The organism is Streptosporangium sp. NPDC053982 (assembly GCF_055585205.1).
In genome coordinates this window covers 168,609-217,032 of record NZ_JBVJKQ010000013.1, presented here as the reverse complement: position 1 = coordinate 217,032, position 48,424 = coordinate 168,609, and the positions used below count along the sequence as shown (strand labels likewise).

Annotated in this window: 50 protein-coding genes and 1 pseudogene (1 of these 51 running past the window's edge); 21 read left to right on the top strand and 30 right to left on the bottom strand. The window is 70.9% G+C overall.

The features are described from left to right. Window positions 1-3,343 (bottom strand): nSTAND1 domain-containing NTPase (locus tag ACZ6W9_RS24890; protein WP_470119874.1); only part of this gene is annotated, 3,343 nt, incomplete at its 3' end. 183 nt (window positions 3,344-3,526) lie between these two features. Next, window positions 3,527-3,781: a MerR family transcriptional regulator gene (locus ACZ6W9_RS24885; RefSeq protein WP_362931691.1), complete on the bottom strand. Its 255-nt coding sequence runs from the start codon at window positions 3,779-3,781 to the stop codon at window positions 3,527-3,529. Window positions 3,782-4,644: 863 nt separating this feature from the next. Here ACZ6W9_RS24885 and ACZ6W9_RS24880 point away from each other — a divergent pair. The 4 genes from ACZ6W9_RS24880 (at window position 4,645) to ACZ6W9_RS24865 (ending at window position 7,614) form a co-directional block, all read left to right on the top strand. After that, window positions 4,645-5,256 (top strand): hypothetical protein, encoded by a 612-nt coding sequence (locus tag ACZ6W9_RS24880; RefSeq protein ID WP_389957436.1) that lies wholly within the window; start codon window positions 4,645-4,647, stop codon window positions 5,254-5,256. A 150-nt stretch (window positions 5,257-5,406) separates the two neighbouring features. Beyond that, window positions 5,407-6,189, top strand: a complete 783-nt coding sequence (locus ACZ6W9_RS24875) for an SAM-dependent methyltransferase (RefSeq protein ID WP_470119871.1) — start codon at window positions 5,407-5,409, stop codon at window positions 6,187-6,189. A 241-nt stretch (window positions 6,190-6,430) separates the two neighbouring features. Then, window positions 6,431-7,240 (top strand): hypothetical protein, encoded by an 810-nt coding sequence (locus tag ACZ6W9_RS24870; protein WP_470119869.1) that lies wholly within the window; start codon window positions 6,431-6,433, stop codon window positions 7,238-7,240. After that, window positions 7,237-7,614 carry a GntR family transcriptional regulator gene (locus ACZ6W9_RS24865; protein ID WP_470119867.1) on the top strand — a complete coding sequence of 126 codons (378 nt, stop codon included), beginning with the start codon at window positions 7,237-7,239 and terminating at the stop codon, window positions 7,612-7,614. The genes ACZ6W9_RS24870 and ACZ6W9_RS24865 overlap by 4 nt, the downstream gene beginning before the upstream one ends. An 84-nt stretch (window positions 7,615-7,698) precedes the next feature. Here the strand turns inward: ACZ6W9_RS24865 and ACZ6W9_RS24860 are convergent, their stop codons facing one another. Continuing rightward, the gene (locus ACZ6W9_RS24860; RefSeq protein WP_470119865.1) at window positions 7,699-7,974 is read right to left on the bottom strand and encodes a hypothetical protein; all 276 of its coding nucleotides are present in this window, start codon (window positions 7,972-7,974) and stop codon (window positions 7,699-7,701) included. 174 nt (window positions 7,975-8,148) lie between these two features. After that, a complete protein-coding gene (locus ACZ6W9_RS24855) occupies window positions 8,149-9,114 on the bottom strand; it encodes a hypothetical protein (RefSeq protein WP_389957448.1) in 966 nt (321 codons plus the stop codon). Between the two features lie 156 nt (window positions 9,115-9,270). Here ACZ6W9_RS24855 and ACZ6W9_RS24850 point away from each other — a divergent pair, with 156 nt between their 5' ends. Further along, window positions 9,271-10,248, top strand: a complete 978-nt coding sequence (locus tag ACZ6W9_RS24850; protein WP_470119863.1) for a zinc-binding dehydrogenase — start codon at window positions 9,271-9,273, stop codon at window positions 10,246-10,248. On the opposite strand, the gene ACZ6W9_RS24845 is transcribed toward ACZ6W9_RS24850, so the two are convergent. Further along, the gene (locus ACZ6W9_RS24845; RefSeq protein WP_470119861.1) at window positions 10,152-10,751 is read right to left on the bottom strand and encodes an ester cyclase; all 600 of its coding nucleotides are present in this window, start codon (window positions 10,749-10,751) and stop codon (window positions 10,152-10,154) included. The two genes, ACZ6W9_RS24850 and ACZ6W9_RS24845, sit on opposite strands and share 97 nt — an antisense overlap. Window positions 10,752-10,873: 122 nt before the next feature. Here ACZ6W9_RS24845 and ACZ6W9_RS24840 point away from each other — a divergent pair, with 122 nt between their 5' ends. The 3 genes from ACZ6W9_RS24840 (at window position 10,874) to ACZ6W9_RS24830 (ending at window position 13,961) form a co-directional block, all read left to right on the top strand. Continuing rightward, window positions 10,874-11,488: an SbtR family transcriptional regulator gene (locus tag ACZ6W9_RS24840; RefSeq protein WP_470119859.1), complete on the top strand. Its 615-nt coding sequence runs from the start codon at window positions 10,874-10,876 to the stop codon at window positions 11,486-11,488. A gap of 317 nt (window positions 11,489-11,805) precedes the next feature. Continuing rightward, the gene (locus tag ACZ6W9_RS24835; protein WP_470119857.1) at window positions 11,806-12,702 is read left to right on the top strand and encodes a glycoside hydrolase family 16 protein; all 897 of its coding nucleotides are present in this window, start codon (window positions 11,806-11,808) and stop codon (window positions 12,700-12,702) included. Between the two features lie 362 nt (window positions 12,703-13,064). Continuing rightward, window positions 13,065-13,961 carry a family 16 glycosylhydrolase gene (locus tag ACZ6W9_RS24830; protein ID WP_470119855.1) on the top strand — a complete coding sequence of 299 codons (897 nt, stop codon included), beginning with the start codon at window positions 13,065-13,067 and terminating at the stop codon, window positions 13,959-13,961. A gap of 166 nt (window positions 13,962-14,127) precedes the next feature. On the opposite strand, the gene ACZ6W9_RS24825 is transcribed toward ACZ6W9_RS24830, so the two are convergent. After that, the gene (locus ACZ6W9_RS24825; RefSeq protein WP_389957465.1) at window positions 14,128-14,886 is read right to left on the bottom strand and encodes a hypothetical protein; all 759 of its coding nucleotides are present in this window, start codon (window positions 14,884-14,886) and stop codon (window positions 14,128-14,130) included. Between the two features lie 254 nt (window positions 14,887-15,140). Here ACZ6W9_RS24825 and ACZ6W9_RS24820 point away from each other — a divergent pair, with 254 nt between their 5' ends. Next, on the top strand, window positions 15,141-15,944 hold the full coding sequence (locus ACZ6W9_RS24820; protein ID WP_470119853.1) for an inositol monophosphatase family protein: 804 nt from the start codon (window positions 15,141-15,143) through the stop codon (window positions 15,942-15,944). Window positions 15,945-16,092: 148 nt separating this feature from the next. On the opposite strand, the gene ACZ6W9_RS24815 is transcribed toward ACZ6W9_RS24820, so the two are convergent. The 8 genes and pseudogenes from ACZ6W9_RS24815 to ACZ6W9_RS24780 all read right to left on the bottom strand — a co-directional run bounded on the left by ACZ6W9_RS24815 (window position 16,093) and on the right by ACZ6W9_RS24780 (window position 23,957). After that, complete coding sequence (locus ACZ6W9_RS24815) at window positions 16,093-16,290, bottom strand: hypothetical protein (protein WP_389957471.1); 198 nt, start codon at window positions 16,288-16,290, stop codon at window positions 16,093-16,095. 93 nt (window positions 16,291-16,383) lie between these two features. Beyond that, window positions 16,384-17,328, bottom strand: a complete 945-nt coding sequence (locus tag ACZ6W9_RS24810; protein WP_389957474.1) for a hypothetical protein — start codon at window positions 17,326-17,328, stop codon at window positions 16,384-16,386. A 98-nt stretch (window positions 17,329-17,426) separates the two neighbouring features. Beyond that, window positions 17,427-17,666 (bottom strand): DUF3592 domain-containing protein, encoded by a 240-nt coding sequence (locus tag ACZ6W9_RS24805; RefSeq protein WP_389957477.1) that lies wholly within the window; start codon window positions 17,664-17,666, stop codon window positions 17,427-17,429. A 373-nt stretch (window positions 17,667-18,039) separates the two neighbouring features. Next, a pseudogene (locus tag ACZ6W9_RS24800) lies at window positions 18,040-18,245 on the bottom strand (IS5/IS1182 family transposase); the annotation flags it as partial. A 99-nt stretch (window positions 18,246-18,344) separates the two neighbouring features. Next, window positions 18,345-19,580 carry a methyltransferase domain-containing protein gene (locus ACZ6W9_RS24795; protein ID WP_470119850.1) on the bottom strand — a complete coding sequence of 412 codons (1,236 nt, stop codon included), beginning with the start codon at window positions 19,578-19,580 and terminating at the stop codon, window positions 18,345-18,347. 184 nt (window positions 19,581-19,764) lie between these two features. Continuing rightward, window positions 19,765-20,739, bottom strand: coding sequence for an SRA domain-containing endonuclease (locus tag ACZ6W9_RS24790; RefSeq protein ID WP_389957483.1), 975 nt, complete (start codon window positions 20,737-20,739; stop codon window positions 19,765-19,767). A 157-nt stretch (window positions 20,740-20,896) separates the two neighbouring features. After that, window positions 20,897-22,684, bottom strand: coding sequence for a S9 family peptidase (locus ACZ6W9_RS24785; RefSeq protein WP_470119848.1), 1,788 nt, complete (start codon window positions 22,682-22,684; stop codon window positions 20,897-20,899). Beyond that, window positions 22,665-23,957: a helix-turn-helix domain-containing protein gene (locus tag ACZ6W9_RS24780; protein ID WP_470119846.1), complete on the bottom strand. Its 1,293-nt coding sequence runs from the start codon at window positions 23,955-23,957 to the stop codon at window positions 22,665-22,667. Before ACZ6W9_RS24780 ends, ACZ6W9_RS24785 begins: the two co-directional genes overlap by 20 nt. 316 nt (window positions 23,958-24,273) lie before the next feature. Here ACZ6W9_RS24780 and ACZ6W9_RS24775 point away from each other — a divergent pair, with 316 nt between their 5' ends. Both ACZ6W9_RS24775 and ACZ6W9_RS24770 read left to right on the top strand, forming a co-directional pair. After that, window positions 24,274-24,564, top strand: a complete 291-nt coding sequence (locus ACZ6W9_RS24775; RefSeq protein ID WP_470119844.1) for a hypothetical protein — start codon at window positions 24,274-24,276, stop codon at window positions 24,562-24,564. A 739-nt stretch (window positions 24,565-25,303) separates the two neighbouring features. Continuing rightward, entirely contained in the window at window positions 25,304-25,801 is a 498-nt protein-coding gene (locus ACZ6W9_RS24770; RefSeq protein WP_470119842.1) for an ATP-binding protein, read from the top strand. 336 nt (window positions 25,802-26,137) lie between these two features. On the opposite strand, the gene ACZ6W9_RS24765 is transcribed toward ACZ6W9_RS24770, so the two are convergent. Continuing rightward, window positions 26,138-26,878, bottom strand: coding sequence for a hypothetical protein (locus ACZ6W9_RS24765; RefSeq protein WP_470119840.1), 741 nt, complete (start codon window positions 26,876-26,878; stop codon window positions 26,138-26,140). Then, window positions 26,865-27,377, bottom strand: a complete 513-nt coding sequence (locus ACZ6W9_RS24760) for a SigE family RNA polymerase sigma factor (protein WP_362931580.1) — start codon at window positions 27,375-27,377, stop codon at window positions 26,865-26,867. Before ACZ6W9_RS24760 ends, ACZ6W9_RS24765 begins: the two co-directional genes overlap by 14 nt. 130 nt (window positions 27,378-27,507) lie before the next feature. Here ACZ6W9_RS24760 and ACZ6W9_RS24755 point away from each other — a divergent pair, with 130 nt between their 5' ends. Beyond that, the gene (locus ACZ6W9_RS24755; protein WP_470119838.1) at window positions 27,508-28,446 is read left to right on the top strand and encodes a hypothetical protein; all 939 of its coding nucleotides are present in this window, start codon (window positions 27,508-27,510) and stop codon (window positions 28,444-28,446) included. Between the two features lie 86 nt (window positions 28,447-28,532). Here ACZ6W9_RS24755 and ACZ6W9_RS24750 read toward each other — a convergent pair whose 3' ends face one another. The 3 genes from ACZ6W9_RS24750 to ACZ6W9_RS24740 form a co-directional block, all read right to left on the bottom strand. Next, window positions 28,533-29,804 carry a serine hydrolase domain-containing protein gene (locus ACZ6W9_RS24750; protein ID WP_470119836.1) on the bottom strand — a complete coding sequence of 424 codons (1,272 nt, stop codon included), beginning with the start codon at window positions 29,802-29,804 and terminating at the stop codon, window positions 28,533-28,535. Window positions 29,805-29,928: 124 nt separating this feature from the next. After that, entirely contained in the window at window positions 29,929-30,999 is a 1,071-nt protein-coding gene (locus ACZ6W9_RS24745; protein ID WP_389957508.1) for a hypothetical protein, read from the bottom strand. A 104-nt stretch (window positions 31,000-31,103) separates the two neighbouring features. Beyond that, entirely contained in the window at window positions 31,104-31,589 is a 486-nt protein-coding gene (locus ACZ6W9_RS24740; RefSeq protein ID WP_470119834.1) for a hypothetical protein, read from the bottom strand. A gap of 121 nt (window positions 31,590-31,710) precedes the next feature. Between ACZ6W9_RS24740 and ACZ6W9_RS24735 the strand changes: the two genes are divergently transcribed. Further along, complete coding sequence (locus tag ACZ6W9_RS24735; protein ID WP_470119832.1) at window positions 31,711-32,196, top strand: hypothetical protein; 486 nt, start codon at window positions 31,711-31,713, stop codon at window positions 32,194-32,196. 67 nt (window positions 32,197-32,263) lie between these two features. On the opposite strand, the gene ACZ6W9_RS24730 is transcribed toward ACZ6W9_RS24735, so the two are convergent. Genes ACZ6W9_RS24730 through ACZ6W9_RS24720 form a run of 3 tightly spaced genes read right to left on the bottom strand, consistent with a single transcriptional unit; the run spans window position 32,264 to window position 34,510 of the window. Next, entirely contained in the window at window positions 32,264-33,079 is an 816-nt protein-coding gene (locus ACZ6W9_RS24730; protein ID WP_470119830.1) for a GNAT family N-acetyltransferase, read from the bottom strand. Window positions 33,080-33,126: 47 nt separating this feature from the next. Further along, on the bottom strand, window positions 33,127-33,480 hold the full coding sequence (locus tag ACZ6W9_RS24725; RefSeq protein WP_470119828.1) for a hypothetical protein: 354 nt from the start codon (window positions 33,478-33,480) through the stop codon (window positions 33,127-33,129). Window positions 33,481-33,538: 58 nt separating this feature from the next. Further along, window positions 33,539-34,510: an alpha/beta fold hydrolase gene (locus ACZ6W9_RS24720; RefSeq protein WP_470119826.1), complete on the bottom strand. Its 972-nt coding sequence runs from the start codon at window positions 34,508-34,510 to the stop codon at window positions 33,539-33,541. 189 nt (window positions 34,511-34,699) lie between these two features. On the opposite strand from ACZ6W9_RS24720, the gene ACZ6W9_RS24715 reads away from it, so the two are divergent. The 6 genes from ACZ6W9_RS24715 (at window position 34,700) to ACZ6W9_RS24690 (ending at window position 38,524) form a co-directional block, all read left to right on the top strand. Continuing rightward, entirely contained in the window at window positions 34,700-35,269 is a 570-nt protein-coding gene (locus ACZ6W9_RS24715) for a helix-turn-helix domain-containing protein (protein WP_389957525.1), read from the top strand. A gap of 205 nt (window positions 35,270-35,474) precedes the next feature. Beyond that, window positions 35,475-35,804, top strand: coding sequence for a PadR family transcriptional regulator (locus tag ACZ6W9_RS24710; RefSeq protein ID WP_362931562.1), 330 nt, complete (start codon window positions 35,475-35,477; stop codon window positions 35,802-35,804). A gap of 2 nt (window positions 35,805-35,806) precedes the next feature. Next, window positions 35,807-36,220 (top strand): DUF1048 domain-containing protein, encoded by a 414-nt coding sequence (locus ACZ6W9_RS24705; RefSeq protein WP_470119824.1) that lies wholly within the window; start codon window positions 35,807-35,809, stop codon window positions 36,218-36,220. Beyond that, the gene (locus tag ACZ6W9_RS24700; RefSeq protein WP_470119822.1) at window positions 36,217-37,017 is read left to right on the top strand and encodes an ABC transporter ATP-binding protein; all 801 of its coding nucleotides are present in this window, start codon (window positions 36,217-36,219) and stop codon (window positions 37,015-37,017) included. Before ACZ6W9_RS24705 ends, ACZ6W9_RS24700 begins: the two co-directional genes overlap by 4 nt. Window positions 37,018-37,027: 10 nt before the next feature. Continuing rightward, the gene (locus ACZ6W9_RS24695; protein WP_389957533.1) at window positions 37,028-37,795 is read left to right on the top strand and encodes an ABC transporter permease; all 768 of its coding nucleotides are present in this window, start codon (window positions 37,028-37,030) and stop codon (window positions 37,793-37,795) included. A 207-nt stretch (window positions 37,796-38,002) separates the two neighbouring features. Continuing rightward, a complete protein-coding gene (locus ACZ6W9_RS24690) occupies window positions 38,003-38,524 on the top strand; it encodes a GNAT family N-acetyltransferase (protein WP_470119819.1) in 522 nt (173 codons plus the stop codon). A 117-nt stretch (window positions 38,525-38,641) separates the two neighbouring features. On the opposite strand, the gene ACZ6W9_RS24685 is transcribed toward ACZ6W9_RS24690, so the two are convergent. From ACZ6W9_RS24685 to ACZ6W9_RS24655, 7 genes are all read right to left on the bottom strand, one after another. After that, window positions 38,642-39,094: a hypothetical protein gene (locus ACZ6W9_RS24685; RefSeq protein ID WP_389957539.1), complete on the bottom strand. Its 453-nt coding sequence runs from the start codon at window positions 39,092-39,094 to the stop codon at window positions 38,642-38,644. Between the two features lie 129 nt (window positions 39,095-39,223). Next, on the bottom strand, window positions 39,224-40,630 hold the full coding sequence (locus tag ACZ6W9_RS24680) for an alpha/beta hydrolase family protein (protein WP_389957542.1): 1,407 nt from the start codon (window positions 40,628-40,630) through the stop codon (window positions 39,224-39,226). 223 nt (window positions 40,631-40,853) lie between these two features. Then, entirely contained in the window at window positions 40,854-41,780 is a 927-nt protein-coding gene (locus ACZ6W9_RS24675) for a hypothetical protein (RefSeq protein ID WP_389957545.1), read from the bottom strand. Beyond that, entirely contained in the window at window positions 41,777-42,325 is a 549-nt protein-coding gene (locus ACZ6W9_RS24670) for an RNA polymerase sigma factor (protein WP_389957547.1), read from the bottom strand. The genes ACZ6W9_RS24675 and ACZ6W9_RS24670 overlap by 4 nt, the downstream gene beginning before the upstream one ends. A gap of 223 nt (window positions 42,326-42,548) precedes the next feature. Beyond that, a complete protein-coding gene (locus tag ACZ6W9_RS24665; RefSeq protein ID WP_470119981.1) occupies window positions 42,549-43,061 on the bottom strand; it encodes a GNAT family N-acetyltransferase in 513 nt (170 codons plus the stop codon). An 89-nt stretch (window positions 43,062-43,150) separates the two neighbouring features. Then, window positions 43,151-44,218 (bottom strand): ribosome small subunit-dependent GTPase A, encoded by a 1,068-nt coding sequence (gene rsgA, locus ACZ6W9_RS24660; RefSeq protein WP_470119817.1) that lies wholly within the window; start codon window positions 44,216-44,218, stop codon window positions 43,151-43,153. A 400-nt stretch (window positions 44,219-44,618) separates the two neighbouring features. Next, on the bottom strand, window positions 44,619-45,278 hold the full coding sequence (locus ACZ6W9_RS24655; protein WP_389957554.1) for a hypothetical protein: 660 nt from the start codon (window positions 45,276-45,278) through the stop codon (window positions 44,619-44,621). A gap of 279 nt (window positions 45,279-45,557) precedes the next feature. On the opposite strand from ACZ6W9_RS24655, the gene ACZ6W9_RS24650 reads away from it, so the two are divergent. Then, complete coding sequence (locus ACZ6W9_RS24650) at window positions 45,558-47,501, top strand: sugar transferase (protein WP_389957557.1); 1,944 nt, start codon at window positions 45,558-45,560, stop codon at window positions 47,499-47,501. A gap of 20 nt (window positions 47,502-47,521) precedes the next feature. After that, window positions 47,522-48,148: a GNAT family N-acetyltransferase gene (locus tag ACZ6W9_RS24645; RefSeq protein WP_470119814.1), complete on the top strand. Its 627-nt coding sequence runs from the start codon at window positions 47,522-47,524 to the stop codon at window positions 48,146-48,148. A 141-nt stretch (window positions 48,149-48,289) separates the two neighbouring features. Here the strand turns inward: ACZ6W9_RS24645 and ACZ6W9_RS24640 are convergent, their stop codons facing one another. Next, a protein-coding gene (locus tag ACZ6W9_RS24640; protein WP_470119812.1) for a protein kinase domain-containing protein crosses the window boundary here: on the bottom strand, window positions 48,290-48,424 show its end. Its footprint extends 3,525 nt past the window's final position; 135 of the gene's 3,660 nt are visible here — the last part of the coding sequence; its start codon lies off the right edge, out of view; its stop codon occupies window positions 48,290-48,292.

The following is a 48,424-nucleotide window of genomic DNA, read 5'->3' as shown; positions in this document are numbered from 1 at the left end:
CGATCTGCCTGTAGGTGGCCGCGTCCCAGACCCGCACCGCCCCGTCGTCTCCGGCGGAGACCAGACTTTCACCATCCGGACTGAACGCCACCGAGCGCACCCAGCCGGTGTGGCCGGTGAAAGGGGCACCGATCTGCCTGTAGGTGGCCGCGTCCCAGACCCGCACCGCCCCGTCGTCTCCGGCGGAGACCAGACTTTCACCATCCGGACTGAACGCCACCGAGTACACCGAGTACACCGGGCCGGTGTGGCCGGTGAGGGGGGCGCCGATCCGCCTGTGGGTGGCCGCGTTCCAGATCCGCACCGTCCTGTCGGCTCCGGCGGAGACCAGGCGTTCGCCATCCGGGCTGAACGCCACCGAGTTCACCGCGCTGGTGTGGCCGGTGAGGGAGGCGCCGATCTGCCTGCCGGTGGCCGCGTTCCAGATCCGCACCGTCTTGTCGGCTCCGGCGGAGACCAGGCGTTCGCCATCCGGGCTGAACGCCACCGAGCGCACCCAGCCGGTGTGGCCGACGAGAGGGGCACCGACCTTCTTGCCGGTGGCCACGTTCCAGATCCGCACCGTCCCGTCGTCTCCGGCGGAAGCCAGGCGTTCACCGTCCGGCCTGAACGCCACCGAGCGCACCCAGCCGGTGTGGCCGGTGAGAGGGGCACCGAGCTGCCTGTGGGTGGCCGCGTCCCAGACCCGAACCGTGCCATCGGCGCCGGCGGAGACCAGGCGTTCGCCGTCCGGGCTGAACGCCACCGAGTTCACCGCGCCGGTGTCGCCGGTGAGGAGGGCACCGAGCTGCCTGCCGGTGGCCGCGTCCCAGACCCGAACCGTCCCGTCGTCTCCGGCGGAGACCAGGCGTTCACCATCCGGGCTGAACACCACCGAACTCACCAAGCCGGTGTGGCCGGTCAAGACAGCGCGTGCGGGTCTGCTGAGAAGCGCGGCCAGGCTCACCCGTGCCTCGTCGGTGTCGGTGATGGCTTGCGCCGCGATGGCGAGCCGCGCCGATACCACCGGGTCGTCGGGCAGGGCTTGGCTGTAGGTCGCCGCATTCTGGGAGGCGGCCTGGGCGCTGCGGGTCAACGCCAAGGCGCGTTGCCGGTCGGCCTCCCAGCTGGAACGTACCGCCACCACCGCGGTGATGACCGCGACCACCAGCAGCCCCGCCAGCACCGTGAACCGGAGCTGCTGGCGGCGCCGGGTCCGGGTGGCGACGCGGGCGCCGGCGTGCAGGAAGGCCGCGGCGGGGCCGGGCAGTCCGAACCCGTCGTAGCGGTCCGGGTCGGTCCGCCAACGCGCGGCGGCTTCTTCGGCGGCCTGCAGGCGAACTCCGCCGTACAGGAACGACGCGTCCCGGTCGCGCCGATCCCATTCGGCGGCGTCCTCCAGGATCTCGGTGTGCAGGGCGCGGTCGGCGCGCTCGTCGGCCAGCCAGCCGCGCAGCCGCGGCCAGGAGCCCAGCAGCACGTCATGGGCGATCTGGACCCGGCCGGCGTCGACGACGACGAGCCGCCTCCGGGCGAAGACCTCCAGAACCTCATCGACGGCGGCACGCTCGGCCTCGGAACGGCCGGCGTGCAGAGCGGCACGCTCGACGGTACGGCGGGCCAGAGTGTCATCGCCGGTGACGGCCGTCAGCTGCTCGAACACCCGCCGCGCCGTCTCCTGGCGATCCGGGGCCAGATCGGTGTAGGCGGAATCGGCGCTGGAGGCCACCGCCTTGGTCACCCCGCCGGTGCGGGCGTATCCCCGGCTGGTCAGCCGCTCGCCGTCGCGGTGTTCCCAGACGGTCAGCATGGTCTGCGACAGCAGCGGCAACGCCCCCGCCTCATAGCCGCCGCCCGGCGCGCGCAGCTCGCCGAGGACGACGTCGACCAGGCCCGGCTCGATTTCCAGGCCGGCTGTGTCGGCGGGGCCGGTGATCACCCGCCGCAGGTCCGTCCGCGTCATCGGGCCGACGACGAACGCCCCGTCCTGCAGGGCGGTGGCCAGGTGGGGGTGGGCGGCGCAGCGGTCGACGAAGTCACCGCGCACCGCGAGCACCACCAGCGCCGCCGCGGCGCCGTGCGGCCCGCACGGGACGGTCGCGGCCGCGTGCAACGCGGTGACGAACGCCTCCCGCTCCGCCACGGCCGGCTCGGCGGTGTCGGGGACGAGGGTGAAGACCTCCTCGAACTGGTCGACGACCAGTACGAGCCTGCCCTCGGCCACGGCCGGGAGGGTACGGCGGCGGGCGTCGGCCTCGACGGCCTGGCGCACCAGCAGCGGCGTCTGCCCGGGATCCTCTCGCAGGCCGCGCACCACGTCAGGGGCCGGAACACCCGCCAGCGCGGCCAGGGAGGTCGCCAGACGGACCAGAGGGGAGCCGGTCGGCTCCAGGATCTGCACCGGCCAGTCCCGGGCCGCCGCCGTCAGCTCACCGCGGCCGATCGCCGGCAGCAGGCCCGCGCGCAGCAGTGAGGACTTGCCCGCCCCCGAGGCCCCGGTCACCACCACCAGGCCCGGGGTGGTCAGCCGCCGGGAGACGGTGGTGACCAGCTGCGCGGTGGTCACCTCCCGGCCGTGGAAGATCTCGGCGTCGGCCTCGCCGAAGGGCACCAGCCCCCGGTACGGGCTCCCGCCACTCCAGCGTGCCCGGCCGGCGCCGGGCGTCCCGCCGGGGTGCGGCCGGGGAAGCTCCGACACCAGCTGCAGCAGTAGCCGGATGTCGGTCGCCTGCCGATACTGCAGATCCACCACCAGGCCGAGCTGCGCCCCTTGGACGTCCTGGCCGTCCCGCAGCACCCGCAGCTGATCTTCTACGGCGGCCAGCGTGAAGGCGAACTCGACGAACTCCCGGCCCAGACCGGCCAGGCCACGGGTCAGATGCGCCTGCAGGTCGCGGTCTCCTACCTCGATCGTCGCCTCGATCGCGGCGCCGACCGCGCCGACCTCCTCCAGCAGGCGCGCGATCTCCGCGCGCAACTCCTCGGCCTCGGGCCCGCCGCTCTCCAGGATCCGCTGGATGCGCTGCTCCAGCTCGGCCTCCAGCGCCTCCCGCGAGGACTCGCCGCCGACGGCGTCGTCACCGCTGTTTCGGCCGAGGCGGGCGATGCCTGTCTTGACGATGTCGGTCAGCAGGTTGCCGCCGACCGCGGTGGCGGCTCCGAGCATCGCGGCCCCCGCCGTGGCCTCGCCCGGTTCCAGGAACGCCCCGAACGCCCCGGCCGACAGTATCGCCAGCAGCGCCGGAGTCGACCAGCGGCGCGCTCCGGAGACAGAGGTGCGGGCCAGCCGTGCCACCCGGGCCCGTACCCCGGCCCGCATCAGCTCCGACCGAGCCTCCTGCCCCTCCTGCTCCTCAGCGCTCACCCCGCCACTATCACCCACCCGGGGCCGGAAAGTCCGCACAATCCCGATCCCCGGCCAGACGCCCCCGAACCGGGTCGTCGCCGGCGACGTGGGAGTGGACGCCGTCCCGCATCGGGTGGCCGGCACCCGGCGACGGAAGGCGGGACGGATCGCGGATCCAGGTGTGGTGAGGCTGGTGACCGATCAGCCGCGGCGGCGCAGTTCGTCGTTGATGCGCAGGGCTTCGGTGAGCTGGTCTTCCAGGATGATGATGCGGCAGGCGGCCTCCAGGGCGGTGCCCTGGTCGACCAGTTCCCGGGCGCGGGCGGCCAGTCGCAGCTGGTAGCGCGAGTAGCGGCGGTGGCCGCCTTCGGATCGCTGCGGCTCGATCAGCTTGGCGGCGCCGAGGCTGCGCAGGAAGGCCGGGGTGACGCCGAGGATCTCCGCTGCCCGGCCCATGCTGTAGGCGGGGTAGTTCTCGTCATCGAGTTTCCGGCCGGGCCCGTCGTCGGCCGTGTCCTTGCCGCCGGCCGCATCGGGTGACGTCCGGGCCGCCTTGTCACCGGCCGCGTCGGGGGGTGTGCGGGCCGCCTTCGTCTTCGCTTTCCCAGCGATGTCCCGGGCGCCAGAGCCCGGGGATATGACTGATTGATCCATAAAACCTTCCCTAACGCGGACAGGGGCCCCGGCGCCATGATGCGCCGGGGCCCAATTGAGGTTCAACACCATCTACCGGCCCTGTGACCGGTTCACTGCTTCCGCACCGGCCGCCCGAGAGGGCGAGGGTGCGGGGATCGCGTATGCGTGACCGTGAACCACCGTCCAATCCGTGGAGGTGCGGCACCCGTGCGGCGAACTTCAGCCGACGACGGGCGATCCTGATGGCGTTCAACGCTCCCTTCGGTATCTCTACTTCTACTTCGACTTCATCCGCCACTGCTTCGGCAGCGCGTCCACGGCCAGGACCCTTCCACTTCGTCGGCCCCGGCACGTCCGACCTTCTGCCGTCCATCTACCTCGTCTTCTGCTGTCCACGTGCGTCCGGGCAGTTCGTCGTGGTGCTTGCGTACTGCTCTGCCCTCGTGGATCCGTCCCTTGCGATGTCAGAAACCCTACCCTCCCTCATCGCGAATGTCTACCGTCGCCACTACAGATTTTCGGCCACGGAGAGAGCAGACCCTCCATCCGGATCCGCGCGATCAGGGGCGGCCTCGGCGACACGGCCGCCATCAGGGCCGAAGCCGATGAGGACCACCCCCGGCCACCCTCATTTTTCGTAAGCCGCCTTGCAATATATTCGTAAGGCGGCTTACGATTTTCGCATGATGGACGTCTCCACGCCTTCCGCCTACACCGCCCTGGTCGACCGGTACGGCGCCCCGCTCGGCGTCGAAGAGGCCCGCACCCACTGGGGGGCACTGGTGCGCGCCGCCCGGGAGGGCCGCACCACGCTGATCACCCGCGAACACTGGGAATGGGCCGCCCTCGTCCCCATGAGCGAGGTCACCGGCCCGATGATGGGCCTGCCCACCTGGCCCGCGACCTCGGCCCGCGCCAAGCTCGGCGACCTCGTCCGCCAGGCCGGCCGCCCCAGTGGCTCGGCGATCCTGCTGACCCGCCACCGCACGCCGATCGCCGCCCTGTGCCCCGCCGACTCCCTCGCCCCGCGCCCGGTCCCCCCCGACCTCCTGGACGCCGAGGCGCTGCTGCGCGACGGCGCGCAGATCGTCCTGCGGTTCGGCCCCGGGCGGACCGGTCGCCTCGATGACGACGGAGCGGCGACCGCCGGGCCGGTCGAGCCGGTCTACCACGCCAGCGTCCGCGGGCCCGCCGGCACCGAGGTCGCCGCCGGCTCCGGCGCCGGAATCAACGAGGCGCTGCAGAGCCTGCGACCGCACCACCGCCCCGGCATCACCGACCACCCGCCACTCTGAGCACCTTCGATCCGCCCGGACTCCGGCGCATCCGCGTGATCGCCTCGGAGATCAGCCGTCTGAAGAACGGGCACCGCGGCTTCCGCCGCATCCACCATCTCCCCCCCCCCGTGAAAGGTCCCCCCCTCCCCCGTGAAAGGCCGCCCCCGCATGATCCCCACCGACGGCTCACAGCCCAGCTCCGCCCGCATCTACGCCTGCCTGATCGGCAGCAAGGACACCCACCGCGCCGACCGCGAAGCCGCCGAGACGCTCGTCAGCGCCTTCCCCAGCGTCCGCGACAGCGGCCGCGCCAACCGCGGGTTCCTGCTGCGCGCCGTCCGCGACCTCGCCGCCGCCGGCATCACCCAGTTCCTCGACCTCGGATCGGGACTGCCCGTCCACCCCGACGTCCACGACATCGCCCGCGAAACCCACCCCGACGCCCGCGTCGTCCACGTCGACAACGACCCCGCCGTCGTGGCCCACAGCCAGGCCGTCGTCGACGGCGGCGGCGTCGTCACCATCGCCGGCGACCTCCGCGACCCCGAGGCCATCCTCGGCAACGCGGACGTACGGGCGACCCTCGACTTCACCCGGCCCCTCGGCGTGCTCGCGGTCGGCGTCCTGCACTTCATCCCCGGCGACGTCCACGCCGTCATCGCGACCCTCCGCGACGCCCTCGCCCCGGGAAGCTGCCTGGCCGCCACCCACGCCTGCTCCGACACCATGTCGGAGCAGGAACTCGATCTCGGCAAAGCCGTCTACGCCCAGACCGCCAACCCCGTGCATCCCCGCACCCGGACCGAGATCCACCACCTGTTCGACGGCTTCGACATCCTTCCCCCCGGCGTCGTCTTCCCCGCCGACTGGCGGCCCGCCCCCGACATCGAGCTCTATCCCGAAACGGCCCACGAGATCCTCGCCGGCGTCGGCCGGCTCCCTGCCCGCTGAACCTCCGATGAGCGGGGCGGGCCGCCGGGGACGGCCGGTTCAGAAGTCGCCTCCCGTCTCCTCGGGGACCAGGTGGCCCGCTCCCTCCGGCACGTTCGAGGAGCGCGGCGCCGGGCGGACCCTCCGCGCCGCTCCCCCGTCCATGCTCCGGGCCCGATCGGCGGGAGCTCGCGGGGCATTGATTTTGTCGCAAGTTATGACGCACACTGTTAATACAAACCTTGCGACAAAAGGAGACGCCATGACCCGCGAGTCATCGCCGGACGCCGGCCCGCCGGCGCGTGCGGCCGATCTGCGGTCGGCCGCCGAATGGCTGGCCGGGCACGACCTGGGCGACGCCCAGCCGACCCCGCTGCTGGCCGGCCGGCTGGCGGTCCGCAAACGCGCCCGCCTCGCCACCCACGTCATCCTGGCCGCGCTGATCCTCGTGAGCGCGCTCGTCACGGCCCTCAGCGGCTTCCAGCCGTATCGCCCGCTGCCGCTGCTCGCCCTGACCGCGTCGGTGGCCGGACTGCTGCTGGCGCAGTCGCTGCTCGACCGGTGGGTGCGGCGCGTCGACCAGCGGGCGGGCGCGACGCTGTCCCGCAGGGCCACCCATCTGGTCCAGCCCGGCTGGCGCGCCGTGCTCGGCCGGCCGTACGCCGTCTTCGCGGTCGCCACGTCCGCCGGCGCGGTGGTGCTGGCCGGGAGCGCCCTGGCAGTTCCCGACCCCGCCGTACGGCAACCGGCCGTCGTCCTGCTGATCGGCCTGCTCGGCGTGACGGCCATCATCGCCGTGCAGCTGCGTCACCTGCTCGGGCACCCGGTCGTGGCCGAGGACGAGGAGTCGCTGACCGCCGACGTCATCATGCGCGTCGAGGACGCCCGCGACCTCAACCTGCCGGCCGTGCAGTGGTCGCTGCCCGTGGTGCTGCTGTTCGGCACCGCGCCCGGCTGGTGGAGAGCCGCCGCGATCGCCTACCTGATCCTGAGCCTGGTCACGGGCGTCGTGCTCCACGCCAGGACGCCGTCGAGCGCGACGACGGCCCGGCGGGCCATGGGCGTCCGATGATCGTCATCGACGCGGCCTCGCCGGTGCCGCCGTTCGAGCAGCTGCGGGCCCAGCTCGCCCGGCAGATCCAGGACCGCACGCTGGCCGTGGGCGCCCGGCTGCCGACCATCCGTCACCTCGCGGCCGACCTGGGCCTGGCCGTCAACACGGTCGGCCGGGCCTACCGGGAGCTGGAGGAGGCGGGGCTGATCGAGACGCGCGGGCGGGCGGGCTCGTTCGTGTCGGCCTCCGGCGAGGAAGGCCGGGAGCGGGCCCGCCGGGCCGCCGCCGACTACGCGGCCGTGATCGCCAGCGTCGGCCTCGACGCGGGCGAGGCGATCCGCATCGTGCAGGCGGCTCTGGCGTCCGGCACGACGGCACCGGCCTCGCCATGACCGCGCCCCGACCGCTCCTGCAGCCCCCGGGCCCCTCGACGCCGGGGCCCGGGTGTCCGCCGCCTCGTCACCGGTGAGGAGTGGTCAGTCGCCGCCGTCGCCGTCGCCACCGCCGTACCCGCCTCCACCGAATCCGGCACCCGCGCCGCTGTCGGAATAGCCGGACCGGCGCATTTTCTTTAGCTTTTCCTCGATCTCCCGATCCCGCTTCCGCTGCACCTTCCTCGCGTACCTGTCCGCGGCGCGACTGCCGGAGCCTCTGCCGGAACTGGAACTGGAACTGGAGCCGGAGCCGGAGCCGGAGCCGTCCAACGCGTAGAGGACGACTCCGATGATTATCAGGATCACCAGCACTTCCACGGTCTGCCTCCTACGCTCGCCAAGCCGATGACTTCGCACCGGTTTGACGCCCATGTCATTACACGGGCGCTTCTCTTCGCAGGTCGGATGGCGGCGGTCGCCCGTGGAACGCGGACGTGACAGTCACCACCTGGGCAACATTCAATAATCAGGAATCAGAATTATCCAGAGGAACTAGACAGCGGTCCCCGGAGGGGACTTGAGCAGCGACGCGGCCTCGTCGAGGTAACCGCCACGACGCCGCCGCAACGCGCCGGCCGCCATGCGGATCAGATCGATGTTGACTCCGGCGGCGCCACTGGGGTCGTGCACCTTCAGCTTCACGTCCAGGGAAACCGTGGTCTCACCCCAGGCCTGCGCCTCGATGTTGATGTGCGCCACCTTGTGCGACCTCAGGTGCGGCAGATATCCCAGCGGAGCGACCTGCACCCGGGCGGACGCCTCGCCCTCCGAGGCGAGGGCGTTGAGCTTGGACCGCATCTTGGTGTCGCCGTTCTCGGCCAGGTTGCGGAAGTCCTCGGTGCCTCCCAGGTTGACCTGGTATGAGCTGGTGAGGGTGAGCCCGCGCTCCTCCAGCAGCCGCAGCAGCGCGTGATGCACGACCGAGGTGCCGAACTGGCTGGTCAGGTCGTCGCCCAGCAGCGGCACCCCGGCCGCGGCATAGCGGTCCAGCAGCCGCGGATCACGGGCCACCGGATCGGAGGTGGTGTTGACGAACGCCGCTCCCGCCCGCAGCGCCGCCTCCGCGTAGGCGCGCGCCGTCTCCGGCCGGCCACTGGGAGCGGCATAGAGCACGACCTCCGCTCCGGCGAGTTCCCCGGCCACCCGATCCACCTCGGCGCCGTCGGCGGTGTCGGTAATGCCCCGGCACACCGCGACGCCGGAGAGCGGCAGCTCGCCGGTGATCCGCGGGTAGTTGTTGGGCGGCAGGAAGATCACCTCGGACAGGTCCCGTCCGATCTTCTCCGGCGAGGTGGCGAAGGCCGCCACGAAGTCGACATCGCCCACGCCCAGCCCCTCCAGCATCGGCCGGCGAATCCCCGCCGCACTCCCCGAGGCCCGGTACAGCGCTATCCCCTGCACCAGCGCGGACACGTTGTTGCCGACACCGACCACCGCGACCTTCACCCGTTCGATCATGAACGCAAGACTACGGGCACCTGCGGCCGGGCCCTCGGCACGCCGGAGCCGGACACCGCGCGACGGGGACACGGTCCGTCGGCCACCCATTTGACCTAAACCATGGTTCAGGTTGAAGAGTGGGCCGCACGTTCTCCCCATGAAGGGTGCTTGCTCATGCGTGCGATCCAGGTGGCCGCGTTCGGCGGTCCTGAGGTGCTGTCCCCGGTGGAACTGCCCGACCCGGAGCCCGGCCCGGGTCAGGTCGTCGTCGGCATGGCCGCGGCGGACGTCATCTTCCTCGACACCCTGCTGCGCAGCGGCTGGGGCCGGGACTTCTTCCCGCGCGAGCTGCCGTACATCCCGGGCGGCGGCGGATCGGGGGAGGTCGTGGCGGTCGGCGAGGGCGTGGACCCGGCGTGGACCGGCCGGCGGGTGGTCGCCCGTACCGGCACCGGCTATGCCGAGCGGGTCGTCGCCGACGTCGGCGAGATCATGCCGATCCCCGACGGAATGACCTTCGAGACGGCGGCGGCGCTGGTGCACGACGGCACGACCGCGATCATGATGGAACGGCTGGGTACGGCGCAGAAGGGCGAGTGGGTGCTGGTGACCGCGGCGGCCGGCGGAGCGGGCTCGCTGCTGGTGCAGCTGGCCGTCGACGCCGGCGCGCGGGTGGTCGCCGCCGCGTCCAGCGACGCCAAGCTGGCGCTGGCCCGCGAACTGGGCGCGGAGGTCACCGTCGACTACACGCGGCCGGACTGGATCGAGCGGGTCCGCGAGGCGACCGGCGGCGGCGCCGCGCTGGTCTACGACGGCGCGGGCGGCCCGCTCGGCACGGCCGCCCTGAACGCGCTGGCCGACGGCGGGCGGTTCGTCACCTACGGCACCGCCGAGGGCTTCGCCGCCCCGGACCGGGAGCTGGCCGCACGCCGTGAACTGCGGGTGTTCACCCCGCTGGCCGACGGCCGGCCGACCCGGGAGGCCGCGCGCGAACGGCTGGCCCTGGCACTGGAGCTGACCGCGGAGGGACGACTGCGGCCCGCGATCGGCGCGACCTACCCGCTGGAGCGGGCCGCCGACGCCCACCGCGCACTGGCCGCCCGCATCACGGTGGGCAAGTCACTGCTGCTGCCCGGCGCCACCGGGGCCTGACCGGCCGCCGGGCCGGGGGCCGCGTGACGACGACGGGACCGGAGTGGCGGGAACGACGGCGGAGGCCGGCCCGCACTCCGCGGTGTACGGTGCGCGGTGAGCGGTGCGCGTTCCCGGGTCTGACCGACCAGGTCCTCGGGGCCGGCGGAAGCGGGAAACCCCGTGCCGGCCCCCCACATCTCCGCGAACCGGCCGTCCTCGAAGCGGAAGATCTCGAACAGCGTGGGCCGCGCGTCGCCGTCCGGGACCTCGATCCCCTCGACGACCGAGCGGACGGCGGCCCGGTCGCCGTCGACCAGGATGTCCTCGGCGATGACGCGCATGCCGGGGAACCGGGTGGTGACCGCCCGCCATGCCTCCTTGCCCGCCTCGAACCCGGCGATGCCGAGCGGGTGGCTGAAGAAACCGGGGGTGTGCAGGTCGGCGGCCTGGTCGAACCGCCGGCTGTTGAAACACTCCTGCATCCGCCGGATCAGGTCGGCGGCGTCCTCGCGTGTGGTCATCGGCGTGCTCTCCTCGCGGTCGGCGGATCGGGGCACGGGAAACGGCGCGCACTCCAACCGGTGCGCCGCCCCGCTTACAGACACACTATACGGTGCGACGCCCCGGTTATACTGATCCCGACATGTCCAGCCAGCCACCCAAGCCGGTTTCGGCGTCGGCCCCCGGCGGCGACCGGGAGCTGCGGGCCGACGCGCGCCGCAACCGCGAGCGGGTCCTGCGGACCGCGCAGCGCCTCTTCGCGACCGAGGGTCTCGGCGTCCCGCTCGACGAGATCGCCCGCCGCGCGGGTGTCGGCCCCGGCACCGTCCACCGGCACTTCCCGACGAAGGAAGCGCTGTATCTCGCCGTCGCGACCGACCAGATCCGGCGGTTGGTGGCGGAGGCGGAGGCACTCGCCGCATCCGGCGACCCCGCGGCCCTGTTCACACTGCTGTCCGCGATGATGACCAGCGGCGCCGAGAACGTGGCGGTGAAGAGCGCCCTCGTGGCCGCCGAGTTCGACCTGCGCACCGCCGCCCCCGACCTCGCGGCCGACCTCACCCGCCACGTCGCGGACCTGCTGGACCGCGCGCACGCGGCCGGCGCCGTACGGCCCGACCTCGCCGCCGACGAGGTGATGGCGCTGGTCGCCGGGGCCTTCGCCGCGATCCGCCACGCCGGCGCGGAGACCAGTCGCGAACGCTCCGCGCACCTCGCCCGTCTCATCCTCGACGGGCTACGACCCCAGGCCCGGTGAAGGGCCCACGACCCACGACCTCAGACGCGGTGAGCGGCTCACGACCCGTTCGCCCGGCGACACCGCCGTACCCGGCGTTCTCCCCGCGAGCCCCCATCGGACCCCTTGCGAGTCCGCCCGCGTGACACGCCGGTCCGCGTGCCCAGGAAAGCCGGCGCCCAGATGTACGGCGGGCCGTACGCGGTCTGTGGCATTTCTGTGCTTTTCTGCGGTGGGGCCCGGGTTTCGGCTCGGCAACCGGCTTCCTTTCGGACGTCGGTGACCGACGGCTTCGGGGACCGGAGAAAGGCACTCAGGGGGCGGAGAAAGGAACGAACATGTCCGAACGAGAAGTCAGCCGGCGTCGGCTCCTGGCTTCGGCGGCGGGGGTCGGCGGTCTGTCATTAGGGCTTTCGCTCGTCCCCGCCGGGGCGCACGCCGCGTCCTCAGCCGGCGGCCGCTCTCGCCGGGCCGGCGGCTCGTGGGAGAACGTCATCGAGAGGTCCTCCTTCAGCGGCCCCTCGGCCTTCGAGCGGAGCTGGAAGCATCTCTACCCCTGGAACGACAGGATCGACACCCACAACGGCGCCGCCAGGATGCACGCCGGCCAGGTCTCCCTCACTCAGGGTGTGCTGACCCTGACGGCGACCCGGCTGGCCGCGCCTGACGGATTCAGCCAGAACGCGCCGTACGCTCCGCTGTGGTATCTCTCGGGGGCCGTCCACGCCAAGGAGCCGATCGTCGTCGACGACAGGTTCCCCGAGTACGACATCGAGGGCGAGTTCCGCACGCAGACCGGGAAAGGCATCTGGCCGGCGTTCTGGACCACCGGGATCTGGCCGGTCTTCCCGCCGGAGAGCGACATCCTCGAATACGTGGGGGACTCCACCAACCTCTTCAACACCTGGAGCAAGGGCCACAGCGGCGAGGAACTCGTCGAGCGTGAGCGGGTCAGCGGCCACGACCCCGATGCCTGGCACAGGTACCGCGTCCGGATGTCCAAGCAGGGAGACGACGTCGTGCTCGACTACTACTTCGACGGCGTCCGGAAGGCGACCCACCGGGGGATCGGCTGGGCCGGTGCCCCGCAGTGGCTCATCATCAACCTGCAGATGGGCTCCTGGGCTTCGGGACTAGAGCCCCTCGGTCCTGACTGGAGCCTGCAACCGGGCCCCTCCGGCGACACCTACTTCCGTGCTCGCAACGTGTGGGTCCGCCGCATGCGCGCCCGGTGACGCGTCACCGGGCTTCTCCGGCTATCGGGGGCCGGTTCGAGCCCCGGGGGGAACGGCTTCGGGAGGCCGGTTCGGGGTTCGGGGAGCAGAGCCGCGGATCGCAAGACGAGGTGCCCGTCCCACGGGGAGGAAACTCACGGCGGGCCGTACGCGATCTGTGACGTTCATGTGCTTTTCTGCGATCAGGTCCGGGTCCGGCTCGGCGGCCGGCCTCCCTCCGGACGCCGGTGACCGACGGCTTCAGAGTCCGGAGTCTTCGGAGTCCGAAGACTTCAGGGGGCCGGAGAGTTCGGAGTCCAGAGACTTCAGGGGCCGGAGACTTCGGCGTCCGGAGACTTCAGGGGCCGGAGAAAGGAAAGAACATGTCCGAACGAGAAGTCAGCCGGCGTCGGCTCCTGGCCTCGGCGGCGGGGGTCGGCGGCCTGTCACTGGGGCTTTCGCTCGTCCCCGCCGGGGCGCACGCCACGTCCTCAGCCGCCGGCCGCCCCCGCCGGACCGGCGCCTCGTGGGAGAACGTCATCAAGAGGTCCTCCTTCAGCAGCTCCTCGGCCTTCGACCGGAGCTGGAACCACCTCTACCCCTGGGACAGCGACGCCGACACCCACAACGGCGCCGCCAGGATGCACGCCGACAAGGTCTCCCTCGCCAAGGGTGTGCTGACCCTGACGGCGACCCGGCTGGCTCAGCCCGACGGAGACAGTCCGCACGCGCCGTACGCTCCGCTGTGGTACCGCTCGGGCGCCGTCCACGCCAAGGAGCAGATCCTCGTCGACGACCGGTTCCCCGAATACGACATCGAAGGCGAGTTCTGCACGCAGACCGGGAAGGGCATCTGGCCGGCGTTCTGGACCATCGGGATCTGGCCGGACTGGCCGCCGGAGAGCGACATCCTGGAATACGTAGGGAATTCCACCAACCTCTTCAACACCTGGAACAGGAGCAGCGGCGACGATGCGCTCGTCGAGCGTAAGCGGGTCAGCGTCCGCGACCCCGATGCCTGGCACCGGTACCGCGTCCGGATGTCCAAGCGGGGAAAGGACGTCATGCTCGACTACTACTTCGACGGGGCCAGGAAGGCGACCCACCGGGGAGTCGGCTGGGCCGGCGTCCCCCAGTGGCTCATCATCAACCTGCAGATGGGCGCCTGGGCTTCCGGAATCGAATCCGACGACCCCGGCTGGGACAAGCAGCCGGGCCCCACCGGAAACACCTACCTCCGCGCCCGCAACGTGTGGGTCGGTCGCACGCGCGCCCGATGACGCGCCACCCGGGTCGGTCACACACGCGCCCGGTGACGCGTCACCCCGGGTCGGTCACACACGCGCCCGGTGACGCGTCACCCCGGGTCGATCGCACGCGCGCCCGGTGACACGTCACCCCGGACGCCCGCCCGCGGTGAGCGGCCGGCAGGCGACCGACCACCCGTCAGCTGGTGAAACGTCCCTCACGGGTGTACTTGCAAGCCCCGCTGAGGCAGTTGGGGTTGGACCCCCAGTTGTCGTCATAGGTGACCTTGCGGTGGTACTTGGCAATGCCCTTGACCTCTTCCGCCTGAAGCCCGGGGCCGACCTTCTCCTCCTTCTGCTTCCACCAGCCGGTGCCGTTCCAGTAGTACAGCCGGTGCCGGGCCCACAGGTGGCTCGGCGAGCCCTCAGGCAGGCAGTTGAAGACGAAGCTCTCCGCGCGACGCTCCTTGAAGCCGCCGAAGTCTTGGGTGGTGTACGACTTGGGAGCCATACCGGCCTTGGCGTTGTCGTGCCAGAGGTGCCAGCTCCAGTATTCGGCGGTGCACGAGGCGGAGAGCACGGCGGCGGCCGGAGCGGTCAGGCCCCGTACGGTGACCGGCTCGCTGGTGACCCGCCGCCGCTGTAACTCGGCGGGTAGGTCGGGGCCGTGGTCGTCGACGAGACGCTGGGGCACCGGCACGTCGGGCGGGGTGATCTCCAGGTAGGTCTGCAGGTAGCTGTTGCTCCGGTCCCAGGCGATGAGCGGCGCGCGGCCGATGATCCCGAGCTGGGACATCCCCACTTCGTTGGAGGGCTGGCTGTCGGAGAAGTCCACGGTGAGACCGCTCGTGTATTCGATGTGCGCCAGGGGGATCTCCCGGTCGCTCTCCTCGGATTCGGCCGCGGCCGGGGAGGAGACGAGCACCATTGTGGCGGCGATTGCTGCGATTGACCTCATGTCACTCCTTGCGGTTGAAGTTCCCGCGCAGAACGTTAGGAATCGCCGCTTTCAGCGGCCTTGAACATGAGCTAAGCGCATACTTTCAATGCACTGACACCGGATCGGAGCTTATGTCGAGCCTGTCACTGTCGGCGTCTTCTGTACTCGGCGGCCTCGCGCTCGATCTCCAGGGCCTACGCTCGGCGAGCCGGGGCGCCGGCTGACCCCGGCAGGCCGCGCGGGTCCGCTCCATCCTGCTTTATCCTGCGCGCATGCTGATCACAGACGGGGAGCTGGCCCTGACCGCCGCCCAGGCGGGAGCCGCCGTCGTGCACGCCCGGTACGGCGCGCCGCTGGCACGCTTCGAGAAATCCGCGGGTGACTTCGCCACGGCAGCGGACATCGAAGCGGAGAAGGCCATCCTCGACGTCCTCCGTACGGCCCGGCCGGATGACGCCGTGACGGGCGAGGAGAGCGGGCGCACCGGCTCGGACGACGCGGAACGCATGTGGCTGGTCGACCCCCTGTGCGGCACGCTGAACTACGCCGCGCGGAACATGCTGGTCGCGGTGAACGTCGCCCTGCGCACGAACTCGGGCATCACGGCGGCGGCCTGCGCCGACCCGTTCTCCGGCGAGGTGTTCTGGACCGACGGCGAGCGCGCCCACGTCCGGCGCGACGGCACGGACCAGGAACTCACGCCGTCGCCCGACTCACGGCTGGTGGACGTCAACCTCGACCCGCCGTTCCCGAACGAACCGCGCTTCCGGGCCGTCCGGCTCCTCGCCGAACCGGGATTCGCCGAACGGTTCCGCCCACGTGTCGTCTCCACCACCCTGGCGCTCGCCTGGGTCGCCGCCGGACGGCGCGCCGCGTACGTCACCGACGGCCGACTGCGGGACAACGTGCACTTCGCCGCCGGCATCGCGGTGTGCCGGGCCGCCGGATGCGTGGTGACCGGCATCCACGGCCAGCCGTTGCACACCGGCGCGGGCGGCCTCGTCGTGGCGGCCGACGCGGAGACCCACGCGACGCTGCTGAACCTCATCGCCGACCAGTCCCCACCCGACCGGTAGGCCACGCGCCTGCCCGGCCCCCGCCACGGCTGGGCTCTCCCCGTCCTGCCATGGCGGTACGCTCCGCCGTCCTGCCTCGTGTCCTGCCTCGGTGGGACGTTCTCCCCGTCCGGCGTCGCGGCCCGATGACGGCACACCGTGGCACCGGTCAGGCGGGCAGGTCCCAGCTCGGGCCGTCCGGGTCGCCCAGCCAGACGTACTGGCGGGCCGGGGTGACGGTGAGCCCGAAGGCCATCCGGTTGCGCTCACAGGAGGGGACGGTGTGGATCACCGCCGGACGCCCGGCGGACTGGCCGTCGGACGAGACGTACCACCTGGGCACCGACGACATCATGGTGGTCTTCACCGCCGAGTTCGCGGGGGCGCGGCCATTCGCGCGCGAGGAATCAAACTCGGTCAGAACTTCGAGATGCCGGGACCGTAGCCCAGGCTAGAGGATCTATTCGTCCGGCTGGATAGGTGTGCCGGCAATGGGCGGTGCGGTCTCTGATCCCGCGGCCCCGATCGCGCCCTCCACGCCGGCCGTCCGGCCGCCCGAATCCATGGTTATGGGTTCCGGCCCGTTGCGGAACCGGTAGCCGACCGACCGGAGGTGCCGGTACTCGAACGCAGCCAGCACCAGCACCGTGGCCGCGCCGCAAAGGTTCAGCGTAAGCCACAGCCCGTCGGGCACGCCATTGGTGTTGTGAGTGATGATCTCCTGGCCGCTGATCAGCAGCATGAGACTCACTGCGCCGATCGGTGCGAGCAGCGGATGCATATGGCCCATCCAGAATCCGGTGCGCGCCGCCCAGTAGAGCGTGCAGTACCAGAAGCAGCAGAACCAGAGAACGAGGACGATCGCCAAGGCTATCGCGACGAGCAGCCAGAATCCTGCTTCCCCCTGGACGTTGAGGTCGATGTCATATCGAAGCTGGATGTCACTGTCAGCGAGGGGGTCGGTGTTACGCTCATCGGCCGCGACGATGAGCAACCCGATCGGCAGGTAGATGACGGCCAGTGTGAGCAACGCACGTCTCATCAGAAGCAGCACGCCAGGCAGAAGGCTGGCGCGGCGGCCGGAGCGGGTCACGATGAATATCGCGAGGATCGGCAGCGGCAGCAAAAGGAAGGCAAGCCACCCGGTGTCCCCCATCTTTCGGAAGGTGTTGACCCAGACGTTCTGGTAGCGGGAGGTCGCCACCAGGACCACGCCGAGACCGATCGTCGATCGCCAGAACGCGAGCCGATCCAGCATCCTGTCTTCGCGCGATGGGCCGACCCGGGGTTTGAACAGGAACCTGGCGGCCATCCATGGAAAGAGCACGGTGACGATGACACGCCTGAAGCCGTTGCCATTATCCGGTTCGAGGCTGCGGCCGTGTTTCGATCGTACTGCGGACATCCGGCTCCCTTGTGTTATCGACTCGGTGCCGTGGACGCTCCGATGGTCGCGCTGCGGGGTCAGAGTTCGCAGGAGGTCGGAGCGCGGCCCCACCGGGGTCAGACGATATCGACGGCTGTGAGCACGCCGAGGGTCGCGAGAAGGCCGAGGCCCGTCAGGATCCACCCCATGGTGGAACCGCGCTGACCGCCGGTGTCGATGCGAGCATGTCGCGGCTTTTGAGGGTCGTAGAGAATCATGACGCGATCTCCTGGTCGAGGGGGTTGGCTTCGTCGAACTTCGAGGTGACCTCGACCTCGTGGCCTTCGAGCGCGGCGAAGCGGAAGATCGGACTGCACGTAGAGCTATCGGGGTCGCGACTCCGCACCAGGTCAGACTTCTCCTTCGGGCACGTGGTGTGCAGATGTGAAATGACTTCTTCAGCTGGTCGACTGAGGTATCGGAGGGTTTGTCCATGAAAGTGATCAGAGCGCGGAAGGAGTCTCAATACTTTTCCGGGCTAATCGATCCGGACCAAAAGGAATTTTTCGCTGAAATAGGTCAGCCCTGGGAGGCGGTCCGGCACTGATGGCCATGTCAATCTCCATGGCGACGGCATATACGTTTCTCATCACAATACGTCTTCACGAGGGTGAACGAGCGCCGATGAGCCGGATGAGGACGCCCTCGTCGCGCCGGACGGCGAAGTACCAGCCCACGGAGCGCTTCCCATCCTGAGTAGCGGCCCTTTTCGATGAACTGCGGGACGACGATGGCCTGGACCGCGGTGGCGCGGCGCGGGCGGCAGCGCGACCAGCCGGCACCTTCCAGGTCTTCAAAATCACGGCGACGCGTTCCCCGACAACCCGGATACGGGCGTGGGAACGGTTGACGAACTTCTGGTGGCGCGACAGGCGCGGCCGGTGCCGGTGGTGCTCCACCCCGATCAAGCACCGGCCCTCGGACCGGACCGTCCCGAACCGCTGGGCCCAGGCCGGCTGCGGAGGCCGGTGACCGCGACGGCTCCGCCGTACCGATCAGGCGGGGAGGTCCCAGTTCGGGCCGTCCGGTTCGCCCAGCCAGACGTACTGGCGGGCCGGGGTGACGGTGAGCCCGAAGGCCGTCTGGTCCGGGGATCCGGCGGCCCGCCAGGTCAGCACGGCGTCCTCCACCGCGTCCCACAGCCGCAGCGGCCCGCGCTGCCGTACGGTCCCGGCGGTGACCTCGGCGAGCGAGCCGGTGCCCACGTCCCACAGCACGACCTCGTCTCCACCGCCCAGCCGTACGGCGGACGGTACGGCGAGCTGCGCCACGAACACCCCGGTCCGGTCGTCCAGGACCCGGGGGTCCACCCGGCCGTCCCGGACCTCACCCATCCCGAGGTGCGGGGAGGCCAGCGGAGGGCGGCCGTGGGGCCGGGCGGTCATGAAGTGGAGGTCGTCCGGGAGGAACCGCCCGCTGGCCGTACCGTCGTCGGCGAGCGTGAGGTGCGCGAACGCGCCGCCGCCCAGCCACCCGGACAGCGGCGCGGTGATCGTGCCGCCGTCGCGGACCTGCCACAGCCACGGCAGGGGGACGTAGCGGATCGAGCAGGTGGCGATCAGCCGGTCGTACTCGGCGTTCTCGTCGTATCCGGCGAGGCCGTCCCCGGTCACGAGCGTCGGCGCGTACCCGGCGGCGGCGAGCGCCTCCCGTGCCCGGCCGGCCACCACCGGGTCGTACTCGACGGAGGTCACGGCGGCCGGGCCGAGCCGGTGGCACATCAGCGCGGCGGAGTAACCGGTGCCGGTGCCGATCTCCAGCACCATGTCACCGTCGGAGATCTGGGCGGCTTCCAGCATCCGTATGACCAGGCCGGGCATGGTGGATGAAGACGTGGGCCCGCCGGAGACGACCCTCCGAACGCCTCCGGCCTCCGGTACAGCTTCGGTCTCTGGTGCTTTTCCGGCCCCTGGCACGGCTTCGGCCTTCGGCGCGCCCTCGGTTCCCGGGGTGCCCTCAACCATGGTCTCGTCGAGCTGGGTCACCCAGGTCTCGTCGCGGTAGACCAGCTCCAGCCACTCATCGGCCGCCACGTCGTCCCGCCGGACCACCTCCCACCGGTCACCGTGCCCGGTGGGGCCAGCGATCGCCGACCCGAGGAACACCTCCCGCGGCACGGCCTCGACGGCCGCCCGCCACGCGGGGTCGGTGAGGCAGCCGTCGCGGGCGAGATGGTCGGCCAGCGTACGGCGAAGCCGTACGGCTAGGTCGGATGTCCTGTGGTCGATCACATTTTCCCTCATAAATCAGGGCGCCTAGGAGCAACGATGGCTTAGGACCTGGCGATCCATGGTGAGTGACGTCGCGCACCCTCCGAGGAACTTTTCTAGTGTGACCACGTGGTTATCCATCCGCAGGCAGAAGCAGATTTTCCTAGGCGGCTCTTCGCGACATTGCCACAGCGACAACCAGTCGCTACTTAACGGGATAACCGCAAAAATTGCCATTTTCCCTATAAACAAGGGATATGTCAACAGATTCTAGATATTCCTTCAAGTCGCCCTCCGGCTCTTCTGGTAGAAGAACAGCAAGCTTTGGTTCGACGGGATCAACGTGACGTCGGTAATCCAAGAGCTGACCAACAGCCATCCGTACAGAATTCCGAGAAGAGTTCGCCTTGACCTCATATAGGACATGGTCCGTAACATCATAGAGGTCTGTAAGCAGCGTAGAAGTAGACCCCTTCGGTTTCACCTGAAAGCGCCGCACTTCGTGATGTCGCGACTCCAGGAAGTCGCGAAACTCATCCGACAGCCTTGCCTCCCGTCGTTCCATCACCGTTCCAGGAACCTCCGACCGAAGCGTCCGAGTAGCCCTGCTAGTTTCCGGGCTAACAACTACGCTAACCGTAGCGCTTGCCGGAATTCTGCGAACTTCGGTCTCCCTCGCCAGAGGGATATTATCTTGCTCATCTAGGAAAAATTTCCCCACCGGGCGCATCATAAATACAATCACCCAGCGAAGAACCCCGTCGTTATTCCTTTCTTGGCGCATTACATATGGCCGCTCAATATCTAGCTCGAACTCACCGATGTAACGTTGTAGCTTAGTTCCAGATCCAGGAACTTTACCAGCGGCACGAAATAGATGAAGTTTCCGGCCGTCCTCTCGATGACGCAGGATGGCCTGGTTTCCCACGCCGTTTCGACCCCCGAATACTTGGTCTCCCTCGCCATGGCCGGTGTATTCAAAAATCAGGCCACGATCGTCCCTCTCAGCCAGCCAACCATCCTTGTACCCCCTCCGCTCCCCACTCTCCGGATCCGAGTAGATCAGAACGGTCGAAGACTTTTTAGCTGGACAGATTCCTCCCTGCGTGCTTCCCCCGAAGACCCTCTTCATCTTGTCACGTGTAGTTATTTTTCCTACTGGAGGGTGCAGATCAGCCATACAGGGATTCTAGGCTACTTGTCCATCTTTTAGCCTTATGCGACCGAACGCCTAAATCACCCACACGACATCAAAAGGGATATTGGTGCATAAAAGGTTTCATATATACAGCGCGCAAACGGCTGTCGCGACAAAACCGTTATCAGCAAAGCTGAGATCAGCACGCCCTGATGTGATCAAGCTCTAAACCAAGCAATCGACAAACGTCTACCGAGCGCCGCAAGGTATGGCTCGCTCCAGAGATGACAACTAGGCATGAGCCGGGCCCAACGTTACGCATGAAGCACTGAACCTCCTCTAAGGGCGTGACACGATCTTCATCTCCGTGAGTCAGCAACAGTGGACGTCTTACCTGGACTTCAGACCTATCTGGCTCCTCGCAACGCAGCAGTTCCGCATGATGGGCCTGGAACTTCGGCGCGGCATCACCCCAGGTCGTGAGGTTCACGACAGCCGATCTGGCAGTCCCGGCTACGAACACATCAGTTGTGGTTAGAGCCCGCAGAACGGTATAGCCGCCCGCGCTCGCTCCCCAGATAGCCATGCGCTCCAGATCCGCCCGGCCGATGGAGGCCAGGTGAAGCGCAGCGTCAGCGCAGTCGGTGGCGTCGACCGTTCCCCATCGGTGGCGGAGGCCGAGCCGGTACGCGCGGCCGTACCCGGTGCTGCCCCGGTAGTCGATGTCCGCGACGGCGAAGCCACGGCTGACGAAGAACTGGGCGTGAAGGTCGAGTCGCATCGGCCAGTTCGCCGTTGGTCCCGGATGCGCTCGGACGAGTAGCGGCGGAGGCCGCTCATTGGTCCGTGAGGACGGCGGAGGCGAGTAGTACAGGCCGTACGCCCGCTCACCGTCCCGGGTGGGAAAGACGAAGGGCTCCGGAGTGACAAGCGATGACTCGTCGATGCCGAGAGCATTCGTGGCGAGCTCACGGACCGCACCGGCTGTGTCGGCGAGCACCACGGTAGGAAGCTTGGCAGGACCGGAGCCGATGAAGGCGAGCCGCTCTCCCGCCACAGCCAGGTAGGGCTTGATCGAGGTGTACGGCAGAGCCACCGGTTCCACGGAGCCATCGGCACCCCTCGTCACGAGGCGGTGCAGCGGGCCTTCCTGGACGACGGCCACGACCCGGCCGGCCTGGAACCCGTACGTGCGGTAGCCGAACTCCCAGGGAGCAGCCGCGACCTCGAACTCTCCGGTGATCACCGGATCGAGACGGTCGTCGTGCCAGGCGTACAGGTTCCACCAGCCCGAGCGGTCCGAGACGAGGTGCAGCACACCGTCCGGGCTCCACCGCGGCTGGCACACCGACTCGTCCTCACCTCCCGCAATGAGCCGCAGGTCGGTCAGGGTCGCGTCTGGCTGGAGGTCGGCTGTCCACAGGTGGGAGCCGTCCCAGGGCATGAGCGGTGCGTTCCATGACACCCATGCCAGCCGTCTCCCGTCGGGGCTGGGCTCGGGTGACATGTAGAAGTCGTCACCGGATGCGATCACCAGTGGCTCACCCGGCTTGGTGGCCGACAGGGCGACGAGTTCGTTGTGCACGGTGCCGTCGTCCTCATGGCGTTCCCGGACGCAGACCAGCGTGTCACCGCCCGGTACGAGACGCAGATCGGCATAGCGCAGTGCTCCCGGCCGGGCCCCAGGAGGCGTCACCGGGGTGGGAGCGGCACCGCCGCTCGCTCGATAGACCCGCTGGTCGTCGGCGTCGCAGTACCAGATGTCGCCTTCGGTGGCGAGGTACGCGCCTCCGCCGTACTCGTGCACGTAGGAGGCGACGTGAACCCCTTCGGGCAGGACGTTCTGGGTGCCGTCGCGGGGAGTCCATCGTACGAGCACGTCTCCGTCGGGCCGTCCCTCGATCCAGTAGACGGCCTCGCCGACGGCCTGGACGGCGTCGTAGGACACGGTGGCACGGGCGACCAGCTCAGCCGGGATAGGGCTCACTCTGCAATGTTCGGACGAACTCGTCCAGTTCGCGAGCCGCAGCCGAACTGCCCTTCATCATGTGGTCGCGGAGTCTGCGGATCTGGGCGATGCCCGCGGCCGATCCCCGCTGGGCGAACACGGTGATCGCCTCGGTTGCCAGCCGTACGGCTTCGGCGGTTTCTCCTTCGCCGAGGCGGGCTCGTGCCAGGTCCACGGTCAACTCCGCGCGCCGCCGTACGCAGGTGGCGGGTACGCCGTTCAGGGCCTGCTCGAAGGACCGCGCCGCCTGGGCGTAGCGCCCCAGTTCCAGGTGGCAGTTCCCCTCGTAGCCCATCAGCCGCTCGTGGTCGAAGTCGTACATCCACTCGTCGTTCTCTTCCCCGGCCCGCTCCATGGCCTTGTGCGCCTGGTCGAGCTCGGCGAGGGCGGTACGGCCGTCGCCCGCGTGGACACGGGCGGTGGCGTGAACGGCGTGCAGCCAGGATCTCGTGGTGTGCGAGACGGAGCGCTTCGCGGTGTCCACGGCCATCGCCGCGTGGTGGACGGCTTCGTCGGGCCGACCCGCGGCGTCGGCGGTCATCGCCTGGTAGGCGCTGACGTAGGACCGCAGTCCGCCGTCGCCGGCCTCCTTAAGGGCGTTCAGAGCGGTGCCGTACCGACGCCGTGTCTTGAAGTGATCACCGAGGTCGAACCAGATCCATGCCGAGAACCCGGCCGCTTCCCCGGCGGCCGAGGCGATGCGTCGTCGTAGCGTGTCTGACGTGGGCATCTCCAGCAGGGAGAGCAACAGACCGAGATGCGCGTCGACGGGAGTGAGCATCTGCGTCGACGTCAGCTCGTGGTAGAGACGCCGCTGATGTGCCGTGATCGCTTCGATGTCGTCCACCACCACTGAGGTGATGCTGGAGGCGCGTTTGCCGCACGCGCTGAGTCGGCCCCAGTCGATGTCCGGGCCGGGCTCCTTCGGGACGGACCGGCGCGCGGCCTCGCTGCTGTGACGTAGGTGCGCCTGTTCCCGGATCACCTCGGGGAACAGGCCGGTCAATGCTCCTCCGGCGCCGAGAGCGGTGTCGCAGGCGCAGATAACCGACTCCGAAGGAGCGACGGTGCCCCTCTCCACCGCGCCGAGGTGTTGCCAGGAGTAGCCCGTGAGCGCGCCGAGTTCCATCAACGTCAGTGATCGCTCTTTGCGGAGCTGACGCAGCTTGACGCCGAGGGCGGCAAGCAACGACGTCCCGGGATCGAGCTCCTTGGAAGGGCGCCCGCGCCCGCGTTTCCCCTCCGTGTCCACGTGCGCACCTCCTGTTGTTTTTGCTGCTCGTTGCGAGCAAATCAGGCCGTGAGGTCTCCTGTCAGCACGTTGAACAACTTCAAGCACGAGAGGCACAGGTTGCAAGGACCGGCACCGCGAACACCCGTCACCGGCGGGGAAACGGGCGATCTCGTGCCCTGTGCAGCAGTGACTCATCCGCCCTGGAGGAAACGTGCCGGACGACATCGCACCGCAGAGAACCATCAATCCCCGTCAGTACGCCGAGCTTCTACAACGAGGGCTTGAGCAGCAGGGCGTCGTTGCCGACGTTCACGTAGGCCACGAGCTGGCATTGGTGTCGGTCTGGGTCGGCCTGGTGGTGTGGTGCAACGGGGATCGGTTCTGGTGGCAGGCCGGGTGGGACGGGCAGTGCGGGCGGCCCGCCTACGCGTCGCGGCCGGTGTCCGGGGTCGAGGAGGTCGCCCGCCTGGTCGCCGCTCGATACACGGAGTTGCGGCGAGTCCGGTTCGGAGAACGGACCGACCCGGGGCGGGTCCGGCCCGGGGAGCAGGCCGAGTCGCCGCGAGCCCAGGCCGACGAGCGGGCGACGGCGCCGGAGCCTGAGCGGCCTCAGGGTCCCGTCTGACGATCCGCGAACTTATCCACAGCCTGTGGAAACAGGCTCCAGGCAAGCCCCGGAACCCTCATAGTCCACACAGAGAACGGCCCCACCAGGCGAGGCCAAGTCGCCTGGCAGGGCCTTGATCGCACGTGGAGGTGCGACCCATGCCCAACCCTAACCGAGCCCCACGGATCATCCGGATCCGCTGGCACACCGACCAACCACCCACCCCACTCGGATGCCGCTGGTGCGGCCACCCGCCCTACGCCCACGACACCCACGGCCTGCCGCACCGACCCGGCCACCTGTGGGAGCAGCCCACGCCCGTCCAGGTACGCGCCCGCATGAGCGCCCGGCGACGGCTCGGCCTGTGCGACCGCCCCTTCCCCGGCACGGCGAAGCCCACCACGGCCCGCTCCCCCAGGCTGTTCCACCCGGCCACGGGATTCCTGGCCGGCAGGTCGGCTGCGGGGCTCCCCACGAGCCAAGGACGGCACGCGCGACTGGCCGCGGCCGCCGTCACACCGTACGGACGAGGAGGGCCGCATTCGCAGGATCCATACGTGCGGAACTCACCGCCGGGTCCACGTCCGCCGTACGGAAGCAGGCGCGGGGCACGTCATGAAGGGGTGCCGGTATGACGTCGAAGCGTCGGACCGACGAACCGATGGACCCGATCCCGCGTTCCCGACCGGATGGAGAGGTGGAGAGAGCGGCACGACTGTTGTCGCGGCTGCTCGGCGTGCTCGTCCACCGTGCCGGAATGACACAGCCGAACAGCACCGGACCGGTACGGCCGAAGCCCGCGCGGGGAGAGGCGCAAGCCTCCTGGCCGCCGCGTCCCGGGCGGACCGGCCGAACCGGGGCGGACCTGCCGGTGATCTCCCACCGCTTCCCCGCGGGCCGCGACCAGGTCCGGCGTGCCCGCGACTTCGTCGCCGGACTGCTCGGTGACGATCACCCGCTGCGCGACGACGCCGTACTGCTCACCAGCGAGCTGGCGACCAACGCCGTCGAACACGCGGCCGGACCGGACAGCGGACCACGGGAGTTCCTCGTCACCGTCGCGTTCGTCGGCCGCGGGGTCCTGGTCACCGTCCAGGACCCCGGCTCCACACGGATCCCCTGCCCCCGCGACCCCACACCCGACGCCGTCGGCGGACGCGGCCTCGCCCTCGTCGACACCCTCGCCTCCCGCTGGGGCTTCCACCGTGACCCCACCGGCACCGTCATCTGGTTCGAACTGCGTTCCCCGGGCTGACAGGGTCCTTTCCCCGTCCGCTCCCTGGCACCGGGTCGCAGCGGAGAGGCGCGAGGTCGCCTCCGTAAGGACCTCGCGCCGCTCACCGAGTTCCACGGCTGGTACGAAGACGAGCACCTGATCCTGAGTCACCAGGGCAAGAGGGCGGTGGTGACGTTCCGGGCGGTGGACCTATCCGGCGAACCCGGCCCCACCCTGCTGAGGGGCCGGATCGTCGTGCGGGACGCGACCGACGCGCCCCACGTCGCGAGGCTCCACCCCACCCGTGTGCCGGGGCGTCTCACGCGTCCTGGGCCACCCCGACCACCGACCCGGCGAACGTTTCCGGTCACAGCGTCAGCTGTCGGCGGTGAGACCTTCGGCGATCTTGGTCAGCTCGCGGTCGACGGCCTTGGCGTCGGGGAATTCCTTCGCGTACACGGGGCTGAACGTGATCTCGGCTCGCCGTTGCTCCCCCATGTTCAGGATGAGTGTGGGGGTGCCCTTCATGCCGTCCTCGCCGACGTTCGCGAGGACCGAATAGCCGGTCCGGTCGCCGATGGTCACCGCTTCGCCCTCCCCCTCATCGCGGTACGCCCGCACACGGTCCTCGACCTCCTGGACTGCCTCACCCTCGTACACGAAGATCTGCACGCAGTAGAAGCCCTTCTTGTCGCCGTCGAAGTTCCACGAGGTCGAGTAGCTGTCGCCGTAGTCCACCGACCAGTTGCTCCACTTAAGGCCTTCGGGCAGGTAACCCACCTTGACGTGCTTGAGCGTCTTCCCGTCGCCCAGGTCCCCGAGGCTGGGGCGGGCGGACGGCACGGGCGGGGTGTCGTCGATGGCGGGCGGCCCCAGCGTCTCGGAGACGGCCGGCGTCTCCGACGCAGCGGGCGACTGCACGGCGCCCGGGGCCACCGTCAGGTAGAAGGGGCCTGCCACGAGGGCGGCCACCGTCGCGGCCAGGGCCGCGACCCTGCCCGGTGTCCTCTTCCGCCTCGTGGGCCCGGTGACCCGGTCCATCAGGTCGGGCGCGGCGTGCAGCTCCGCGGTCTCGTCCGCCATGAGCTGGCGGAGGCGTTCCTCAAGTGTGGGCATTGCCGATCGCTCCTTCCACGGGTGCCTCGCCGAGCGCTACACGCAGCTTGGCCATCGCCTTCGACGTCTGACTTTTCACCGTGCCGACCGTGCAGCCGAGCACCTCCGCGGTCTGCGCCTCGGTGAGGTCCTCCCAGTACCGCAGGACGACCACCGCGCGCTGCCGGGGAGGCAGGCCACGCAGCGCGTCCATGAGGAGGTGGCGCAGATCGACGTCGGTCGAACGCGCCGCCCTGTCCGGCAGGATGCGCATCGGGATGATGTTCAGGATCGCCCGGCGGCGGGCCTGGCTGATGGCGGTGTTGATGATGATGCGGCGCACGTAGGGCTCGGGCCTTTCGTACCGCACCCTGTCCCAGTTCTTGTAGGTGCGCTCCAGCGCCGTCTGCAGCAGGTCCTCCGCTTCCGCCTTGTTCCCGCAGGCGAGGTAGGCGACCCGCAGCAGGGCGGTAGCCCTCGCGGCTACGAATGCGCCGAAGTCACCCTCCGCGCTGCTCACGTTTGTCCATCCGGTTTCACGCCACCTAATACGCTTTCGATCCTCCAACAGTTGCCCGGGTTTCGCGGGCAACCTTGTGCGGCGCCCAGGCGTATTGGGAGGCATCGCTTCGAACCTCTGGAGGAGACACATGAAGCTCGCGACCTCACCGGTCCGGCTGCTGATCGCCGCCGGCGCCGGCCTGGCCGCCGTGGGCGCCGCCGCCCTGCCGGGCCTGCCGAGCGTCGTGCAGGCGCCGGAGACACGGCTCGCCGCCGCCGCGTCAGATCTACCGGAAGGCGCCTACTGGCATACGAGGGTGCTGACCCAGCACACCGGTCCCCGCCAGATGGGCAGTGGCGCGAATCGCTACTGGGTGGTGGAGCGGGAGCTCAGCGAGGAATGGACCGCGCCCGACGGCAAGGCCTGGTTCGGATACCGGGAGGCGGGGGCGTATCCGAAGAGTGCGGCGGACCGGAAGGCGTGGCGTCGCGACGGCTCGCCGGCCAAATGGACCCGCACGGCCGACGGCCAGGTCGTGAAGCTGTCGACCGGACCGGACAAGGGCCACGTCGGGCCCGTGCGTGGCACCGACGACATGTTCTCTCTGGCCGGACAGCGGCTGACGTACGACGAGGTCCAGCGACTGCCCGCGGACCCGAACGCGTTGAAGTCCTGGCTCTCCGAGGCCGCGCGGGTCTCACGGGTCAAGCCGGACGACGTGGACGAGTACATCACCGGGGTGCTGCCGGGGATGCTCTATCTGCTTCCGGCGCCCAAGAACGTCCGCGCCGCGGCCTACCAGGCCTTGCTGACGATGCCCGCCGTCCGTGCGCGGGGAGAGTCCAAGGACGGCATGGGCAGAGCCGGCGCGGCCCTGTCGATCGACCGCCCGAAGACCGTTCAGAGGAACGGACTGACGGTCAAGGACAAGGTCGACCTGATCGTGGACACCGGCACGATGCTTCTGCTGTCCGAGAGTCAGGCGACCACGGTCAGAGGCAAGTTGTCTTTCAACGAGACCAGCACCCGGACCATGCTCGAGGTCGGCTGGACCAACACCGCGCCGGCCGTGCCCGCCCTGCCATAGCGGCGCACGCGGGAGCAGTGCCGGCGGAACAGCGGTCCGACGGAGAGGGCAAGGGGGCGTCTCCCGCCCGCAGGCGGGAGAGCACGTCAGTCGGCGAAGGCCGCGAGCGCGATGCCGAGGCCGCGTTCGTTCTGGCCCGCGGCCTTGGCGTCGGTGGAGTTGATCGAGTAGGCGACCGTGCGGCTCAGGTCGCGGGTGGCGCCGACGCCGGCCGCGCTGCCGTACCTCGCTCCGGTCTTGCCGTACGCGATGATGCCGCCGGGCATCTCCAGCCTGGTCAGGCCCGAGGTGTAGACGGCGGGGTGGTCGTCGCCGTACATCGTGACCTTCGGCACGGTGAACATGGGCTCGATCTGCGCGACGGGCACCACCTTGCCGCGGAACAGGGCCTTGATGAACCTCTCCAGGTCGGCCGTGGTGGAGATCAGGTCACCGGAGGCCCAGGTGGAGGTCGCACTGCCCTCGGTCATGTCCACGACGTGGCCCTCGCCGTACCTGATCGCGTCCGGGAAGCCCGCGGGGACGGTCTGGTAGCCGTGGTTGTGCCGCCCGCGGATCCTGACGGACTCGCCGGGCAGGTAGCTGTCGCGCATGCCGACGGGCCGCAGGACGCGGGTGGTCACCTCGCGCTCGTAGGAGCGGCCGGTGACCTTCTCGATCAGCAGGCCCGCCACGAACGTGTTGATGTTGAGGTAGTGCTGCCGGGTGCCCGGCTCGAACTCGATCGGGTTCTTCACGGCCTCCGCGACGTACTCCTCGGGAGTCACCTTCTCGAACCTGGTGGCGTAGACCCGCTCGAAGCCGCCGTCGAACGTCGGCGCGGGCAGGCCGCTGGTGTGGTTGAGGAGCTGTCCGACCGTGATCACGGGGTAGCCGGCGGGCAGCAGGCCGGGGAGATACTCCTGCACCGTGCCGTCGAGCGAGACCTTGCCCTCGGCCACGAGCTGCAGCACGACCGAGACGGTGAGGATCTTGGTGATGCTGCCGGCCCGGAAGCGGGCGCCCTCCCTGGCGGGCCGCCTGGTGCGCAGGTCGGTGATGCCCGCGACGCCGTGCCAGGATCCGGCCGAGCCGCCCACCCTGACCTCGGCGGCGGTGGCGTCGGCTGCGGGGAGCCCGGCGATGCTCCGCTTCAGCGCCGCCGCGTTGATCGGCGGCACTCCGGTCCGTACGGTGGCCCGCCCGGCGGTGACGGCGGACGGCCCCGCCATGACGAAGGAGGACCCCGTCGCGGTGGCGGGCGGCCCCGCGGTGACGGCGGCGAGCGCCGGAGTGCTCGCCGCAGAGAGCGTGACCGGGACCAGGGCGGCGAGGGCGAGGCCGGCGGCGGCGACGCGGGTGCGCTTCATCGTGGACATCTCCAGAGGTTCGGGGGGAAGTGCTGGTGATGTCGTCGATCCTGCCGATCCGGCCCCGCCGTACGGATCGCCGACGCAGGGGATCTTCCCTCTCCCTCCCGGGAGGGAGATCCTCCCCAGCCGCTCATCCCGGCCGGGTGAGCGACCCGCGGGACCGTTCGGCCAGGGCGGCCAGCTGTGTGAGTGCGGCGAGAACCTGGATTACCGTGAGGGCGGGCAGGTACCACGGCGGGATGTGCTCACTGAATCCGGACTGGTCGTCGGGGAGCACACCGGTGCTCAGGGGGTTGGCCAGCTGGGCCGGCGTCAGGGCGAGCAGGTAGAGGACGGTGAGCACGCCCGAGGCGAACAGGGCTGCCGGACGTGTCCACAGCAGAGGATGCACGCGGAGGATCGCCAGCGCGACCGCCGGGACGCCGAGGAGCGCGGACTGGATGAGCGCCGCGTGCCGCGCGCTGTCCGCCACGGACGCGACGGACCCGACGGAGGCGGCCCGGTCGGCCGCGTTCTCGGTCAGCCAGATGGCCGCCTGGTTGTACGCGGCGATCACGGCGACGAAGACGGGACCGAGTGCCGCCGTAAGGACCGTACGGGGCTGCCGCGCCGGGGCCGCCGTCTCCTGTCCGGCGTACCAGCCGACGGTGGCCGGTCGGGTCAGCAGGATCATGCCCGCGAGCTGGCAGGCCCAGCCGGTCGCGAGGAGCGCCGCGAGCGGGAGGAGGTACCAGGACGGGGCGGCCGCCGCCATGTCGAAGGGCGCTCCGGCGGCCAACGACCCGTCACCCACCCGGAACAGCCGGCTCTGGTAGGCCAGGACGGGGTTGAGACCGCCCGCCAGGGCCAGGCCGATCGTGTAGGGGATGGCGAGCAGCCCCGCGAACAGGGGGATCCGCCCGGACCTCCGCCGCACGCCCCGCCGGGCGGCTCGGGCGAGCAGCCCGGACGCGACGGCGGCGACGGCGAAGAAGAGCGCGATGAGCGCGGTCCGTCCCCAGGCGAACCCGGCGAACTCCCGCAATGCGACGGGGACGGCGTCCGCGTTCATCGTCACCGGCGCCTGCGGGAGCCGCCGGTCGGTCATGACGAGCGCGACGCCGTTGAGCACCGTGACGGCCAGGCCGTACGGGACCACGGACCACAGCAGCGCGGTCGCGACGCGCACCTGTCGCGGCGGCGTGCCTGACGTGTCGATCACACCGGGTTGGACCGCCTCCCGGCGCGATCGGTTCCTCCCGTGACGACGGATCCCGAATCACCGTTGACAGACCCGGAGGAGGCCGCGCCGCCGTACTCCGGCTGTCAGGGTGCGGGCAGGAAGGTCAGGACGCAGAGCGCCAGGAACAGGGCGGCGGGTACGGCGCGCCACGGCCAGGCGAGGCGAGGCGCGGTGATGAGGGCGGCGAGCGGGTAGGCGATCACGCCGCTGAGCAGGATGAGGGCGGAGGCGCCGTCCCCCGCCCAGGGCGACTGGGCGAACCGCCAGATCACCACCAGGAAGAGGAGCGCCGCCACGGCGACGGGCCAGGCCGGCCGTACGCGCAGCAGGTGCAGCAGCGGCCAGGCGATGAAGACCGCCACCCAGCGGCCCACGAACCAGGTCAGGCCGATGGCGCCGAGGCAGGCGAAGGACTGGTCGCAGGTCCCCGAGCCGGTGAGGGACCGCGTCATCAGGAAGGCGGCTCCCACCAGGAGGGCGGTGAGGATCACCCCGGTCAGTGCGGCCAGGAGCAGCCGCCGGGGAAGTCTCCGACCGGCCGCCGGCCCGCTCTCCTTGATCGCTGTCACCTCCCGAGGATGGCACGCGGAAGCCCCGCCGGCCCAGCGGCGTCCTCGGAATCCGTCCGTCCGCTCCCAACTTTTCGGCGCGGAGGAGCGTCGAAGTTCAAAACGCGATGGGAGAGCGGACATGACCAAGACAGCACACCGGTTCGCGGTCGCCGCGGTGGCGGCGGTCACCGTGACCACCCTCTCACCGGGGACGGCGATGAGCGCCGTGCGGTCCCCGACGGCCTCGCAGTCCCAGGAGGCGGCCTCACATGCCGCGCGGCCCCGGGAAACGGCCGTCAACCTCAAGGTCACCGAGAAGGTCCGCCACGCGCTCGCCGACGCCTTCTGGAAGGAGTACGGCCCGTACCACCCGAAGGTCGGCCGCAAGAAGGTGGACGGGCCGAAGCATGTCTACTACGGCAAGGTCAGGAGCGGCGGCAAGGACGTGTACTGGGCGGTCGGCTCCATCGGCATCAAGGGCGACCCGATCAGCTACCAGGACGGGCCGCACGTGTGGCGCAGGAGCGCGCACGGCGCCTGGTCGTACCGCGGCGACACGGGCGGCTGCCTGGACAAGGCGCCGAAGGCACTGCTGAAGCTCTGGCACGTGCGCTCGTACTGCTGAGCCGGACGGGACCCCGCCCGGGGGCGCCGATCCAGGTGGACACCGGGAAGGGCGCCGGAGGGGGCCGTCAGATCAGGACGGTCATCGAGGTGGTGACCACCTGGAACCCGAGCCTCTCGTACACGCGCCGCGCCGGGTTCCCCTCGGTGACCGCCAGGCCGATCTCCGTCAGCCCGTCGGCGGCGGCCCGGGACAGGACCGCCGAGAGCATGAGCGAGCCGAGGCCGCGAGGCGACCGGTCCGGGTGCCGGAAGACCTCGGTGAGCCACGGGCCGTCGTTCGAGTCGGTGACCAGGACGCCGCCCACCACCTCGTCCCCGTTCCGTGCGACGTCCCCGGCTTCCCCGGCGGTGTCCCGCACGGCGAGGACGCCGCAGGGGAGCAGGGGGCCGATCACCTCGCCGCGCATCAGGGGCGTGAGCTCCTCGTCGAGGGCCTTCCGGGGATCCCGGGGACGGTGGTCGGGGTGTCCGGGCGGGTAGGCCGCGAACCACGCGGGGAAGACGTCGGCGGGCTCGCGGTCCCAGGGGACGAACCGGAAGCCGTCCGGAGCCGCGCCCGCGGGCGTGAACCGCGGGTCGCCGGGGGCCGCGGGCGTGGATTGCGGGTCGCCGGGGGCCGCGGCCGGCCGTACGGCCGACAGGTCGCATCGCATCCGGTGCGCGTGCCGCAGTGTCCGGGCGCCTCGCGCGACGAGACGCCGGGCGAACCCGACCGGCGCCGACACGGCCCAGCCGGACAGGCCCGACATGACGGCGTCGACGGCTCCCGGACCGAGCTCCTCGACGTTGCGGGCCCAGGGACGCCCCTCACGGACGTCCTCCACATAACCGATCACCGGGATGCCATCGGCCCCGGTCAGTGTCTGCCGTTCACTGTTCATCGCGGGAGAGTCTGCCACCCACGGCGGGAGGGCCGCACGGCCGGGAGTCAGCCGGGTGAGGAGGTGGGTGAGGGGCTCGTCCCGGGGCCCGGGGCGGACTTCGCGTGGGCGGCGCACTTGATGTCCCACTCCGGGACGCGGACCAGCGCGGGGTTGGCGACGTCCTCGCCTCGCGACCCGCTCGACGTGCTGGCGAAGGCCAGGCCCTCGACGCAGATCCGGGCGATGTTGGGGAAGTTGTCGGCGTTGCGGAAGACCTCGACGTAGTCGACGTCACCGATCCGGTCGGGCGGCGCACCGTCCTTGCCGCCGCGGTCGCCGAGCTGGTCCGAACAGCCGGCCAGCAGCAGTACGGCGAGAGCCGCTCCCGCCACGCGTCCGGCGGTCGCCGAGTGTGCCATCCATCGCTCCCGTCACCGGAGGGGGACGCCGCGGCGGGCGCCGGTGATCGCCGGAATCCTACCGGTCGTCCGCGGCGCGGGCGGCGGCGAGGAGGTCGCGGAGCGCGTCCAGCACCGCGTCGGGCTGCTCGATGTGCAGGTACTGGTGTGAGGCTCCCGGCAGCTCCCGGCGCTCCCCCCGTGGGACGGACGCGGCCAGCGCGGCGTGCATGGCGCGGATGCCGTCGTGCGCGGCGCGCATCTGCTCCTCGGTCATGAAGTGCGCCCAGTACGGGTTGCGCCCGCCGGCGGTGAGGAGGATCAGCGGCACGTCGGGGAGGGGCCCGCCGTTCCGCAGCTCGCCGTAGACCTCGGTCTCGAAATTGGCCGTCTCGTGGAGCTGGGTCCGCCAGTCGGTGAGGTGGTGCTCGACGAGCGCTTCGCGGACTTCGTCGGGCCACCCGGCCAGCAGCCCGGTCAGCGCGGCGCGGGCGGACGCGAGCTGCTCGCCGGTGAGGTCCGGCATCGTCTCCGGGTCCTGCTTCATCCGCTCGTTCAGCTCGGCGGACCCTTCGGGCAGGTGGTCGAAGATGTCTTCGTGACCGGGGTCGAGCAGCAGCAGTCCGGCGACCTCGCCGGGGAAGAGCTGCGCGTAGCGGCGGGCGTAGAACGCGCCCAGCGAGTGCCCGGCCAGCAGGTACGGCGCGGGCACTCCGGCGGCGCGCAGGAGGTCCCGGAGCTCGCCCGCGACCTCGGCGGCGGAGCGGGGCAGGCGGGCCGGGTCGCTCCAGCCGGTTCCGCCGCGGTCGTAGACGACGGCGGTGGTGAGTCCGGCGGCCCGCTCCTGGAGGTTCAGGAAGTCCAGCCCGACCAGCCCGGCTCCGGGCAGGAACACCACGCTCGGACCACCGGTGCCCGCGCGGTGCAGCAGCAGCCGCCTGCCGTCCACGTCGTGGAGGCGTCCCAGCGGCGGCTCCGTGCCGGCCGTCATCGCTGAGCTCGTGGGACTCGTGGGACTGGCGGGGGCGTTCTCGACGGGCTGACCGTGCATCATCGCTCCTTCGGGCGGGGGATCGAACCGGGCGCGCAGCCCGATCGGGAGGATCGGACCGCGTGCCCGCCCCGATCTCCCCGAACGGACCGGGCACGCGCCCGACCTTTCGCATGTTTGAGAACGGTAGACCCGGACGGAACCGTTCGCAAGATTGCGAACGGTCGGGCCCTCTGCGAGCATGACGCGGTGGACGCGTTGGAACTGCTCGCACATCCGGTACGGCTGCGCGTCGTGCACGCCATGTCCGGTGGGCGGATCCTCACCACCGCCCAGCTGTGCGACCGGATGCCCGACGTCTCCAAGGCCACCGTGTACCGGCATGTCGGCCTGCTCGCCGAGCACGGCCTCCTGGAGGTGGCCGGCGAGCAGCGGGTGCGCGGCGCGGTGGAGCGTCGCTACCGGCTGCACCGGGAGCGGGTGGTCGTGGACGCCGGGACGGCCGCGTCGCTGTCCCCCGAGGACCACCGGCGCGTGTTCGCCGCCGCCATGGCCACCCTGATCGCCGAGTTCGGCGCGTACCTCGACCGGGAGGGCGCCGACCCGGCGGCCGACCTGGTCGGCTACCGGCAGCACGCGATCTGGCTCGGCGAGGAGGAGCGCGCCGAGCTGATCGAGGAGCTGCGCGCCGCGATCCTCCCCCGGCTGGCGTACGGCCCGGCCCCGCACCGCACCCGGCACCTGCTCAGCCCGATCCTGTTCCCGGCCGAGGAACCGCCGGGGGAGACGTCGGGAGAAACGTCCGGGGAAACGCCGTAGGGGGCGCACCTGAGGGGCCGGGGCGCGGCGGACGCCGGCCCTCGGCCCGCGCCCTCGGCCCGCGCCCTCGGCTCACGATCACGGTTCACGATCTCGTCTCACGTCCCGGCCTGCGCCTCAGCTATTCGGCATTGCTAAGTACCGGTAGTCAGTGTTACTTTCTACTGGTACCTAGCAACACGAAGTAGCTGAAGGGAGGTGTCCCATGGGCAAGCTCGTGACGGAGATGCTCAAGGGAACGCTGGAGGGCATCGTCCTCGCGATCCTGGCCGGCCGGTCCGCCTACGGCTACGAGATCACCGCCTGGCTGCGCGACCAGGGCTTCTCCGACATCGCCGAGGGCACCATCTACGCCCTGCTGGTCAGGGTCGAGCAGCGCGGCCTGGTCGACGTGGAGAAGGTCCCGTCCGAGAAGGGGCCGCCGCGCAAGGTGTACTCCCTCAACGCTCAGGGGCGGGAGTACCTCGAAGAGTTCTGGACGACCTGGAGCTTCCTGGCCGGAAGGCTCGAACAGCTCCGCGAAGGAGGCGAGTAGCCATGGCGGCAGAGTCGAACGAGCCGAAGAACCGCTACCTGCGGTACCTGGAGGTGGTCACCGGGTCGCTGGAGGACAAGCGGCGCTACCGGCGGTACAAGGCGCGGATCAAGGAGCTTCCCCCCGACTACCGTACGGCGGCCGAGGCGATGGAGCGCTACCTGCTGCACCTCGGGCTGACCGACGGCGCCGACGTGACGATGTACGAGGACATCGCCGACCTGTTCGAGCAGAGCGCGGCGGACGGGATCCCGATCCGCGGCCTCTTCGGGGAGGACCCCGTGGAGTTCGTGGAGGCGTTCACGGCCAACTACCCGGCCGGACAGTGGAGGATCCGGGAGCGCGACCGTCTCACCGACGCCGTCAGGCGCGCCGCCGGCGAGGAGCCCGCGAGAGAGGACAGAAGCGAGTCATGACGACACAACAGGCCCCGGCGATCCGGGTGCAGGGACTGGAGAAGTCCTACGGGGAGCTGCGGGTGCTGCGCGGCGTGGACTTCACCGTGGCGCGGGGCAGCATCTTCGCCCTGCTCGGCTCCAACGGCGCCGGCAAGACCACGGCCGTGAAGATCCTGTCCACGCTGCTCCGGGCCGACGCCGGCACGGCCCTCGTCAACGGCTTCGACGTCGCCACGCGGGCCGCGGACGTACGCGAGTCGATCAGCCTGACCGGACAGTTCGCCGCCGTGGACGAGATCCTCACCGGCCGGGAGAACCTCGTGCTGGTCGCCCGGCTGCGGCATGTCAGGAATCCGGGCGAGGTCGCCGACGACCTGCTGGAGCGGTTCTCGCTGACCGACGCGGGCGGGCGGAAGGCGTCGACGTACTCCGGTGGCATGCGCCGCCGCCTCGACATCGCGATGAGCCTGGTCGGGAACCCGCCGGTCATCTTCCTGGACGAGCCGACGACCGGGCTCGACCCCCAGGCGCGCATCGAGGTGTGGCAGACCGTCAGGGAACTCGCCGCGCGCGGCACGACGGTGCTGCTCACCACGCAGTACCTCGACGAGGCGGAACAGCTCGCCGACCGGATCGCGATCCTCCACGAGGGCCGGATCATCGTCGACGGCACCCTCGCCGAGCTCAAGCGGCTCCTGCCGCCCGCCAAGACCGAGTACGTCGAGAAGCAGCCGACCCTGGAGGAGATCTTCCTCGCACTCGTCGGCGCCAGAGGCGCCGGCGGCCATGACCGCGACGCCGGCACGAACGCGTGAAGGAGCGACGATGAGCAAGCATTTCCTCGGTGACACCGCCGTCCTGCTGGGACGGTCCCTGCGTCACATCGCACGCAGCCCGGACACCATCATCACGACCGCGGTCATGCCGATCGGCATGATGCTGATGTTCGTCTACGTGTTCGGCGGCGCGATCGACACCGGGTCGCGGTCAGAGCCGTATGTGAGCTACCTGCTGCCCGGCATCCTGCTCATCACGATCGCCTCGGGCATCGCCTACACCGCGTACCGGCTGTTCATGGACATGAAGGGCGGCATCTTCGAACGGTTCCAGTCCATGCCGACCGCACGCTCGTCGGTGCTGTGGGCGCACGTGCTGACCTCGCTGGTCGCCAACCTGATCTCACTCGCGGTCGTCGTGCTCGTCGCCCTGCTCATGGGCTTCCGGTCGACGGCGGGTGTGTCGGCGTGGCTCGCGGTCGCCGGCATCCTGATCCTGTTCACCCTGGCGCTGACGTGGATCGCCGTCATCCCCGGCCTGACGGCCAAGACCGTGGAGGGCGCGAGCGCGTTCTCCTACCCGCTCATCTTCCTGCCGTTCCTCAGCTCGGCGTTCGTTCCCACCGGCACCATGCCCGGCCCGGTGCGCGCCTTCGCCGAGCACCAGCCGGTGACGTCCATCGTCAACGCCGTCCGCGCCCTGTTCACCCGGCAGCCGGTCGGCGCCGACATCTGGATCGCCCTGGCCTGGTGCGCCGGCATCCTGGTCGTCGCCTACGTCCTCGCCATGAACACCTACCGCCGCAAGATCTCCTGATCCCCCCGAAGGACCGCCGGAATACGGCTTTACCCGCGCCTCACGGGGCCGCTAGGGTCGGCGCGGGAAGGGCCCGTGATCGCTTCTGGAGAAGGGGGGCTGATGAATATGGCTGCCGACGGCCCCGTTCAGCATGCCCTCGACCGGCCCATGTGAGTTCCGTGAGTTCGGAGCGCGGCCGGTCGCCTCGACGACCAGGAGTGTCACATGTCTTCTTTCTTCTCCCCCGCCGGTGCCGATCTGGTCACCGACCGCCTCGTCCTGAGGATCTGGCCCCGCGATGAGGTCGACGCCGTTCTGCGGGACGCCCGGTGCGCGCACTGGGCGGACGACTTCCCCACCGACGGCGACCGCGTCGTCGTCAGCCTGTTCGGTGAGCATCCCGAGTGGCTGGGCGAGTACGGCCACCGTCAGATCATCGAGCGCGACAGCGGCCTGGTGGTCGGCGCGCTCGGCCTGTTCTGGCCGCCGGGCGACGGCACGGTCGAGCTCGGTTACGGCGTCGCGGCCTCCCGGCGGGGCCGCGGCTACGCTCCCGAGGCCGTCCGGGCCCTGACGGAGTTCGCCCTCACCGCGGCCGACGTCCACACGGTGTCCGCCAGGGTGGAGCTGCCGAACCCGTCCTCGGTGCGCGTGCTGGAGAAGGCCGGTTTCCGGTGGCTGGGCTCCGGGGAGGGCCTGGCCCGGTTCAACGTCACGGCACCGTATCCGGCTCCGGCTCCGGCGTGATCCCCGAGGCCGGCGGCGGCGCGTGCCGCCGCCGGCCTCGTCCGGGACGGGTGGTGGGTCTGGGCGCGATGGTTCGTGACGGGTGACGCCGCGGGACGGCCGTGGAGGATGCTCCTTCTAGAGCAGCAGGCCGAGGAGGTAGAGCGCGAGGAACGCCGCGGCGATCGCGGCGCGCCACGGCCGGGCGAGCTCAGGGCTGGCGACCAGGACGGCGCACGAGTAGGCGATCAACGCGCTGAGCACGATGAGGTTGATGACGATGCCCGGCGGAGCCACCGAGGACAGGGCGAACTCCCAGATCGCCACCAGGAACAGCCCGCCCGCGACGGCGACGGGCCAGGCGGGCCGTACCCGCAGGACGTACAGCAGCGGCCAGGCGAGGACGATCGCCACCCAGCGGCCCACCTCCCAGACGTAGACGAGGATGTCCAGGCATCCGAAGTGTCCTCCGCACAGCATCCGGTCGGGCAACACCTTGGTCATCGCGTACGCCCAGACCAGAAGCGCCGTCGGGAGGATCGCCCCGACCAGCATGGCGCCGAAGACCCGCCTGCCGACTCTCTCTTTCACCGTCGTGGGTTCCATCTTCGTCCTGCGCCGCCTTCCGGTCCTCCGCGCGTGGCGCGTTCGGTGAGCCCCCGAAGGGGTTCGACGCCCGGAGCGGGCGGGGAGTTCGATGGAACCCACGGCCGGTCTCCCCTATCGGCAGGTCTTCGTCTCCGGGGAGCAGAAGGCGACCTCGGGGTAGCGGGGCGACGGCTTCTCCAGCAGGGGCTGCGGCTTCGCACGCAGGTGCCGGTCGAGGAAGGCCCGGACGTACCCGCGGGTGATCTCCACCGTGCGGGGTCCGGGAAGGGTGCCGCCGAGGTCGACGCCGATCTGCCGGGCGAGCAGGTCGTAGTCGGTGAAGGACGCGTGCACCGCCCCGGCCACCACGAGCCAGCGCTTCCAGCCGGTCAGGTGTCTCCAGTCACGGTCCCACGTGGGATCCTCGCCGCTTCCCGGGCTGTGCGGTCCCCGTACGCCCAGGAACATGAACGGCCGGGCCAGCCCGCTCGCGGGGATCGGGGCGAACATCTGGCCGTCCATGTTGATCCCGGCGCGCACCCGGGGGTCCTTCAGCATGGTCTCGGCGGCGCTCGCGCCGCCGAGGGACTGGCCCGCCATCGCGATCCGGGACGGGTCGATCAGGGCGCCGCCCCGCCACTTCGAGTCCGGGCCGACCAGCTCGTCCAGCACGAAGGAGGTGTCGGCGGCCCGGCTCCGCACCGCCTTCCCGCCGAAGTCGTCGGTTTCGAGTTCGCACGCGGCGCAGGTGGCGACCCGCCCGTCGGGAAAGGTCGTCGCGAAGTTCTCGTAGGTGTGGTCGATGCCGGCCACCACGTAGCCGCGGCTCGCGAGGTCCTCGGCCAGGGCCGTCAGTGAGCTCCTGGGCCAGGTGAAGCCGGGAGAGAGCACCACCAGGGGCAGGCCGCGCCGGCGTCCGGCCGGTTCCGCGGCGACGAACGCGTTGGTGCGCGTCCTGCTCAGCGCGTCCGGCGGCACGCCGGTCATCCCCGTCCCCTTCAGGAGGAGCTCGGACTCCTTCGGCGTCATGTACGGCGCCCGCCGCCCGCCCGGCGACTTCGCCGGATACCAGAGGGAGACCATGAGCTCCCTCGCCTTCACCCCGGGCACCCAGGGGTCCGGCCGGGAGGGGTCCGTCAGGTGCAGGGACGTGGTGCCGACCGGATGGCGACCGGTCGGCCTGGGCAGGTACGGCGTGCCGATCGCGGTGCCGCTCAGCGTGCTGCCCGGTACGGCGTTCGCCGCGACCGGGGAACCGGCGGGCACGGGCACGGACACGGCGGCGGTCGCTGCGGAGACGCGCACGGTGGAAACGGACACGGGGGAGGCGGACGCGGTGGAGACGGAGGCCGACGCGGACGCGCAGGGGGCGACGGCCACGAGGGCGAGCAGCGCGGCGACGGCGGCCAGGCCGCCCCTCGGCATCGAGCCGACGCCGCTCCGCTCCGGCTTCGTGCCGATCGGACGGTGGACGGTCCAGGTCACGTGCTCGCCCGGACTCCCGGCTTCCGGCGCCGGACGGGGATCTTCGTATGGCATGAGCACATCCTGCGGATTCGGATCCCCGGCGATATCGGCCCAAAGTACGGTTCACGGCGTCCGGAACCGTACATCCGGCTGGTTCACCGGATCCCGCTCCCGGCCCGTTGCGGCCCTTCCCGGCTCCCTCCGCGTCCGCTCTCCGTGAGCCGGCCGCCGCGACGGTCGTGAACCGTCGCGGCGGCCGGCGGACCGGCGAACCTTTTCGGGGCCGGGTGACAGGTCAGGACCCGTCGGGGACGACGGCGTCGCGGGGGCCGCCGTAGACCGGGTTCCGGTCGTAGTGCTCCTTGGTGACGAGGAGGCGGATCACCCCGGTGGGCGTGTCCTTCGGCCCCTTGACGACCTCCTCCGCCTCCCAGACGGTCCAGTCCTTTCCGACCGGGGTCTCCTGGATGTGGTCCTCCCCGAAACCGCCGGGGTTCCCCGGGGGGACGCTGATGACCAGGTAGACGACCTTCAGGCCGCGCTTCTCGATCTCCGGGACGACCTCGCCGACGGTCTTCTCGTCCACCCGGTACCCGGCGAGCGAGCGGCCCTTGACCGTGGCCCGCCGGGAGTCCGGGTGGTACTCCTTCCGCTCGGGGGCGTCCACGAGCACGCAGGGCGCCACCGGGCCCTCCATGAGGATGGTGCTGGTGCTGGTGCCGCCGGTGCTGTTCTCTCCGACGGTCCAGACGAAGGTCTGGCCGGGCTTGAAGAGCCGGGTGTCGATCCGCATCCGCCAGCCCTGCTTCTCCCCGGGGATCGACTCGGGCACGTGGTACAGGTCCGGCGGGATGTCCTCCACGTGCTTCCCGCGCGGTTCCCGGCACATCCTGCCCTCGGGGACGTGGTCGACGATGGCGGGGACGCCGAGCCTCCGCAACTGGTCCGACAGTCCGGCGGCGTCGCGGGAGTCGCGGAGCTCGGCGTACACCACCCCGTCGGCGCCCTTGGTGACGGCGTAGGCGGGCTCTCCGCCGTCCCCCGACACCGCCGGGATCGCGACGGCGGCGCAGACCCCGGCCGCGACGGCCGAGGCGGCCAGGAGGAGACGCCCCCGCGGTCTCCTCGCCGGCGTGACCGCCGCCCGTGCGGCGACGTGCTCCCTGAGCTCGGCGAGCTGCCGCTCCTCGAACCCGGCGAGTCGTCTCTCACTGGTCGTCATGACGTTCCTTTCGCGATGGCGGGCTCCGGGCGGCGGGCGTCGAGTTCGGTCCTGAGCAGGCGGCGGACGCGGTGCAGCCGCACCCGGGCGGTTCCGACGCGGATGCGCAGGGCGGCGGCGGCCTCCTCGACGGGCAGGCCGTCGAGGTGGACCAGCTCGGCCACGGCCCGCAGCCCCTTCGGCAGGGCGGCGATGGCCGGAAGGAGGTGGCGGACGTCCCGTTCGGCGTCGATCCGTTCCTCCAGCCGGGCGATGTCGTCGGCGTCCAGCGGGCGCCGGCCCGCGGCCCGGTCCGCCTTTCGGACCTCCTGAGCGGCCCTGCGGTGCTCGGTCGCCACGACGTTGCGGGCTATGCCGTACAGCCAGGCCGCCTGGCTGCCGCGTTCGGGCCGGTAGGTGGCCGCGGTGTCGACGGCGGCCAGGAACACCTCCATCGTCAGGTCCGCCACCGTGTGCGGGTCCGTCACCCGGCGCGCCACGAAGCGGCTCACCGACTCGGTGTGTCTTCGGTAGAACTCCTCGAACGCCTCCGGATCACGCATCATCCGCCGGAGGTCCTCCGCATCGGGTGCGGTGCCTGCCACCTGTTCCGCCCTTTCGCCGGCCGTGTTCTCCTCCTTTCTTGGAGGGCGCGAAGGGAGAAATTACATTTTTTGCGGTATCCGCCTCAGTTCGGGCACGCGCGTCCGCTCCCACACCGCCCGGCCAAGGGCGCCCGAGAGCGACCGGTCGTCCGTCGCTCTCAGGCACCCCACCGACGTGCCGGGATCAGACCCCGAACGCCTCCGGATAGCGGATCTTGCCGGACGGCACGGGCCGCGTGGGATCGAAGGCGAGCGCCATCATGTACTCGTCCTCGACCTCGAAGGGCGGCCGGATGGCGTGACCGGAGGCCGGGGTGAAGCCGAAACGCGGATAGTACTCGGCGTGGCCCAGCACGAGCACGAGGTTCTCCCCCTGCTCACGGGCGGCGCTCAGGGCGGCGCGGATCGCGGCGGAGCCGGCGCCCTGCCGCTGGTACCCGGGCCTGACGGCGCACGGGCCCAGCGTGAGCGCCGGGGCGCCGTCGACATGGCAGCGGGTGAGCAGGGCGAATCCGGCGACGCCGCCGCCGGGCGCCTCTGCGACCCAGGACAGGCCGGGGATCCACGCCTGCGGGTCGGCCCGCAGCGCCTCGACCAGGTCGGCCTCGAGCGGGGTGGGGAAGGCGGCGAGGTTGACCTCGCGGATCGCGACGAGGTCGGCGGCGGTCTCGGGGCGGGTGGTCCAGGAGATGGTCATGGCGGGGTCGGAGTCCTTTTCCGTGCTCACCTGCGGGCGCAGGGCGTGGGTCTGCGGTGTCGAGGGGGTGACCGGCGGGATGCGGCCGGTCATGACTGCCGGTCCCTGAACGCGTAGGTCGCGCGCAGGTGGCTGGTGATGGCCTTCTGCCGGTTGCTGCGCTCGGCGCGCAGCCGCGCGTCGGTCCGCGAGGCCGCCCAGGCGTTCTCGCGTTGCAGCTTGCGGTAGCTGTCGAGGCGGCGTTCGGTCAGCTCTCCCGCCTCGATGGCGGCCCGTACCGCGCAACCGGGCTCGGTGTGGTGGGCGCAGTCGGCGAAGCGGCAGCCCCGGGCGAGGTCTTCGATCTCGGCGAAGACCTGTTCCAGGCTGGCGGCGGCGTCGTGGAGACCCACGCCGCGCAGGCCGGGCGTGTCGATGAGCACACCGCCGCCGGGAAGGGGCACCAGCTCGCGGCGGACGGTGGTGTGACGCCCCTTGCCGTCGTGCGCGCGTACCGCGCCGGTGGCGAGAAGCTCGTCACCGAGCAGCGCGTTGCCGAGGCTGGACTTGCCCGCGCCCGAGGAGCCGAGCAGGACCGTGGTGCCGCTCAGCAGTGCGGTCAGCACGTCGATGTTCTGGCCGGTGGCCACGCTGGTGAACAGGACGTCCACGCCGGGCGCCAGCGCGCCCGCCTCGGCGTACGCGGCGGCGGGGTCGGGGGCCAGGTCCGCCTTGGTGAGCACGATCAGCGGCCTGGCGCCGCTGTCCCAGGCCAGGGCCAGCAGCCGCTCCAGCCTGGCCGCGTCCAGCGGAGCGGCCAGGGAGACGACGACGGCGACGGTGTCGACGTTGGCGGCGAGCACCTGCCCGTGGGAGGAGCGGGAGGCGGACGAGCGCACGATCGCGCTGCTCCGCGGCAGCAGGGCCACCGGTTCCGGGGCGGGGCCGGGGCGCAGCGCGGCCCAGTCGCCGGTGCACGGCGCCTGGAGCGGATCGGGCGGGTACGCCGCGATCCGGGCCCGTACCGGCCCGGACTCGGTGACCGCGTCGCACAGGCCGCGGTCCACCCGTACGATCCGGGCCGGCACCAGGCCGGCCTCGCGGTGTTCTGCGAAGGCGTGGTCGAGTGCTCCGGTCCATCCGTAGCGGGACAGGCCGGAGTCGGAGAGGTCTGACAATGTGAGACACCTTGCGGGAAGGGGCCCCGACGAGACACAGGCGCCACTCCGCCTCAGCGGCCGGACAGGCTCACGGCGGAGGGAAGGAAATGGGTCAGACCGGGGCCCGGGACGTGAGGATTGTCCGGGCGCTGCGCACGGCAGCGGTCTTCACCGCGGTCATTGAACCTCACCTCCCTCTCATCCGAGAATCCGACACCAAACGATCATCAGCATAACACCACGGCCATCCGCCCGCTTCCGTGTCCGACGGCTTCCGCGTCCGAACAGACGAACGCAGCAAGCGGCATGTGGCGGACGGTGGCCGCCGACAAGGCCACCCCCGGCGCCGGGTCGTTCTGCCTGGCCGTGGACGCCGCCCCGGGGGCGTCGTGGATGGAGCGCCGGGGGCCGGCACCGCTCAGCGGGCGTCGCGGATGGTCAGCCACTCCGCGGCGGTCACCCGGTAGCCGAGCTCGGAGTAGAGGTACCCGGCCACGGCCGTCATGTGGAGCGCGCCCCACGGCACGCCCACGGTGATCCGCGCTCCGCGCCGCTCCCGGTGGACCTCGCCGAGGCGGTCCAGGAGCAGCCTGTCCCGGTCGTGGAGGACGGACTTCCGCCACGCCCTCCGTACTCGCCCCTCCCGCCACCCGTCATGTCCGGTGAGGTCGGTGATGTCCATGCCGTCCGACGGGAACTTGAGCGTCGCGACCCAGTCCGGCACGGCGGTGAGGACGTCGCCGACGACGGTGGACCACCGGGTGGACCCGCCGTTCCAGCCCCGGTCGGGCCAGAGGAGGGAAACGCCGAGTGTCTCCAGATCGAGCGCGACCGTCTGGTGCACGAGGCCGTCGAAACGGATCCTGGCCATCTTCCGGTGCAGGACGGTCTCCGCGTTGGGCCGGCCCTCCGCGACGATGAGGTCGCAGCCTCGCAGCCGCTCCGCCACCTGGTCGTAGAAGGACCGCTCGGCGATGTGGGCCATCGGGACGAGGAGGAACGTCGGCCGCGAGCGCGACCGCCGGAACGTGAGGACGGCGGAGCGGACACCCATGATGCTGGTCTCGATGAACTGCATGACGCCTCCCGGCGCAGGACCGCTTCCCGGCTCACCGGCTCTGCGGTGGATATCCCCAGAACGACGGTGACTCCGTCAGCGCCGAATCGTGTTTCTCCCCCTTCCGCCTGTCTCCTCCTGGAGACGCGCCGCTCTCCTCCCCGAGGACGCGCCGTTCTCCCCCGGGGACGCGCCGTGCAGTCCGGGGTGCGGGCCGCCCGAGACGGCCCGCACCCCGTCGGCGCGGACGCCCTGTTAGGGTTTGCGAGCGTCTGCCGTTGATCATGCTTTGAGGGGCGGTTGAGGGAGATCGCCATCGACGACATGACCCTCGCGGGAGTGCTGCGATTCGACCCGGAGATCTGGGTCGGCGCGGGGAGAGGCGTCCGGGAGGCCGCCGACGAGCTGGCCCGGGGCGTGGACGGGTTCCGCCGGGCGATGGACGAGCGGCCCTTCGGCCGGGACGATCTGGGCCGGGCGCTGTTCGACGGCGATCCCGGGGCGGGCGTGCCGGGGTTCGCCCGGATACGTGACGACCTGCTGGGAGACCTGGCCCTGGCGGTGAACCTGCTGCGCGGGATGGCGGCCGGAATGGTCGTCACCGGATGCGAGTACGCCGCGGCGGAGGAGGCGAACACCGGGATTCCGTACGCGCCGTCGTGCCCGGGATGGCTGAGGGACCCGGAGGTGTACCGGCTCGAACCGGGCTCGGGCGGCCTGCCCACGACCACGCCGCCGCCCGGCTTCGTGAGCCAGGCGATCTGGTTCCTGGAGTCCGTGGGATTCGGGGCGGCGTGGCCGGACGGTGACCTCGACGGGGTGTCGCGGCTGCGGGACGCCGCGACGGCGATGAGCCGCGTGGTCGAAGACGTCCGGGAGGAGATCGCCGGGCAGTCCGGGCGGGTGGTCCGGGCCGGGTCCGGATCGGCGACGGCCGTGTTCGGACGGGCCGCGCGGGTGGCGCACGGCGAGGACGGGTGGCTGGCGGACCTGCGGCGGCGGTGCGAGCACCTCGCCGACTGCGCCCGGATCGCCCACGACGCGATCGTCAAGGCCAGATGGCGGTTCGTGGCGTCCGCGGTGTTCGTGCTGACACTGATGCTCCTCGCGAGGCTGCTGGCCCCCCGGCTCGGCCCGGTGCTCGACATCGTGGTGCGAAAGCTGCTCCGGATGGAGGGCCTGGCGCTGCGGATCGTCCTGCTGATGATCCGTCAGGCCGCGCTGGGCGCGATGTTCTCCGGCGGACTGGGCGCGATCGACCAGCTGTTCGCCACCGGCACCGTCGACGCGGCGGAACTGGTCCGGGACATGTCACACGGAGCGCTCGCCGGCGGGTTGATGGCCGGCGCGCACGGCGCGCTGCCCGCGCTCCTGCGCCGGGGCGGACCCACGCTCACCGGCCTGGCCGAGGCCATGGAGTCCGCCACGTGGGAGCGGACGTTCTCCCGGACCCTGGTCGGCGGAGCGGTGAGCACGACCGTGCTGGCGACCGCGGGATGGGCCGGCGGCGCCGGCTGGGACTGGAAGCACGCCGCCGGGATGGGATTCGGCATGTCCGTGCTCAGCACCGGCGCGGGTCTCGCCGCCCGGGCATGGCCCGCCCCGAGCTACGCGAGCCTGAGGGGCAGGGACTGGAAACAGAGTCCGGCCAAGCGGTGGCACGACGTCAAGTGGGCCCTGGGGATCCTCACGATCACCGCTCCCGCGGTCTCCGTCTTCGCGCTCGCGAAGTTCGCCGAGGACCGGAGGAACCCCTTCTTCCTGCAGAAACGGGTCGGACAGTTCGGCCGCGAGTTCGACATCGCCAAGGGCCGTTCCATGTCGACGACCGACGGCAAGGACGGCAGCCTCGGCGCGTCGGACCCGCGGCGCACGAGGGTCGGCGCCCTCTGGGCGAGGACCAGCCTCGACGAGTTCGTCCAGCTGGGCTACAACGTCCTCTACAAGAAGGACATGTCGGTCATCAACGACCGGCCGCTACTGGAGTACGACAGGCGGAAAACGGTGGAGGCCCTCGGCCCCGTTCTGGGACCGCGCTGGGACGAGGCGGATCTGGCCGGGAAGCCGGGGCTGTTCGGCCCGTTCCCCAACAAGACCGTCGAACTCGGCCTCAAACCGAAGACGACGGCGTACGACGTCCAGCGGGGCTTCACGGGCCTCTGGCACGACAAGCACGCGAGCCTGGCCTCGGACCGGAAGATCCTCTGGGACTTCATCTCCACGTACTGGCAGCGCATCTCCTAGCGCCACGAAGGGATCGACACGTGCACGAGCTGAGCAGGCTGCTGGAGGCGGCCGGGCGCGGGGACTTCCCGGCCGCCGGCGGCGCCGTGGAGTTCACCGGCCAGCCGAACCCCCGTGACTGCGGCGTCATCGCGTTCACCGCGCACACCGTCGTGTTCGCCGACGTCGACCGCGCGTGGATGCGCGGCCTGCTCCCCGCCGGCGACCTGTCCGCACCGCTGAACCCGCCCTTCCTGCGCGCCCTGGAGGAACGCACCGGACGCCGGGTCGACAACGTGGACATGCTGCTGGCCGCCGGACCGCTGTCCGGCCCGCCGCCGATGCCGCTCGCGGAACTCACCGACCGCGACCACCCCCGGGTACGGCGGGCCCTGCGGCACCGCGACGACGTGCGGGTGTGGGAGGCGGACGGCGGGGTCGTGCTGCTCGGCCGGGGCGTGGCGGGCCGCTGGGAGGTGGCGGTCGAGATCGATCCCGCCCGCCAGGGCGGAGGTCTCGGCCGGCTGCTCGCGCGGGCGGGGAGGCACCTCACCGGTGAGGGGAACACCCTGTGGGCGCAGGTCGCCCCGGGCAACGCGGCCAGCGTGCGGGCCTTCCTGGCGGCGGGTTTCCGCCCCGTCGGCGCCGAGGCCCTGCTCGTACGCTGACCGTTCCCCGGCGGGAGACCGCGGGCGCCCCCGGGCGGACCGGTGAGGCGGCCCCCGCCACCGCGGCGGGCCGTACCCGCGGGGCGGGCCGTACCCACAGGGGGGCGGGCGGTGGCTCGCGTGGCGGCGCGGACGTCGTGGTCAGGGGGCGGCGCAGACGTCGCGGTACGGCACGCCGCCGAGATGCTCGCCCCACTCCCGCCGGGTGAGCGTACGGCCGGCCCGCGCGCAGACCTCGGCGGCCATCAGGCCGGGGCCGACGGGGAGTTCGTAGAG

Bases quoted from the DNA above. Each gene is read 5' to 3' on its own strand.
- ACZ6W9_RS24885 (WP_362931691.1), bottom strand. From the start codon at position 3,781: ATGGGCCGGGCAGCGGAGATCCTCGGCGTCACCCCGGCCTTCCTGCGC.
- ACZ6W9_RS24880 (WP_389957436.1), top strand. From the start codon at position 4,645: ATGATGGACGTCTCCACGCCTTCCGCCTACACCGCCCTGGTCGACCGG.
- ACZ6W9_RS24875 (WP_470119871.1), top strand. From the start codon at position 5,407: ATGATCCCCACCGACGGCTCACAGCCCAGCTCCGCCCGCATCTACGCC.
- ACZ6W9_RS24870 (WP_470119869.1), top strand. From the start codon at position 6,431: ATGACCCGCGAGTCATCGCCGGACGCCGGCCCGCCGGCGCGTGCGGCC.
- ACZ6W9_RS24865 (WP_470119867.1), top strand. From the start codon at position 7,237: ATGATCGTCATCGACGCGGCCTCGCCGGTGCCGCCGTTCGAGCAGCTG.
- ACZ6W9_RS24855 (WP_389957448.1), bottom strand. From the start codon at position 9,114: ATGATCGAACGGGTGAAGGTCGCGGTGGTCGGTGTCGGCAACAACGTG.
- ACZ6W9_RS24850 (WP_470119863.1), top strand. From the start codon at position 9,271: ATGCGTGCGATCCAGGTGGCCGCGTTCGGCGGTCCTGAGGTGCTGTCC.
- ACZ6W9_RS24845 (WP_470119861.1), bottom strand. From the start codon at position 10,751: ATGACCACACGCGAGGACGCCGCCGACCTGATCCGGCGGATGCAGGAG.
- ACZ6W9_RS24840 (WP_470119859.1), top strand. From the start codon at position 10,874: ATGTCCAGCCAGCCACCCAAGCCGGTTTCGGCGTCGGCCCCCGGCGGC.
- ACZ6W9_RS24835 (WP_470119857.1), top strand. From the start codon at position 11,806: ATGTCCGAACGAGAAGTCAGCCGGCGTCGGCTCCTGGCTTCGGCGGCG.
- ACZ6W9_RS24830 (WP_470119855.1), top strand. From the start codon at position 13,065: ATGTCCGAACGAGAAGTCAGCCGGCGTCGGCTCCTGGCCTCGGCGGCG.
- ACZ6W9_RS24825 (WP_389957465.1), bottom strand. From the start codon at position 14,886: ATGAGGTCAATCGCAGCAATCGCCGCCACAATGGTGCTCGTCTCCTCC.
- ACZ6W9_RS24820 (WP_470119853.1), top strand. From the start codon at position 15,141: ATGCTGATCACAGACGGGGAGCTGGCCCTGACCGCCGCCCAGGCGGGA.
- ACZ6W9_RS24810 (WP_389957474.1), bottom strand. From the start codon at position 17,328: ATGTCCGCAGTACGATCGAAACACGGCCGCAGCCTCGAACCGGATAAT.
- ACZ6W9_RS24790 (WP_389957483.1), bottom strand. From the start codon at position 20,739: ATGGCTGATCTGCACCCTCCAGTAGGAAAAATAACTACACGTGACAAG.
- ACZ6W9_RS24770 (WP_470119842.1), top strand. From the start codon at position 25,304: ATGACACAGCCGAACAGCACCGGACCGGTACGGCCGAAGCCCGCGCGG.
- ACZ6W9_RS24765 (WP_470119840.1), bottom strand. From the start codon at position 26,878: ATGCCCACACTTGAGGAACGCCTCCGCCAGCTCATGGCGGACGAGACC.
- ACZ6W9_RS24755 (WP_470119838.1), top strand. From the start codon at position 27,508: ATGAAGCTCGCGACCTCACCGGTCCGGCTGCTGATCGCCGCCGGCGCC.
- ACZ6W9_RS24750 (WP_470119836.1), bottom strand. From the start codon at position 29,804: ATGTCCACGATGAAGCGCACCCGCGTCGCCGCCGCCGGCCTCGCCCTC.
- ACZ6W9_RS24735 (WP_470119832.1), top strand. From the start codon at position 31,711: ATGACCAAGACAGCACACCGGTTCGCGGTCGCCGCGGTGGCGGCGGTC.
- ACZ6W9_RS24730 (WP_470119830.1), bottom strand. From the start codon at position 33,079: ATGAACAGTGAACGGCAGACACTGACCGGGGCCGATGGCATCCCGGTG.
- ACZ6W9_RS24725 (WP_470119828.1), bottom strand. From the start codon at position 33,480: ATGGCACACTCGGCGACCGCCGGACGCGTGGCGGGAGCGGCTCTCGCC.
- ACZ6W9_RS24720 (WP_470119826.1), bottom strand. From the start codon at position 34,510: ATGCACGGTCAGCCCGTCGAGAACGCCCCCGCCAGTCCCACGAGTCCC.
- ACZ6W9_RS24710 (WP_362931562.1), top strand. From the start codon at position 35,475: ATGGGCAAGCTCGTGACGGAGATGCTCAAGGGAACGCTGGAGGGCATC.
- ACZ6W9_RS24705 (WP_470119824.1), top strand. From the start codon at position 35,807: ATGGCGGCAGAGTCGAACGAGCCGAAGAACCGCTACCTGCGGTACCTG.
- ACZ6W9_RS24700 (WP_470119822.1), top strand. From the start codon at position 36,217: ATGACGACACAACAGGCCCCGGCGATCCGGGTGCAGGGACTGGAGAAG.
- ACZ6W9_RS24695 (WP_389957533.1), top strand. From the start codon at position 37,028: ATGAGCAAGCATTTCCTCGGTGACACCGCCGTCCTGCTGGGACGGTCC.
- ACZ6W9_RS24690 (WP_470119819.1), top strand. From the start codon at position 38,003: ATGTCTTCTTTCTTCTCCCCCGCCGGTGCCGATCTGGTCACCGACCGC.
- ACZ6W9_RS24680 (WP_389957542.1), bottom strand. From the start codon at position 40,630: ATGCCATACGAAGATCCCCGTCCGGCGCCGGAAGCCGGGAGTCCGGGC.
- ACZ6W9_RS24675 (WP_389957545.1), bottom strand. From the start codon at position 41,780: ATGACGACCAGTGAGAGACGACTCGCCGGGTTCGAGGAGCGGCAGCTC.
- ACZ6W9_RS24670 (WP_389957547.1), bottom strand. From the start codon at position 42,325: ATGATGCGTGATCCGGAGGCGTTCGAGGAGTTCTACCGAAGACACACC.
- ACZ6W9_RS24665 (WP_470119981.1), bottom strand. From the start codon at position 43,061: ATGACCATCTCCTGGACCACCCGCCCCGAGACCGCCGCCGACCTCGTC.
- ACZ6W9_RS24655 (WP_389957554.1), bottom strand. From the start codon at position 45,278: ATGCAGTTCATCGAGACCAGCATCATGGGTGTCCGCTCCGCCGTCCTC.